A 57046-nucleotide genomic window follows, 5' to 3' on the forward strand; every position below is an offset into this window, starting at 1 on the left:
TTACGTGCTGGCCGTCGGCCCGCTTCCCTATCTCTATTTTCTCCATCAAATGCGCTTGCTGGACATCGCGTTGATGGCGTTTATTGCTATCTCGCTGGCCTTTCCGGTACTTATCTGGATGCGACCGCACTGGCAGGAAATGCTGCGACTGGAAGCTGCTGCACAGCGTTTTGGGGAAGGACATCTGGGCGAACGCCTCCATTTTGACAGCGGTTCCAGCTTTGAGCGATTGGGTATCGCGTTTAACCAGATGGCAGACAATATCAATGCGCTAATCGCCAGTAAGAAACAACTTATCGATGGCATTGCCCATGAGCTTCGTACCCCACTGGTACGCCTACGTTATCGTCTGGAAATGAGTGATAACCTCACCGCGCAGGAATCCCAGGCGCTGAATCGCGATATTGGTCAACTGGAAGGGTTAATCGAAGAATTACTGACCTATGCCCGGCTGGACCGCCCGCAAAATGAACTGAAGCTCAGCGTACCGGACCTGGCCGTTTGGCTGACAACCCATCTGGAGGATGTGCAAAGCGTAAACCCTGAGCGTGCGGTGCGCTTACGCCATCTTAATATTGGCGACTACGGCGCGCTGGATATGCGCCTGATGGAGCGCGTACTGGATAATCTACTGAATAACGCCCTACGCTATTGCCAGTCTACGGTGCAAGCGAGCCTGTTATTGAATGGCAATCAGGCGACGCTGGTTGTGGAAGATGACGGTCCCGGTATTGCTCCAGACGCTCGCGAACAGGTTTTTGAACCGTTTGTACGCCTTGACCCCAGCCGTGACCGGGCGACCGGTGGTTGCGGGCTTGGGCTGGCCATTGTTCACTCGATCGCATTGGCTATGGGCGGTACGGTCGTCTGTGATGAAAGTGAACTCGGCGGTGCCCGCTTTTGTTTCAGTTGGCCCGTCTGGCATAACATTCCTGAAATTTCAGTTGCCTGACCCATTCGGCTCGGTGGTCAAATGGTGGAGGTTGTGCTATAAAAAAGTATGTTGTAACTAAAATGGTAAATCTATGGCCCGTTACGATCTCGTCGACCGCCTGAACGGCACCTTCCGCCAGATGGAGCAAGAGCTGGCGCTTCTGAACGACAATCTGTTGCAGCAGACGCTGCTGATTGCGCGCGTCTTCTCGTTACCGGAAGTGGTCAAAGAGGCAGAGCATGCCCCACTGCAGAACATTGATGTTAAGCAGCATTTAGGTAAAGAGGCTGAAACGCTGGCGCTACGCCACTATCGTCATCTGTTTATCCAGCAACAGTCCGAGAATCGTAGCAGCAAAGCGGCCGTCCGCCTGCCAGGCGTACTGTGTTATCAGGTAGATAACGCAGCTCAGCGCGCTTTGGAAGAGCAAATACAGCGTATTAACCAGCTAAAAACCACCTTCGAACGCATTGTCACGGTGGAATCAGGGCTGGCACCGGCAGCGCGTTTTGAATGGGTGCATCGCCACCTGCCGGGACTGATTACACTGAATGCCTATCGTACGCTCACCCTTGTCAGAGAGCCTGCCACCCTGCGATTTGGCTGGGCCAACAAACACATTATTAAAAATCTGAAACGCGATGAAGTACTACAACAACTGGAAAAAAGCCTGACGTCGCCGCGCAGCGTACATCCCTGGACGCGGGAAGAGTGGCAGGCGAAACTTGAACGGGAATATCAGGATGTCGCCGCCCTGGGCCAGCAGGCGCGCCTGAAGATTAAACGGCCGGTAAAAGTGCAGCCCATCGCCCGCGTCTGGTACAAAGGAGAACAAAAGCAGGTGCAATATGCCTGCCCGACGCCCTTGATCGCGTTGCTCAACAATGAAAACGGCATGACCGTACCAGATATCGGCGAGTTACTGAATTATGATGCCGACAATGTTCAGCATCGTTTTAAACCTCAGGCGCAGCCGTTGAGATTGATTATTCCCCGGCTGCACCTGTACGTTGCGGACTAACTGCCTGGCCGCATACTGCCAACCATCAGTTCCGGGCGTACCCAGCTGTCAAACTCCGCTTCGGTTAGATACCCCAGCGCCAGGGCGGAGGCTTTTAACGTCAGCCCCTCTTTGTGCGCCTTTTTGGCAATTTCAGCGGCTTTATCATAACCGATATGGGTATTGAGCGCGGTCACCAGCATTAGCGACTCGTTGAGCAGTTGATCGATTCGTTCACGATTGGGCTCGATCCCTGTCGCGCAGTGCTCGTTAAAGCTTTCCATACCGTCAGCCAGCAGACGCACCGACTGCAGGAAATTGTGGATGACCATCGGACGGTAAACGTTGAGCTCAAAATTACCTGACGCTCCGCCCATGTTGATGGCGACATCGTTGCCCATTACCTGACAGCAAAGCATGGTGAGCGCTTCACACTGGGTAGGATTGACCTTACCCGGCATAATGGAGCTGCCCGGTTCATTTTCAGGAATCGAAATTTCGCCAATCCCGCAACGCGGACCGGATGCCAGCCAGCGCACATCGTTGGCGATTTTCATCAGCGATGCCGCCAACCCTTTTAGCGCGCCGTGGGCGTGAACCAGCGCATCGCAGGTGGCTAGCGCTTCAAATTTATTCGGTGCGGTAACGAACGGCGCACAGGTAATGTCCCGCAATTCATCCGCGACCCGACGGGCATATTCCGGATGCGTGTTCAGTCCGGTCCCTACCGCGGTTCCTCCCAGCGCCAGTTCCGCCACGTGGGGTAAGCTGTTTTCAATGTGTCTGAGGTTATGTTCAAGCATTGCCACCCAGCCGGAAATCTCCTGGCCAAGCGTAAGCGGGGTTGCATCTTGCAGATGTGTACGACCAATTTTGACGATATCCGCAAAAGCGTGTGATTTATCACTGAGCGTTTTGGTTAAGACATTTAACTGCGGGATCAGTGAGTTACGCAGCGCCAGCAGCGCGGCAACGTGCATTGCGGTCGGGAACACATCATTCGAGCTTTGGCTTTTATTAACATCATCGTTGGGGTGAACTTTCCGTTCCATCCCCCGCACGCCGCCCAGCAACTCGCTGGCCCGGTTTGCCAGCACCTCGTTCATGTTCATATTGCTTTGTGTACCTGACCCGGTTTGCCAGATGGCCAGCGGAAACTCATCACGGTGTTTATCCGCCAACACCTCATCTGCGGCCTGCATAATAGCCCTGGCTTTATCCTCCGCCAGTAGCCCGAGATCCTGGTTAACCTTTGCTGCAGCGCGTTTCGTCAGCGCCAGCGCATGGATCAGCGAGACCGGCATTTTCTCCGTAGAGATACGAAAATGCTCCAGCGAACGTTGGGTTTGCGCGCCCCAAAGCTTATCGGCTGGAACATCAATCGCCCCCATTGAATCATTCTCGCGGCGTACCGTTACCATTACCTGCTCCTTACATTAACAATTGATTAGGTTATGTTTCGACATTGCCCATTTGCATTGGTCTTATGAGTATTAACGAGGATTAATCTGTCGTTTGGTGGTTCGTGCGGTAATAAATATCCTCCGGCATAGCCGGAGGTTTTTCGGATGCGCCTATAAGGCTCTGTTACCAGCCGCGCCCTAACAGGCGCATACGATCTGACATTTGCATCAGACTTCGTTACTTACGGCCCGTAAACGGGCTACCCGGATAAGCGATCGATAACTGCTCACCCATTTTATCTTCTGCAAGCTGGTGCTTTATGTATTCCTGTATCTTCACCGTGTTCTTACCCACCGTATCTACGTAGTATCCCCGGCACCAGAACTCTCTATTCCTGTACTTGAATTTCATATCCCCAAACTGTTCATACAGCATCAGACTGCTTTTCCCTTTCAGATACCCCATAAAGCCGGATACGCTCATTTTGGGTGGGATTTCCACAAGCATATGGATATGATCCGCACAGCATTCCGCTTCCAGGATCCGCACGTTTTTCCACTCACACAGCTTTCTTAAAATGCTGCCTATCGCCCTGCGTTTCTCCCCGTAGAATGCTTGTCTTCGGTATTTGGGCGCAAAAACTATGTGATATTTACAGTTCCATCGGGTGTGCGCTAAGCTCTTTTCGTCCCCCATTGGGACCCCCTTTTGATTTCTTGTTAAACATTTGCAGTTGCCAGACCGCAATGTGTTTTAACAAATCAAAAGGGGTTTTAATAACTGGCCCAAAGCTGAAAGCTTTCCGGAACCCCCAGCCTAGCTGGGGGTTTTCTGTGCACAAAAAAAACCGCCCCGAAGGGCGGCTGACGTTACTTAACGCAGCGTGCGCACTGCGACGTCTGAATCTGCTTGAAGAAATCGTTGCCTTTGTCATCCACCAGGATAAACGCCGGGAAATCTTCCACTTCAATTTTCCAGATGGCTTCCATCCCCAGTTCAGGGTATTCCACACACTCCAGACTCTTGATACTGCCCTGGGCCAGCACCGCTGCCGGGCCGCCAATACTGCCTAAGTAGAAGCCGCCATGCTTATGACAGGCATCGGTCACCTGCTGGCTGCGGTTGCCTTTCGCCAACATGATCATGCTGCCACCTGCGGACTGAAGCTGGTCAACATACGAATCCATACGCCCTGCCGTGGTTGGTCCAAGCGAACCAGAGGCATAACCTTCCGGCGTTTTTGCCGGGCCAGCGTAATAGATCGGATGATCTTTAACATACTGCGGCAAACTTTCGCCGTTATCCAGCCGTTCTTTCAGTTTCGCATGCGCAATATCACGGCCAACAATGATGGTACCGTTAAGCGACAGACGTGTAGAAACCGGGTACTGCGACAGCTGAGACAGGATCTCTTTCATCGGACGATTGAGGTCAACGCGTACCGCTTCGCCTTCTCCCGCCTGGCGCAACTCTTCTGGTATATATTTGCCTGGATTATGCTCCAGTTTTTCGATCCAGATACCTTCACGGTTGATCTTAGCTTTGATATTTCGATCGGCTGAGCAAGAAACGCCCATACCAACCGGACACGACGCACCGTGACGCGGCAGGCGGATCACGCGGATATCATGAGCGAAGTACTTCCCGCCGAACTGAGCGCCCAGCCCCAGATTCTGTGCCTCAATCAGCAGCTCTTTTTCCAGCTCCACATCGCGGAATGCCTGACCATGTTCGTTACCTTCGGTCGGCAGCTCATCGTAATATTTAGCCGACGCCAGTTTCACCGTTTTCAGCGTGGCTTCCGCTGACGTTCCACCGATCACGAACGCAATGTGATACGGCGGACAGGCCGCAGTTCCCAGCGTTCGCATCTTCTCAACCAGGTAATTTTTTAATTTGCCCGGCGTGAGCAGCGCTTTGGTCTCCTGGTACAGATAGGTTTTGTTCGCCGAACCACCGCCTTTAGCAATACACAGGAATTTGTATTCATCGCCATCGACGGTATACAAATCTATCTGTGCCGGCAGGTTGGTACCGGTGTTCACCTCTTTATACATATCCAGCGCGGCGTTTTGTGAATAGCGCAGGTTGTCTTCGATGTAGGTGTTATACACACCGCGCGCCAGCGCAGCTTCATCCCCGCCGCCAGTCCAGACGTGCTGACCTTTTTTACCCACGATAATCGCGGTGCCGGTGTCCTGACAGGTCGGCAAAATACCTTTTGCCGCAATATCAGAATTCCGCAGGAATTGCAGGGCCACATATTTGTCGTTTTCGCTGGCCTCCGGGTCACGCAGAATGTCGGCCACCTGCTGCTGATGCGCAGGACGCAGCATAAACGAGGCATCATGGAAGGCCTGACGAGCCAGCAGCGTTAAGGCTTGCGGCGCGACTTTAACAATCTCCTGCCCTTCAAATTCGGCAACGGAGACATGGTCACTGGTCAGCAGATAGTATTCGGTATCATCCTTTTTGAGGGGGAAAGGATGCTGATAATGAAAGGGTTTGTTTGACATTGTGCTCTCACTTACTGCTCGGTCTGGTTATTCTCTGGGCAGATGTTCCATTGCCCTGCTTCCCTGCCGCAGGTCGGGTTGTAGAAGGAAAGGCTTTCTGCAACCGGAATTACTCAGGGTATTAAAAGCGAGTCACCATATCCTACACAATTTTTTAACAAAAACTGAGACAAGTACGACTTTTTACATGTGCAGGTTACTTCGCTCAGGGTTTCTTGGTTTAATAGCCGTAGAAAATTCCACATTGAAACAGGGCTTGAGAATGCAAAAACTCATCAACTCAGTGCAGAACTACGCCTGGGGAAGTAAAACTGCGTTAACGGAACTTTATGGGATTGCCAACCCCACTCAGCAACCGATGGCTGAGCTGTGGATGGGCGCGCATCCGAAAAGCAGTTCGCAGGTTCTGGACGCTAACGGCCAGACGGTCGCTCTGCGTGATGTCATAGAACACGATAAATCCGCACTGTTAGGCGATGCCGTTGCGAAACGCTTTGGTGAACTGCCTTTCCTGTTTAAAGTGCTGTGCGCCGCGCAACCTCTTTCGATTCAGGTTCATCCTAACAAGCACAACTCTGAAATCGGATTTGCCAAAGAAAACGCGGCGGGGATCCCGATGGATGCCGCCGAGCGCAATTACAAAGATCCTAACCACAAACCGGAACTGGTTTTTGCTTTGACACCGTTCCTGGCGATGAACGCATTCCGCGAGTTCTCTGACATTGTCGCATTGTTACAACCGGTGTCCGCCGCGCATCCGGCTATTGCGCATTTCCTGCAGGAACCGAGCGCGGAACGTCTGAGCTATCTTTTCGCCAGCTTGCTGAATATGCAGGATGAGGAGAAATCCCATGCGCTGGCGATCCTGAAATCGGCGCTGAACAGCCAGCAGGGTGAACCGTGGCAAACCATTCGCCTGATCGCCGATTTCTATCCGAATGACAGCGGGCTCTTCTCCCCGCTGCTGCTCAATGTGGTGAAGCTCAATCCTGGCGAAGCGATGTTCTTATTTGCCGAAACCCCACACGCCTACCTGCAAGGTGTGGCGCTGGAGGTAATGGCTAACTCGGACAACGTGCTGCGCGCCGGACTGACGCCAAAATACATTGATATCCCGGAGCTGGTCGCCAACGTTAAGTTTGTCGCCAAGCCAGCCAATCAACTGCTGACCACGCCAGTTAAGACTGACAGCGAACTGGACTTCCCCATTCCGGTCGACGATTTCGCGTTCTCCTTGCATGAACTGACCGCCAATGGCGCAGATATCAGCCAGCAAAGTGCGGCCATTTTATTCTGCATCGAAGGTGAAGCTGTGCTGAGCAAGGGCGAGCAGCGTCTGGTGCTGCAGCCGGGTGAGTCGGCCTTTATTAGCGCGAATGAATCGCCGGTAAACGTCAGCGGCACGGGCCGTTTAGCTCGGGTTTATAACAAGCTGTAGCAAGATACTGATATTTTTAACAACTCTTGCTAAGCTGTAGTGAGTTAAAGACATGTCACTCCTCCAGGCGTCTTCAAACGCCTGGTTTTATTTTATGGATATCAAAATGAAAAAATCGCTGGTAGCTGCGGGTGTGGTGGTTGCACTGGGTATCGTCTGGACGGGCGGCGCCTGGTACACAGGAAAGAAACTCGAAACGCATCTCGCCGAGATGGTGACGCAGGCAAACGATCAGTTAAAACGCTACTCCCCAGAGGCGGGCATTGAACTGAGTTATCAAAACTACCAGCGCGGCGTGTTCAATAGCCAACTGCAGTTGGTGGTGAAACCTGTTGCCGGTCAGGCAGATTCCTGGCTGAAACCGGGGCAAAGCATCGTCCTGAATGAAACCGTGGATCACGGTCCTTTCCCGCTGGCTCAGCTGAAATCACTGAATCTTGTTCCGGCAATGGCCTCCGTGAAAACGACGCTGGTCAATAACGACGTGACAAAGCCGCTGTTTGATATTGCCAAAGGTGAGACGCCATTCATCATTAATTCCCGTATTGGCTACAGTGGGGATACCCGTTCCGATCTCTCCCTCAAACCGCTGAACTACGAGAAAGGCGACGAAAAAGTGGCCTTTAGCGGCGGGGAATTCCAGTTTACGGCAGATAAGGATGGTAATGCGGTGTCGCTGACTGGCGAGGCGCAAAGTGGCCTGGTTAATGCCGTCAATGAGTATGATCAGAAAGTACAAGTTACTTTCAATAACCTGAAAACTGAAGGTTCCAGCAGTATTGCAAGCTTTGGTGAGCGCATCGGCGATCAGAAATTGTCCCTCGAAAAACTGTCGATTTCAGTCGAGGGCAAAGAGCTGGCGGTGCTGGAAGGCATGGGTATCGATGGCAAATCCGATCTGATTAACGATGGCAAAACCGTCAACAGCCAGTTGGATTACACCCTGAACAGCCTTAAATTGCAGGGCCAGGATATGGGGAGCGGTAAGCTGACGTTGAAAGTTGGCCAGATTGACGGTGAAGCACTGCACCAGTTCAGCCAGCAGTACAGCGCCCAAACCAAAGCGCTGATGGCGCAGATTGATGTGGTACAAAATCCTGAGCTTTATCAGCAGAAAGTCACCGAAGCCTTCTTTAATGCGCTACCGATTCTGATGAAAGGCGAACCGGTTGTCACCATTGCTCCACTGAGCTGGAAGAATGCAAAAGGTGAAACCACATTTAATCTGTCACTGCTGCTAAAAGATCCGACCGCAAACACGGTGGAGCCGCAAACGCTGGCCCAGGAAGTGGATCGTTCCGTCAAATCGCTGGATGCGAAACTGACCATCCCTGTCGATATGGCGACTGAGTTCATGACGCAAATTGCCAAACTGGAAGGATATCAGCAGGAAGAAGCGGCTGGTCTGGCGAAGCAACAGGTTAATGGCCTGGCGGCGATGGGGCAGATGTTCCGCATTACGACTTTGCAGGACAACGTTATCGGCACCAGCCTGCAATACGCAAACGGCCAGGTGACGCTGAACGGACAAAAAATGCCGCTGGATGAGTTTGTTGGTATGTTCGGTATGCCTTCTCTTACACAGCCGGATGCCCCTGCCATCCCGCAACAATAATCACTCGTCAGTGACAGGCCCGATAACAGTGTTTATCGGGCTTTTTTATTTCGCCGCCACCAGACGAGCGGAAAGCGTCAGATTGCGTGAATGACCTTCATCGTGGGCAATGCGTTGTAGCATACGTTCAGCAAGGGTGTATCCCATTTCACGCGCGGGCGAACAGGCCCAGGTAATCGGGATATCGTCCAACGCGTTTTCCGCCACATCAGCGAATCCGGCCAACGATATTTGCTGTTCGAAATAGCGATCGACACCAATTTCACCACTCTGACGTCCTGCTCTCATCAGGCCAAACCAGGCGCCTATGGCGATTATTTCGTTGTAGCACACCACCGCGCTGATAGTGGGATTGCGGCGTAACAGCGCCGTTACCTCTTCTGCGGCCTGCTTCTGGCTGGATGAGCACTCCAGCACCCAGTCGCTATGAAACGGTAAACCATATTTTAGTAACGTTGCACAATAACCGCCGACGCGCTCTGCGCGAGTCAATGAAGAACTCTGCCCGCCCAGCCAGGCAATACGCTGGTGTCCGTGGCGGATAAGATGTTCAACCAGTAACTGTGCAGCCTGCATGTTATCGGGCCTGACGGTGTCTGCGTCATCCATGTAGCTGGCGCGTGATGCAAATACCACCGGGATCCCTTTGTCAGCGGCCAACTGTTGCAGTGCATCACTGCTACCGGCGGCCCCGGCAATGACCACGCCATCCACCCCCTGGTTGAGTAACATCGCGAAACGCTGCGCCAACTGCTCCCCATCTTTACCGCCGTGCAGTAAGAAGACCATGCGCCCCTGCGCTTCTAACGCTTCCGTCAGACCCGCCGTCAGCTCGGCGTAAAACGGCGTTGAAAGATCGCGTACAATCAAACCAACTACTCCGCTCTGCCCGCCGCGCAGCGCTGATGCCTGGCGGTTACGCACAAACCCCAGTTGCTCAATAGCAGCATTCACCCGCTCCCCGGTCGCTGATGAAATTCGCCCTTTTCCACTGAGCACCAATGAGACGGTGCTGACCGAAACCCCCGCAGCCAGCGCAACATCATGGATGGTTATTTTTTTGGCTATAGCCATAAAAACAGAAAACTCCCTGATAACGTGACAGATAAAACGTTTTATCAATCACTTATATTTATACCCCCTATTATCGTTCGATAATGTGATTTATACCGCACTAAAATTAGGTAAAACGTTTTATCTTCTCGCCATCATTAGTCAGCTAGCCTTTACAAGGAGTCGTTTGATGACGGCGAGAACCACACCAAAAATAACGTTATGGGAATTTTTCCAGCAGTTGGGCAAAACCTTTATGCTGCCTGTAGCGCTGCTCTCATTTTGCGGGATCATGTTGGGGATCGGCAGCTCGTTGAGCAGCCATGATGTCTTAACGCTGATCCCGGCGTTGGGGAATCCGCTGCTGCAGGCCATCTTTACCTGGATGAGTAAAGTTGGCTCTTTTGCGTTTAGCTTCCTGCCAGTCATGTTCTGTATTGCCATTCCTCTGGGCCTGGCGCGCGAGAACAAAGGCGTTGCGGCGTTCGCCGGTTTTGTCGGTTATGCGGTCATGAACCTCGCCGTCAATTTCTGGTTAACCGCCAAAGGTATCTTACCCACCACAGATGCGGCGATCCTGAAAGCCAACAACGTGCAAAACATTCTGGGGATCCAGTCGATCGACACCGGGATCCTCGGTGCCGTTATTGCCGGGATCATTGTCTGGATGCTGCATGAACGCTTCCACAACATTCGTCTGCCGGATGCGCTGGCGTTTTTCGGTGGTACGCGCTTTGTGCCTATCATCTCCTCGGTGGTGATGGGATTGGTCGGGCTGGTCATTCCCCTGATTTGGCCAGTTTTCGCCATGGGCATTACCGGACTCGGTCACATCATCAATAGCGCGGGGGAATTTGGTCCTATGCTGTTTGGTACCGGTGAACGTCTGTTGCTGCCTTTTGGCCTGCACCATATTCTGGTGGCACTCATTCGCTTCACCGAAGCTGGCGGCACACAGGAAGTCTGCGGCCATAGCGTGAGCGGCGCACTGACTATTTTCCAGGCTCAACTGAGCTGCCCGACAACGCAAGGTTTCTCTGAAAGCGCAACACGCTTCCTGTCCCAGGGTAAAATGCCGGCGTTCCTCGGCGGTTTACCGGGTGCGGCATTAGCCATGTACCACTGCGCACGCCCTGAAAATCGTCATAAAATTAAAGGGTTATTAATTTCTGGCCTGATTGCCTGTGTCATCGGCGGTACAACTGAACCACTCGAGTTCTTATTCCTGTTCGTCGCTCCGGTTCTGTATGTAATCCACGCCCTGCTAACCGGTCTTGGCTTCACCGTGATGGCGGTGCTTGGCGTCACTATCGGTAACACTGACGGTAACCTGATTGACTTCGTGGTGTTCGGCATCCTGCACGGATTGTCCACCAAGTGGTACCTGGTCCCTGTTGTCGCGGCTATCTGGTTTGCGGTGTACTACGTGATCTTCCGCTTCGCCATCACGCGTTTCAATTTGAAGACGCCGGGCCGTGAAGTCGAAATTGCCAGCAATATCGAAAAAGTAATGGCCGGAGCGCCGGGTAAATCAGGTTACAACGTCCCTGCTATTCTGGCGGCGCTGGGCGGCGCGGAAAACATTGTCAGCCTGGATAATTGCATCACCCGTCTGCGCTTGTCGGTGAAAGATATGTCGCTTGTTAACGTACAGGCTCTGAAGGACAATCGTGCCATTGGCGTAGTACAACTCAATCAGCATAACCTTCAGGTCGTTATCGGTCCGCAGGTCCAGTCAGTGAAAGACGAGATCGCGGTTCTGATGAACACCGTACAGGCTTAAGGACAACAATATGTTTGATTTTTCAAAGGTTGTGGACAGGCACGGTACCTGGTGTACTCAGTGGGATTACGTTGCCGACCGTTTTGGTTCAGCCGACCTGCTGCCATTCACCATCTCCGATATGGATTTTGCCACCGCACCTTGCATTCTGGAGGCGCTGACTCAGCGCCTGTCACATGGCGTGTTGGGTTACAGCCGCTGGAAAAACGATGAGTTTCTGGCGGCGATAAGCCACTGGTTTCTTTCGCGGCATAACACTCAAATAGATCCTCAGTCGCTGGTATATGGCCCCTCGGTCATCTATATGGTGTCGGAGTTGATCCGCCAGTGGTCATCCGTGGGCGATGCGGTGGTTATCCATACTCCGGCTTACGATGCGTTTTACAAAGCGATTGAAGGTAATCAGCGCCAGGTACACGCAGTCGGACTGGAAAAACGCGCCGACGGCTGGTTTTGCGACATGGTTGCGCTGGAGAAAGCCCTGTCTCGACCTGAAAGCAAAATTCTTCTGCTTTGCAGCCCACAAAACCCAACGGGCAAAGTGTGGACGCGCGACGAGCTGGAAACCATGGCAGAACTGTGTCAGCGCCATGGTGTAAAAGTCATCTCCGATGAGATTCATATGGATATGGTATGGTCAGACCGGCCGCACATCCCGTGGAGTAACGTCGCGCGTGGCAGTTGGGCACTGCTCACTTCCGGCTCAAAGAGTTTTAATATTCCGGCACTAACCGGGGCTTACGGACTCATTGAAGATGCTCAAAGCCGCAACGATTACCTCAGCGCGTTAAAAGGCCGCGATGGTCTTTCCTCGCCTGCGGTGCTGGCGCTTAGCGCACATATTGCCGCTTATCAACAGGGTGCAAGCTGGCTTGATGCGCTGCGCGATTATCTTGCCAGCAATCTGCATTACGTTGCGCGTGAGCTTAATGCCGCATTCCCCGAACTCAACTGGCAGATCCCGCAATCCACCTATCTGGCATGGATTGACCTGCGTCCGCTCAATATTGATGACCATGCCTTGCAGGATGCTCTCATCCACCAGCAGAAAGTCGCTATCATGCCGGGATATACCTACGGAGAAGAAGGTCGCGGTTTTGTACGCCTCAATGCCGGATGCCCAAGATCCAAGCTTGAAAAAGGCGTTCAGGGGCTGATTAACGCCATCCGTTCTGTACGCTAATTAAGTTTGCGCAATGAAATTATTCATTGCGCAACATAGCTTTTTATCCCGATTTTTTCATATAATACGACGCACTTTACCTAAATACACGAGTGCGACCATGATTGATACTTCCCTCCCCCTGACCGACGTCCATCGCCACCTTGATGGTAACATCCGTGCCCAAACGATCCTGGATCTGGGTCGTCAGTTCAATTTAACGCTTCCGGCACAAACGCTGGAAATGCTGATCCCTCATGTGCAAGTCACATCAACTGAGCCGGATTTAGTGAGCTTTTTATCCAAGCTCGACTGGGGCGTGAAGGTACTGGCCTCGCTGGATGCGTGTCGCCGCGTGGCATTTGAGAATATTGAGGATGCAGCACGTAACGGTCTGCACTATGTAGAATTACGTTTTTCACCCGGCTATATGGCGATGGCGCATCAGCTCCCGGTTGCGGGCGTGGTTGAAGCCGTCATTGCCGGCGTACGCGAGGGCTGCAAGACCTTTGGCGTCGAAGCTCGCTTAATTGGCATTATGAGCCGTACCTTCGGCGAGGCCGCCTGCCTGCAGGAACTGGATGCGCTGTTAGCCCACCGTGACCATATTACGGCGCTGGATCTGGCGGGTGACGAACTGGGTTTCCCGGGCAGTCTGTTCCTGTCGCATTTCAATCAGGCGCGCGACGCCGGCTGGCGTATTACCGTACATGCGGGCGAAGCCGCGGGACCAGAAAGTATCTGGCAGGCCATTAAAGAGCTGGGCGCAGAACGTATTGGTCACGGCGTTAAAGCCGTTGAAGACCGTGCGTTGATGGATTACCTCGCCGAACACCGTATCGGCATCGAATCCTGCCTGACATCGAACATTCAGACCAGCACCGTCGCCTCTCTGGCAACCCACCCGCTGAAAACATTCCTTGAGCATGGCGTTGTAGCCAGCTTGAATACGGACGATCCGGCGGTACAGGGTGTGGATATTATTCACGAGTACACCATTGCCGCGCCAGCAGCAGGACTCACGCGCGAACAGATCCGTCAGGCGCAAATCAACGGCCTGGAAATGGCATTTCTGAGTAACGAAGAAAAACGTGCCCTGCGCGAGAAAGTCGCCGCAGCGTGACGGTTAAAGTGCCGGATGAGATGCTGAGCATCACCATCCGGCATTTGCCTAATCAGGCAAGGCACAGCGTCGAGCGATGTTTCGCCGATTCAAGACCCAGCTCAATCAGCTCCATGATTTGAATAGCTTGTCTCGCCGGTACCGGGTTTTCACCATGACCATTTAGCGCATCACGAATGCCAGCATAGTACGCCGGGTAATTACCCGGTACAGTCAGCCAGGTCTCTTCAACCTGCTCTTCGCCTTCTATTCGCGTCAACACGCCATCGCGCATGTCGTAACCCCAGTCTTCCTGAGGCAGTCGCTCGCCATTTTTCAGGCGCTCTTCCTGCGGGTCAAGACCATACTTCACATAGCTGCCACGCGATCCATGCACGATATAACGGGCCGACTCAGCGGCAGCGAGCATGGTGCCGTGCAGAATCACACGACGCTGCGGGTAAGTCAGGATGGCATGGAAGTAATCCGTCGCTTGCGCACCTGGGCGAAGCTGAGCCAGGTCTACCGTCATGCTGACGGGCAAACCAAACAGGTTAATCGCCTGATCCAGAAGATGCGGTGCTAAATCATACCAGATGCCGCTTCCTGGACCACCCTGTTCACGCCAGCGATCACGAACCTGCGGGCGGAATCGATCGAAATGGGATTCGAAATACGCCACCTCCCCCAAAACGCCATCCGCCAGCAGGGCTTTCAACGTCAGAAAATCACTGTCCCAGCGGCGGTTATGGAAAACGGACAGCACGCGGCCAAGGCTACGCGCCAACGCATCCAGTTCGCGCGCTTGTGACAGTGTCACGGTGAAAGGCTTATCAACAACCACATGTTTGCCCGCTTCCAGCGCAGCCTTCGCTAACGGGAAGTGAGTGTCATTAGGCGTGGGGATCACAATCAGGTCGATATTCGGATCGTTAAAAAGGTGTTTAGGCTCAGCAACAACCGCCACCGTTGGCCAGTCTGCCTTCACTTTTGCTTCATCACTACTGGAAACCGCAGCCAGTTCGAGGCCCGGTGTGCCCACAATCAGGGGGGCATGGAAGGTTTTACTGGCGTAACCATAGCCAATTAGCCCAACGCGGATGTTGTCACTCATGTTATAGCCTCTCAATTCAGGACTGACCTATTTCACACCATACCCTGCAACGTCTCAATAGTTTAATAACCATTTCGCTACAAAGGTTGTTTATTAACTTAAGTCAAACATATGCCACTTATGCTTAACTTGCAGCGAAAAAGAGGGAGAAATCGTTCCCAATTATCTTGCTGTATTATTGAGAGATTAGTAACATTTGCAGCCTGTGTTTATGGATAAATCAAAGCAAATGTCATCAGTAATGAATCGTCTTATTGAATTAGCAGGTTGGATTGTTCTCACCGTCTCTGTGATCCTGCTGGGTGTTGCCAATCATATTGACAATTACCAGCCACCGGAGCCCGTTGCTGCTGTGCAGAAGAAATAAGCATCTGCAGTCCCTTATAACCCGGCAATTAACATCGAGTAACGGCAGGGTTTGGCTGCAAAAGATCGAATTTTGTCAAAAAAAGAGAATAATGCCGCATCCCACTCCGGTGCATATTGCCTGCTGTAGCGAAGCGCGTTACCCTTACCGCAGGTGCGCATAGCGCCTGCTTTTCCACAGGTATGAACACTCTTCTCACATTTGCGCGTCAATCCGCTTTTACCTGTGCAGGTTGTTTATTATTTATATTTACTACTCCGTTGGTATTATTTTATTAATATGGATTTCCATTTATGACTGTTCAGGATTACTTATTAAAATTCCGCAAAATCAGTTCACTCGAAAGTCTGGAAAAACTGTTCGACCATCTTAACTACACGCTCACCGACGATAGCGACATTATCAATATGTATCGCGCTGCAGACCATCGCCGTGCGGAGCTTATCTCAGGAGGTCGTCTGTTTGATGTTGGTCAGGTACCCAAATCAGTCTGGCATTACGTGCAATAAAGAAGAAAGTAGCGCTCAACGTTAAAAGCTTTATAATAATTGCCCCAAAATGAATGGCATGTTTGATTGCGCGCGTAAACCTGGAGAAGAGATGACTACCACACCGGCACAACGTATCGGGGGCTGGCTACTTGGGCCACTGGCCTGGCTGTTAGTCGCATTGTTGAGCGCTTCGCTGGCGTTATTACTTTATGTCACTGCGCTGGCTACACCGCAAACCTTCCAAACGCTGGGTGCGCAAAGTACGGCAAATTTGCTGTTATGGGGCGTCTCTTTTATTACCGCGATTGCCATGTGGTATTACACGCTGTGGCTGACGATTGCGTTTTTCAAACGCAGAGCCTGTGTGCCTAAGCATTATATTCTATGGCTGCTGATCTCCGTGTTACTGGCGATTAAAGCGTTTGCGTTTTCACCGGTTCCGGACGCCTTTGCCGTGCGCCAACTGCTGTTCCCATTGCTGGCTGCAGCACTGTTGGTGCCCTATTTCAAACGCTCGCAACGCGTTAAATCGACGTTTGTGAATCCGTAATAACCCTACAGTTAACCTGTTGTCGCCTGTTGTAGATTGTCAGATAATAGGCGGCTTTTTTATTTCAGGCCGAAAAATGACTGATTACCTGCTGCTGTTTGTCGGAACTGTACTGGTCAATAACTTTGTACTGGTCAAGTTTCTGGGGCTCTGCCCGTTTATGGGCGTTTCCAAAAAACTGGAAACCGCAATGGGTATGGGCCTTGCCACGACGTTTGTCATGACACTGGCATCCATCTGCGCATGGCTGATTGACACCTGGATCCTCATTCCACTCAATCTCATCTATCTGCGCACGTTGGCTTTTATTCTGGTCATCGCCGTCGTCGTGCAATTTACCGAGATGGTTGTACGCAAAACCAGCCCTGCACTTTACCGCCTGCTGGGGATCTTCCTACCACTGATCACCACTAACTGCGCGGTATTAGGCGTGGCGTTACTGAACATCAACCTCGGTCATAACTTTTTACAGTCGGCGCTATACGGTTTTTCCGCCGCCGTCGGCTTCTCACTGGTGATGGTACTGTTCGCCGCGATCCGCGAACGCCTCGCCGTGGCGGACGTGCCTGCTCCGTTTCGCGGTAATGCGATTGCGCTGATTACCGCTGGTTTAATGTCATTGGCCTTTATGGGCTTTAGTGGTTTGGTGAAGTTGTAATGAATGCTATCTGGATTGCCGTTGCCGCAGTGAGTCTACTGGGTCTGGCGTTCGGCGCTATTTTGGGTTACGCCTCACGACGTTTTGCCGTCGAAGATGATCCTGTCGTGGAGAAAATTGATGAAATTCTCCCGCAAAGCCAGTGTGGACAATGCGGCTATCCGGGCTGTCATCCTTACGCTGAAGCGATCGGTTCTCAGGGCGAAAAAATCAACCGTTGCGCACCCGGAGGCGAAGCGGTGATGTTAAAAATTGCCGCCCTGCTGAACGTCGACCCGCAACCGATTGATGGTGATGAACACGATATTACCCCCGTGCGTATGCTGGCGGTCATTGATGAAAATAACTGTATCGGTTGTACAAAGTGCATTCAGGCCTGCCCGGTTGATGCGATCGTGGGCGCGACCCGCGCTATGCACACAGTGATGAGCGATCTCTGCACCGGGTGCAACCTGTGCGTTGATCCGTGCCCGACGCAATGTATCGAATTACGCCCGGTGGCCGAGACACCTGATAGCTGGAAATGGGATTTAAACACCATCCCTGTGCGCATCATTCCCGTGGAACAACATGTTTAACTTATTCTCTGCATTCAGAAAAAACAAAATCTGGGACTTTGATGGCGGCATTCATCCACCAGAAATGAAGACCCAGTCGAACGGTACGCCGCTGCGACAGGTTCCGCTGGCGCCACGCTTTGTTATTCCGCTGAAACAACATATTGGCGCGGAGGGTGAGCTGTGCGTAAACGTAGGCGACACCGTGCTGCGTGGTCAGGCGTTAACCCTTGGGCGTGGTAAAATGCTTCCGGTACATGCGCCAACGTCAGGCACCGTTGTTGCTATTGCGCCGCATTCTACTGCACATCCATCGGCATTAGCTGAGCTGAGCGTTATTATTGACGCCGATGGCGAAGATCGCTGGATTGAGCGAGACGGCTGGGCCGATTACCGTTCCCGCAGCCGGGAAGAGCTGATCGCACGTATTCACCAGTTCGGCGTCGCCGGACTGGGTGGCGCGGGTTTTCCCACCGGCGTTAAGCTGCAGGGCGGCGGAGATAAAATTGAAACGCTGATAATTAACGCTGCTGAATGCGAGCCGTACATTACGGCTGATGACCGCCTGATGCAGGACTGCGCGGCGCAGGTCGTCGAAGGTATCCGCATCCTGGCGCATATTCTTCAGCCACGCGAAATTCTACTGGGCATTGAAGATAACAAGCCACAGGCAATTTCCATGCTGCGCGCGGTGCTGGCTGATTCACACGATATCAGCTTACGCGTGATCCCCACCAAGTACCCGTCAGGCGGGGCCAAACAGTTAACGCAAATCCTGACCGGCAAGCAGGTTCCCCACGGGGGACGCTCCTCAGATATCGGCGTGCTGATGCAAAACGTTGGAACCGCCTACGCGATTAAACGTGCGGTGATTGACGGAGAACCGATTACCGAACGTGTCGTGACGCTGACCGGCGAAGCCGTCAGCCGTCCGGGCAACGTCTGGGCGCGTTTAGGCACGCCGGTTCGTCATCTGCTCAACGACGCGGGCTTCTGCCCTTCCGCCGACCAGATGGTGATTATGGGCGGGCCGCTGATGGGCTTTACGCTGCCGTGGCTGGATGTACCGGTGGTGAAGATAACCAACTGTCTTCTGGCGCCCTCTGCCAGTGAAATGGGAGAAACGCAGGAAGAGAAAGGCTGCATTCGCTGTAGCGCATGCGCCGATGCCTGTCCGGCCGATCTCCTGCCGCAACAGCTTTATTGGTTCAGTAAAGGGCAGCAGCACGACAAAGCAACGGCGCACAATATCGCGGACTGCATTGAATGCGGTGCCTGCGCCTGGGTATGCCCAAGCAATATTCCACTGGTGCAGTATTTCCGTCAGGAAAAAGCCGAGATTTATGCCATTAGTCAGGAAGAAAAACGTGCCGCTGAAGCGAAAGCGCGATTTGAAGCCCGACAGGCGCGACTCGAACGTGAAAAAGCAGCACGTCTTGAACGTCACAAAAGCGCTGCCGTTCAGCCTGCGGCTAAAGATCATGATGCCATTGCCGCCGCGCTGGCTCGCGTAAAAGAAAAGCAGGCTCAGGCAATGCAGCCGGTAGTCATTCAGGCTGGCGAAAAACCTGACAATAGTGCCGTGATTGCCGCACGCGAGGCGCGTAAGGCGCAAGCTCGCGCAACCCGGATGGAAAACCCTCCCCAAACAGGAGGCAGCAGTACAGAGGTCGATCCGCGTAAAGCTGCAGTTGAAGCGGCAATCGCTCGTGCCAAAGCCCGCAAGCTTGAGCAGGAAACCGTAACGGAAACAGCCGAACCGGTCGATCCGCGTAAAGCCGCCGTGGAAGCGGCTATCGCCCGCGCCAAAGCTCGCAAGCTCGAGCAGCAGACGGTTACGGAAACGGTCGAACCGGTGGATCCGCGTAAAGCCGCCGTGGAAGCGGCTATCGCCCGCGCCAAAGCCCGCAAGCTCGAACAGCAGGCGGTTACGGAAACGGTCGAACCGGTGGATCCGCGTAAAGCCGCCGTGGAAGCGGCTATCGCCCGCGCCAAAGCTCGCAAGCTCGAGCAGCAGACGGTTACGGAAACAGTCGAACCGGTGGATCCGCGTAAAGCCGCCGTCGCGGCCGCTATTGCACGCGCTCAGGCAAAGAAAGCCGCCCAGCAGCAGGTTGTAAACGAGGAATAAATGGTATTCAGAATAGCAAGCTCCCCTTATACCCATAACCAGCGCCAGACATCGCATATCATGATGCTGGTGTTACTGGCTGCATTGCCGGGGATCGCCGCTCAGCTGTGGTTCTTTGGCTGGGGTACGTTGTTCCAGATAGTTCTGGCCGCCATCAGCGCTATCGCCGCCGAAGCGGGCGTGCTTAAACTGCGCAAACAACCCATTGTCGCGATTTTAAAAGACAACTCCGCATTGCTCACCGGGTTACTGCTGGCCGTGAGTATTCCCCCGCTCGCCCCCTGGTGGATGGTAGTTTTAGGCACGGTATTCGCCGTTATCATTGCTAAACAGCTGTATGGCGGCCTCGGTCAGAACCCGTTTAACCCCGCCATGATTGGTTACGTGGTGCTGCTGATTTCATTCCCGGTACAGATGACAAGCTGGCTGCCGCCGCATGAAATTGCGGCGACTGTGCCTGGTTTTTTTGACGCCCTGAACGTTATCTTTAGCGGACATACCGCCAGCGGCGGGGATATGAACACGCTGCGTATGGGTATTGATGGTATCAGTCAGGCAACACCTCTCGATACCTTTAAGACTTCGCTGCATGCGGGACGTACTGTTGAGCAGGTGATGCAATACCCAATCTACAGCGGCATGCTTGCAGGCGCTGGCTGGCAGTGGGTTAACCTTGCCTGGCTGGTGGGCGGCGTCGTGTTGCTATGGCAGAAAGCGATTCGCTGGCATATCCCGGTTAGCTTCCTGCTGTCGCTCGCCGTTTGTGCCACTTTAGGCTGGATTTTCTCGCCAGATTCGCTGGCCTCGCCTCAGTTGCACCTACTTTCCGGCGCGACCATGCTGGGTGCATTCTTTATTCTTACCGATCCCGTTACAGCATCAACAACCAACCGTGGCCGCCTGATTTTTGGCGCACTTGCGGGCCTGTTAGTGTGGTTGATTCGCAGTTTTGGCGGTTATCCTGATGGCGTGGCTTTTGCCGTATTGCTGGCAAATATCACGGTTCCCCTGATTGATTATTACACCCGCCCTCGCGTGTACGGACATCGCTAAGGACTCCCTATGCTGAAAACGATTCGTAAACACGGTATTACTCTGGCGCTGTTTGCAGCGGGCTCGACGGGGTTAACCGCGGCAATCAATCAATTAACCAAGTCCACCATTGATGAACAAGCCGCGCTGCAGCAAAAAACGCTGTTCGATCAGGTTCTGCCAGGCGATCGCTACAATAATAACTTGTCCGAAAGTTGTTATCTGGTCGATGCGCAGGCGTTGGGCAAAGGTACTCACCGAGTGTATATTGCCCGCCAGGACGATCGTCCCGTTGCAGCAATTCTTGAAGCTACGGCGCCAGATGGTTATTCCGGGGCTATTCAACTGCTGGTTGGTGTCGATTTTTCGGGTACCGTGTTGGGTACGCGGGTGACCGAACATCATGAAACGCCAGGGCTGGGCGATAAAATCGAACTGCGACTGTCCGACTGGATCACCCACTTTAGCGGCAAAACGATCGCTGCGGGTAACGACGCTCACTGGGCGGTGAAAAAAGACGGCGGCGACTTTGACCAGTTTACTGGCGCAACCATTACGCCGCGTGCGGTAGTTAATGCAGTAAAACGCGCCGGTTTGTATGCGCAGACGCTGCCCGCGCAACTTCCTCAACTTAGCGCCTGTGGAGAATAAACCATGAGCGAAATTAAAGACGTTATTGTCCAAGGGTTATGGAAAAATAACTCCGCGCTTGTGCAGTTACTCGGGATGTGTCCGCTGTTGGCCGTCACCTCGACTGCCACTAACGCGCTGGGCCTGGGACTCGCGACTACGCTCGTCCTGACGCTGACGAATCTGACGATTTCTGCCCTTCGTCGCTGGACACCGCCTGAAATTCGTATTCCGATTTATGTCATGATCATCGCCTCCGTGGTGAGCGCGGTGCAAATGTTGATCAATGCCTACGCTTTTGGCCTGTATCAGTCTCTGGGCATCTTTATCCCGCTGATTGTGACCAACTGTATTGTTGTTGGCCGCGCTGAAGCCTTCGCAGCCAAAAAAGGCCCTGCGCTATCCGCACTCGATGGTTTTTCCATCGGCATGGGCGCAACTGGCGCCATGTTTGTTCTGGGCTCGCTACGTGAAATAATTGGTAACGGTACACTCTTTGATGGCGCAGACGGTTTGTTGGGTAGCTGGGCCAAAGTATTGCGCGTTGAGATCTTTCATACCGATACGCCGTTTCTGCTGGCCATGCTGCCACCAGGCGCGTTTATTGGCCTGGGTCTGATGCTGGCTGTTAAGTATCTGATTGATGAGAAAATGAAGAAACGTCGTGCCGAGGCGGCTGTCATGAACAGTCCGGCTGGTGAAACAGGGAATGTGTAATGAACAAAGCAAAACGGCTGGAAATACTGACGCGCCTGCGTGAGAACAATCCGCATCCGACAACCGAGCTAAATTTTACATCGCCGTTCGAACTGCTGATTTCAGTCTTGCTCTCCGCGCAGGCCACCGATGTCAGCGTCAATAAAGCGACGGCTAAGCTCTACCCCATCGCCAATACGCCAGCCGCGATGCTGGAGCTTGGCGTTGAAGGGGTTAAGTCCTACATCAAGACAATCGGTTTGTTTAACAGCAAAGCGGAGAACGTGATTAAAACCTGCCGCATTCTGCTGGAGCAACATAATGGCGAAGTGCCTGAAGACCGGGCCGCATTAGAAGCCCTGCCCGGGGTTGGGCGAAAGACGGCTAATGTGGTGTTAAATACCGCCTTTGGCTGGCCCACTATTGCCGTAGACACCCATATTTTTCGCGTTTGTAATCGTACCCAGTTCGCCCCGGGTAAAAACGTAGAGCAGGTTGAAGAGAAGCTGCTGAAAGTCGTACCCAGTGAATTTAAAGTCGATTGCCATCACTGGTTAATTCTTCATGGCCGCTACACCTGTATAGCCAGAAAGCCGCGCTGCGGTTCCTGCATTATCGAAGATCTTTGCGAATTCAAAGAGAAAGTCGATATCTGATGCTGCCGGGGCATACTGCTTGCCCCTCGCTAACATAACGATTAGTTATGCACTCCCCTGAGTTTATTTTCCCGACAATGATGCCGTTCAACCGCGCATATCTAATGCAATATTCTTGTTAATTAACACCTGAGCAGGTTAATCGTTTTTTTAGTAAAAGAAATTTCTATCTATACGTGATCCAGATCATCCAGATAACACAATGTTAAAAAATATTTATTTTTTAGTTAAAGTGACAATCACATGACCTAACTGAACAGTTTCTAAACAAAACATTACACTGGCTATTTTTCAGATAATGGCCTATATCACTGGATTCAAGCGCAAATAGCAGAACATATCGCCACATTACGGTTTTTACCCTGATTAAACAGTGTAAAAATCTGCCATTTTTCAAATGAAGAAATTTAACGCTAGATAACATTTCACAGTCCCGACGATTTCACCAGTCATGATATATGTAACAGATTATTACAAACCACTTGTCTGAATGGTCAAGATAGTGAACATTACTTGCCGTTTCCCCTCCCACTATAACAATCGGACGGATGAACTTGACTCATCACGTGCCTGAACACCCCCGTTGATATGGGATGTAAAAAAAGAGGTAAAAGTGTCTACTGCAAACAATAAACCAACAGAAAGCGTGAGTTTAAACGCCTTCAAACAACCAAAAGCGTTCTATCTCATTTTCTCTATTGAGCTGTGGGAGCGTTTTGGTTATTACGGCCTGCAAGGAATTATGGCCGTCTACCTGGTTAAACAACTGGGTATGTCAGAAGCGGATTCCATCACCCTTTTCTCGTCCTTTAGCGCCCTGGTGTACGGTCTGGTTGCCATTGGAGGCTGGTTAGGTGATAAAGTTCTGGGTACAAAACGTGTCATTATGCTGGGTGCCGTTGTCCTGGCCATCGGTTATGCGTTGGTAGCATGGTCTGGTCACGATGCGGGTATCGTTTATATGGGCATGGCGGCCATCGCGGTCGGTAACGGCCTGTTTAAAGCAAACCCATCATCCCTGCTCTCTACCTGCTATGCCAAAGATGACCCGCGTCTTGATGGTGCATTTACCATGTACTACATGTCCGTCAACATCGGTTCATTCTTCTCTATGCTGGCAACACCGTGGTTGGCTGCGCATTACGGCTGGAGCACCGCGTTCGCTCTGAGCGTCGTGGGTATGCTGATTACCGTTGTTAACTTCGCATTCTGTCAGCGCTGGGTTAAACAGTACGGTTCTAAACCTGACTTTGAGCCGATCAACTTCCGTAACCTGTTGCTGACTATTGTTGGCGTCGTGGTACTGATCGCGATTGCAACCTGGTTGCTGCACAACCAGCAGATCGCTCGTATGGTTCTGGGCGTCATTGCTCTGGGTATCGTGTTTATCTTCGGTAAAGAAGCATTCACCATGCACGGTGCTGCGCGTCGTAAAATGATCGTCGCCTTCATTCTGATGCTGGAAGCGATTATCTTCTTCGTGCTTTACAGCCAGATGCCGACCTCACTGAACTTCTTCGCGATTCGTAACGTTGAGCACTCTATTCTTGGCATTGCTTTCGAACCTGAGCAGTACCAGGCACTGAACCCGTTCTGGATCATCATTGGTAGCCCAATCCTTGCCGCTATCTATAACAAGATGGGCGATACCCTGCCGATGCCAACCAAGTTTGCAATTGGTATGGTGCTGTGTTCCGGTGCGTTCCTGATCCTGCCGCTGGGTGCTAAATTCGCTACCGATGCGGGCATCGTTTCCGTTAACTGGCTGATCATCTGCTACGGTCTGCAAAGTATCGGTGAACTGATGATCTCCGGTCTGGGTCTGGCAATGGTGGCTCAGTTGGTTCCGCAACGCCTGATGGGCTTCATCATGGGTAGCTGGTTCCTGACTACTGCCGGTGCAAACATCATCGGTGGTTACGTAGCCAACATGATGGCTGTACCAGAGAACGTCACTGACCCGCTGATGTCCCTTGAAGTCTACGGTCGTGTGTTCCTGCAGATTGGTGTTGCTACGGCTGTTATCGCTGTTCTGATGCTGCTGACGGCACCGAAACTGAATCGTATGACTCAGGACGATGACGTCAATGAGAAAGCCTCTAAGGCCGCGACAGCGTAATTCTCAGGGAAACTCTTTTTCAGGCCGCTAACTGGTGTTAGCGGCTTTTTTTTTGCCTGAGCTAGCACTACCATACGATATACCTCAGCCAAAAGGAGTTACCGATGAAACTGTTCTACAAACCGGGCGCTTGTTCTCTTGCTTCCCACATCACACTTCGTGAGAGCGGTAAAGATTTCACGCTGGATGGTGTTGATCTGATGAAGAAGCGTCTGGAAAACGGCGATGATTTTTTCGCGGTAAACCCAAAAGGGCAAGTTCCCGCGCTGCTGCTGGATGACGGTACGCTACTGACCGAAGGCGTCGCCATCATGCAATACCTGGCGGACACCGTTCCAGACCGTCAACTCCTTGCCCCGACCAGCAGCCTCTCCCGTTACAAAACCATTGAATGGCTTAACTACATTGCGACAGAACTGCATAAAGGCTTTACCCCACTGTTCCGTCCCGATACGCCGGAAGACTTCAAGCCAACCGTTCGCGCGCTGCTGGAGAAAAAAATGCAGTATGTGAACGACGCGCTGCAAGATAACCAATGGATCTGCGGTTCGCGCTTCAGCATTGCGGACGCCTATTTGTTCACCGTGCTGCGTTGGGCCTATGCGGTTAAGCTGAATATGGCAGGATTAAGCAATATCGATGCGTATATGGCGCGTATGGCTGAACGTCCGGCGGTTGCCGCGGCGTTGAAAGCAGAAGGGTTAAATTAATTGTTGTTGCCGGGTAGCGCTTGCGCTTACCCGGCCTACAGCCAAACGCAGGCCCGATAAGCGTGAGCGCCATCGGGCATTGGTTATAGCTGCGTCGCGCTGAAGTAGTGTTCAGGCTTCGCGATACAATCCTGCGCAGCCACGACCTGCAGCTCATACTCGTGCATTTTTTTGGTGGCAATCATCACTTCGTACACCGCCGCCGTCACGTGCTCCAGCGCCTGCTGTAAAGACGCGCCCTGCAGCAGTTTAACCAACAATAAGCCGCTGGTGACATCACCCACGCCAACCGGTTGACGAGCGCCAAAATCGACTAACGGTCGGCTGATATGCCACGCTTGTTCAGCAGTAACTAACAGCATCTCGAAACGATCTGCGCTGATACCCGCGCGAGCCAGATGCTTCACCAGCACAATTTCTGGTCCCTGAGCGATGAGCTCACGCGCTGCCGCCACGGCCTCATTGACATTATTCACCGCATGCTCGCACAGAATTTCGAGCTCAACCAAATTCGGGGCGATAATATCGCTGGCAGGAAGCGCATGGCGTACATGAAACTCAGCTACGCCCGGCGCGACGATACACCCTTTTTCCGGATGGCCCATCACCGGGTCACAAAAATATTTCGCCTGCGGATTGGCCGCTTTTACTTTGCGTACAATACCCAGAATATGCTCGCCCTGTTCAGCCGAGCCAAGATAGCCGCTCAGTACTGCGTCACAAGTCTGGAGTTTATCGATATCGGCAATACCCTGGACAATGTCAGTCAGATGACTCGGCGGCATAACGCAACCGGTCCATTTGCCGTACTGTGTGTGGTTAGAAAACTGAACGGTATTCAGCGGCCAGACATTTGCGCCAAGACGACGCATTGGAAATTCTGCTGCACTGTTGCCCGCATGACCAAAAACAACGTGGGACTGGATGGCGAGGATATTCTTCATTTTACTTACCACAACCCTGAAAAAATAAAGGGGCGTAGTTTCCCACGCCCCTGCTAACTAAATCTTACTTCCAGCAAATCAGACAATAGTTCTTCTTGCCACGGCGCAGTAAGGTGTAGCGCCCGAACAGGATATCACTCTCCTGGAAGAAATATTCCGGATCGGATTGCTTCTCACCGTTGATGGTCACCGCATTAGACGCGATAGTCTTACGTGCCTGGCCGCGAGAAGGTTGCAGCTCGGAGTCCACCAGCGCCTGCATCAGATCGGCACCTTTGTCCATCTCGATCATCGGCACGCCATCCTGCGCCAGCTGTTCGAAATCCGCTTCGCTCAAATCGCTCAGATTACCGTTGAACAAGCTTTCGGTAATACGTTTTGCCGCTACCAGACCTTCTTCGCCGTGAACCAGACGCGTTACTTGCTCAGCCAGAACATACTGGGCGCGCGGCGCTTTACCGCTATTTTTATCTTCTTCTTCCAGCGCATTGATCTCTTCAATGTCCATGAAGGTGAAGAATTTCAGGAAGCGATAAACATCCGCATCGGCGGTATTGATCCAGAACTGGTAGAATTTGTACGGACTGGTTTTCTTCGGATCCAGCCACACAGCGCCGCCTTCCGTCTTACCGAATTTCGTGCCGTCAGCTTTAGTGATCAACGGAACGGTCAGACCAAACACCTGGTTCTGGTGCAGGCGACGGGTCAAATCGATACCCGAAGTAATGTTGCCCCACTGGTCAGAACCACCAATCTGCAGCGCAACACCGTGCAGTTTGTTCAGGCAGGCAAAGTCATAACCCTGCAGCAGGTTGTAAGAAAACTCGGTAAAAGAGATCCCCTGATCGTCACGGTTCAGACGCTGCTTCACCGCTTCTTTGTTGATCATCTGGTTAACGGAGAAGTGTTTGCCGATATCACGCAGGAAAGTCAGTACATTCATACTGCCAAACCAGTCATAGTTGTTCGCAGCAATCGCCGAGTTGTCGCCACAGTCGAAATCGAGGAACGGCGCAACCTGTTTGCGGATTTTATCCACCCACTCCTGCACGGTGTCTTCGGTATTCAGTTTACGCTCGGCGGCTTTAAAGCTCGGGTCACCAATCAGACCGGTTGCGCCGCCCACCAGTGCGACAGGTTTATGGCCTGCCTGCTGGAAGCGTTTCAGGCATAACAATGGAACCAGATGCCCCAAATGCAAGCTGTCAGCGGTAGGATCGAAGCCGCAATAGAGCGCGATCGGGCCTTGCGCCAGTCGCTCTGCTAACGCTTCCTCGTCCGTCACCTGGGCCACCAGCCCCCGCTCTTGCAATTGTTTAATCAAGTTACTGCTTGCCATCAAAATCTCCATGTATAAAACGACTGCACCTTAGCCGGTACACGACTTTTCGCCTGATGCGAAAGAAACATAGAATAAAGCGCCGGATTGTTCAGCACCAGCGCTTAAAACAAGAATTTTGCATCTTTAGGGGGCCAGGCGATCAATTTTCCACGCGTTATCTTCGCGTTGGTATAAAAAACGATCGTGCAGACGGTTTTCGCCACCCTGCCAGAACTCCATCTGCTCAATACTCACGCGAAAGCCTCCCCAGAAACTGGGCAGTGGAACGTCCCCTTGCTGAAACTTCTGCTTCAGTTCGAGGAATTTGCTTTCCAGAATACCGCGCGCGGAGATCCGACTGGATTGCTTAGAGACCCAGGCGCCAATCTGGCTATCACGTGGGCGACTGTGGAAGTATTTCACCACTTCCAGCGTGGACAGGCGCTCAGCCTTGCCGATCACCATCACCTGCCGTTCCAGCGTATGCCAGGGAAACAGGAGGCTGATGCGTGGGTTTTTCTCAATCTGATGTGCCTTACGGCTACCGAGGTTGGTATAGAAAACCAGCCCTTTATCATCATAATGTTTGAGCAACACGATACGCTGATAAGGCTGACCGTTTTCATCGACGGTAGCAACGACCATCGCAGTGGGATCGGCCAGTTTGGCGTCACAGGCTTGCCCCAGCCAGCGCTCGAACAGCGCAAGGGGCTCGGCGGGAAGATCGCGGCGGCGGAGACCGCCTTTCGTGTATTCACGGCGCAAATGCGCGATTTGCTGCAATTCGTCGTTATCAGACATGATGTTGGCTACGGATTGTCAGTGGGTGACGCTATTGTGCGCCGCCCAGGTGAAAATCTCAACGCTTCGGGTTCTGTAACTGACAGTTATTTAGCACAATTCTGTCTCGTTTATAGACCGTTGCCTCATCGCCTTTAGACCAGAAGACGTAAATACCATCGGTATAGCGAGCACCTGATGCCGACACGCCCTGTTTGAGGTTCAATAGCTGATTATCATAAACAAAACTCGCCATCTGACGGGTATTGTTCAGCTTCACGGTAAGCGGTTTTTCTTCACAGCGGTATTCGAGGGTATCCGTTTGCATACGCTCGACAAATTGGTTGTACACGCTGCACCCGCTAAGCAGTACCGGCAGACACACTAACAACAGTTTTTTCATAGCCATATCCTGAAGACTTTCCTGGTCCTGGAGGGTAATGGCACCCTCCCTAATATCCCTAGTTTATCGACATATGGCGCTGAATAATTTCAGTTAACTCTGAGTTCGTGGGTTAGCAGGGTAAATTGCCCCTAAAACGCTCGGTTCTGATGCGCCGGTCACAGAAGGCAGATTTCCCGGTAATCCCGCCAGCGTTCGCCACGCCAGCCAGGCAAAAGCCAGGGCCTCCATATCATCGCCGCTGATCCCAGCCTCATCGGTTGAAGTGACCTCTGTCCCTGGCAATAACGCCGCCAGACGCATCATCAGCAGCGGATTACGGCTGCCGCCGCCGCATACCATTAGCCGTTCACAGCCTCCGCTTAGCAAGACCTGCTCGGAAATGGTCACGGCCGTCAGTTCGGCAAGCGTCGCCTGCACATCCCGCGGGCTTATTCCCGGGAACTGCGCCATATGACGTTCTATCCAGCCATAATTGAAATACTCGCGGCCGGTGCTTTTCGGCGCAGGCGCAGAAAAATAAGGATCGTTAAGCATATTTTGCAGTAAAGGCAGGATCACCGTTCCCGATGTGGCCCACTGCGCATCTTTGTCGTAGGGTTGGCCGCATTGCCGCCAGATCCAGGCATCCATCAGCATATTGCCCGGCCCGGTGTCGTAACCGCGAACGGGTTGCTGTGGGATAAGCAGAGACAGATTGGCAATTCCGCCGATGTTTAGCACCATCCGCCGCTCCGTTGGATGAGCCAACAGCGCCTGATGAAAAGCGGGAACCAACGGCGCGCCCTGCCCGCCGAGAGCGATATCGCGGCGACGAAAATCGCCGATCACCGTTATCCCGGTACGCGCGACGATTTGATTGTTGTCGCCAATTTGCAGCGTGTGCGGCGCGATTCCCGTCGGTTCATGCCACACGGTTTGCCCATGACAGCCAATCGCAACGATCTCCTGCGGTTTCAATTTTTCCTGTGCCAACAGTGCATTCACCGCCTCGGCAAACAGATAACCGAGCTGTGCGTCGAGTTGGCCAAACTGCGATAGCGTAAGCTGCTGCCCCTGGCAGATATCCAGGATCGCCTGCTTTATATGGAGAGGAATAGGCCAGGTCAGACTCGCCTGTTGCGCAACCATCGTTTCATCTATCGTCGCCAGCACAACATCGACACCATCAAGGCTGGTTCCAGACATTACACCGATAAAACGGCCCGATTTCATATGTCATCCTTTTAAGCAAATTAGCCTTGACACTCAACCATAAAGTGCCGACTAATGCCATGCTTCCTTAATGATTTTTGAGGGCTAATCATTACAATGGACGCTTTATTACATCAATTATATGAATGATTCGTTTATACTCGGTATATCCGATTTCGGTTAAGATTTTCATATTGTTCCAGTAGAACATGTGACCTTAGGCTCACAAGTGCCATATAATTTAGCCATGAAGGGTGCTTTATTAGCGTTTCGTGGTGTTAAAGGAGATTTGTAAATGATTAAACGTGTGCTGATTGTTGCATTAATGGGTGTGTCTTTGGCGGGCTGCGTTAACAATGATAGCCTTTCAGGCGACGTATACACCGCATCCGAAGCGAAACAAGTTCAGAACGTTACCTACGGTACAATTGTTCATGTTCGTCCGGTGCAAATCCAGGGTGGCGATGACGCAAACGTGATTGGCGCCATTGGTGGTGCGGTACTCGGCGGGTTCCTGGGTAACACCGTCGGCGGCGGTACGGGTCGTTCATTAGCCACGGCGGCTGGCGCAGTTGCCGGTGGCGTAGCGGGTCAAGGCGTACAAGGTGCGATGAATAAAACCCAGGGTGTAGAACTGGAAATCCGTAAGGACGACGGTAATACTATCATGGTGGTTCAGAAACAGGGTGCGACCAAGTTCTCAGCTGGCCAGCGCGTTGTTATGGCTAACAACGGCAGCCAGGTTACCGTGTCTCCACGCTAATCGAATTCACGTGTGGTCAGGCTCTGGCCACACGTCATCTTATCGTTTCAGCCCTGTGACTGCAGTTCAATAATATTGTGTTCCAGTCTGGCGACCAGTTTAATCAGCAGATCAATTTCCTCAGCTGAAATCCCTTCCAAAATTTCTCCACGCGTCTTGTTGATAACCGCTTCCATATCTGCAATCAGCGGCTCTGCTTTTTCTGTCAGTTTAATTCTCTTTGCCCGACGATCGCTGGCGCAAGTCTGTCGTGAAATGAGTCCCTTTTCTTCCAGCTGGTCAAGCGTGCGTACCAACGAAGGCTGCTCGATGCCAATCGCTTTAGCCAACTGAATCTGCGATTGATCAGGCGGCAATTGATGAATGTTGTGCAGCGTAACCCAATGCGTCTGCGTCAACTCCAGAGGTTTCAGGCGATGGTCAATCAGAGCACGCCAAATGCGCACCAACCGTGCCAGATCAGAACCTAATGGCGATTCCAATTTCATCTCCTTATAATTAGCTTGCTAAGTTATTATGCTGATTTTAGAATAGTGTGCAGCATTTGTATTCCCAAAACAAATGTATTGCCAAATTTGCTTACCGGCTGACATTTTTTCAGACATTATGCGTTACAGAGACTCATTGTCTCTTTTTTGCTAAACCTATAGCAATGCTCTCTTCCGCCAAGGATTTTGCCCGTGAAGTTTATGTTTAATGCAACAGGATTGCCCCTACAAGATTTAATGATCGGAGCATCTGTCTACTTCCCTCCTGTTTTCAAGGCGTTTGTAGCAGGATTTATTCTCTGGCTGGTTGTTCATCGCCTGCTACGCGACTGGATTTACTCCGGCGAAATCTGGCATCCCCTGTTAATGGATCTGTCACTCTTTACGCTTTGCGTATGTCTGGCCTTTGTAATGCTGATTGTGTGGTGATTATGTCGCTTAAAACCATTAAATACTTCTCCACCATTATAGTCGCTGCCATCGCAGTTTTCGCCGGATGGTGGATGTGGAATTACTATATGCAATCGCCCTGGACACGTGATGGCAAAGTGCGTGCTGAGCAGGTCAGCATCACGCCGCAGGTCTCAGGCAGCATTAGCGAACTCAATATAAAAGATAACCAGTTTGTGAACAAAGGCGATGTCCTTTTTATCATCGATAAGACGCCGTTTCACATTGCTGAACTAAATGCGCAAGCGCAGCTGGCGAAGGCACAGTCCGATCTGGCGAAAGCCAATAACGAAGCCAACCGCCGCCGTCATTTATCGCAAAATTATATCTCAGCCGAAGATCTGGATACTGCTAACCTCAACGTGAAAGCCATGCAGGCCAGCGTTGAAGCAGCCGAGGCCAGTCTGCGCCAGGCACAGTGGCAACTGACGCAGACGGTGGTCAAAGCGCCCGTAGCGGGCTGGGTCACCAACCTTTCAACTCGTACTGGAGACTACGCCTCAACCGGTAAGCCCCTGTTTGCCCTTGTCGACAGCCACTCTTTCTATGTGATGGGGTATTTTGAAGAAACCAAGTTGCGCCACATTCGTGAAGGTGCGCCTGCGGTTATCACGCTCTACAGCGGCAACATAAAGTTACAGGGTCACGTATCCAGTATTGGTCGCGCCATCTACGACCAAAGTGTGGAAAGCGATTCCGGTCTGATTCCCGACATCAAACCCAATGTGCCGTGGGTGCGTCTGGCCCAACGCGTTCCGGTCCGCATCGAATTCGACGCTCTGCCGCAGGATGTCACCCTGGTTTCTGGTACGACCTGCAGCGTATCTATCGGCCAGCGTAAATGAAACTGTCCCACCTGATGCCAGGCCATTGGCCGTGGTTTAAAGCCACGGTAGCGCAGTGGCGTTATGCGTTGCGAAATACCATTGCGATGTGTCTGGCGTTAACGTTCGCCTATTACCTGAATCTGGATGAGCCCTACTGGGCGATGACCTCGGCGGCAGTGGTCAGCTTTCCCACCGTCGGCGGGGTTATCAGCAAAAGTCTGGGTCGTGTTGCGGGTAGCTTGCTGGGTGCCACCGCCGCGTTGATTATTGCCGGTCATACCCTCAATGAGCCATGGTTGTTTTTGCTGAGCATGTCAGTGTGGATCGGTTTTTGTACCTGGGCATGCGCGCATTTCACCAATAACGTCGCCTATGCCTTTCAACTGGCCGGTTATACGGCGGCGATCATTGCTTTTCCCATGGTCAATACCATAGAGATTACGCAGTTGTGGGATATCGCTCAGGCCCGCGTATGCGAGGTCATCGTCGGTATCCTGTGCGGCGGCATGATGATGATGATCCTCCCCAGCACCTCCGATGGCACCACATTGCTTACCGCGCTGAAAAACATGCATTCGCGTTTACTGGAGCATGCCAGCTTACTCTGGCAACCGGAGACAACAGATGCGATTCGCACAGCCCATGAAGGTGTTATCGGTCAGATTCTGACCATGAACCTGCTACGTATTCAGGCGTTCTGGAGTCACTACCGTTTTCGCCGTCAAAATGCGTTGCTCAATTCGCTGTTGCATCAGCAGTTACGTATGACCAGCGTGATCTCCAGTCTGCGCAGGATGCTCCTGAACTGGCCTAATCCCCCGGCTAATACCCGGGAAATCATCGAACAACTGCTCAGCGAGCTGGTCAAATCCAATACCGACACCTACACCGTCGCGCGTATTATCGCCCCCCTGCGTCCTCTCGATGCGCGCGACTATCGGCACGTCGCCTTCTGGCAACGACTGCGTTATTTTTGTCGGCTGTACTTACGCAGCAGTCATTATCTGCATTTACTGGAAAATGGCGTTACCGCCGAGCGTATTACTATCGCCCGCACGCCAGGACTTGCCCGTCATACCGATAATGCGGAAGCTCTCTGGAGCGGATTGCGTACGTTCTGTACCCTGATGCTTATCGGCGCATGGAGCATTGGCGCGCAATGGGAATCAGGCTCTGGCGCACTAACGCTCGCGGCCATCAGCAGCGTGCTCTATTCCGCCGTAGCCACGCCGTTCAAGTCGCTTTCTTTGCTGATGCGCACGCTGGTTCTGCTGTCGCTGTTTAGCTTTGTGGTTAAGTTTGGCCTGATGGTGCAAATCTCTGACCTCTGGCAATTCATTCTGTTTCTCTTCCCGTTGCTCGCTACCATGCAACTCCTGAAGCTACAAATGCCAGCGCTGGCGGGTCTTTGGGGACAGCTAATCGTGTTTATGGGATCGTTTATCGCGGTGACTAATCCGCCGGTTTATGATTTTGCTGATTTCCTGAATGACAATATGGCGAAAATCACCGGCGTGGCGCTATCGTGGCTGGCATTCGCCATTCTGCGGCCTGGATCGGATGCGCGGAAAGGTCGCCGCCATATTCGCGCCCTGCGCCGGGATTTTGTCGATCAGCTCAGCCGACATCCCTCGCTCAGTGAAAACGAATTTGAGTCGCTGACCTATCATCACGTCAGCCAGCTCAGCAACAGTCAGGATGCCCTGGCGCGACGCTGGCTATTGCGTTGGGGGGTCGTCTTGCTGAACTGCTCGCACGTGGTGTGGCAACTGCGCACCTGGGAGGTGCGTTCAGATCCTCTGGCTCGCGTCAGAGACGTGTGTATTTCGCTGCTTCGCGACGTAATGAGTGAGCGCGGCGTCCAGCAACGACCGCTGAATGCCACGCTGAGTGAGCTACAGCGTATTTGCGACACGCTCGCCCACCATCATCAACCTGCGGCGCAGGAACTGTCGGCGCTTATCTGGCGACTACACTGCTCGCTTTCGCAGCTCGAACAGGCGCCTCCGCCGGGTACGCTAGGCAATTGATTATTTGATAACGCCACAGGCGTAGCGCGCTCCGCCACCGCCAAGCGGTTTTGGTTGATCGGACATATTATCGCCACCGACATGGATCATCAGCGCTTTGCCTTTAACCTCATCGAGCGTTTTCAGCCGCGGCGCAATGACCGGTGTTGTGGCGTTACCGTCGTTATTCACCACCAGCAGCGGCAGGTCGCCCATGTGGCCTGCGCCTTCCGGGCCTTCGTGCTTGCCGGTTTGGTGCGGATCATAATGGCCTCCTGCCGATTCCGCGGCTGAGGCTTTTCCTTCTTTAATCGCCGGTTGGCAACTGCCATTCGCATGGACATGGAAGCCATGTTCACCCGGCGGCAGCGCTTTCAGATCGGGCGTAAACTCCAGCCCTTTCCCGGTTTCAGCAATAGTGACCGTACCAATCGCCTGGCCGACGCCTTGCGACGTTACCAGATTCATCGTCACTTTTTCTTCACTTGCAGCCTGCGCACCTGCACAGGCGAGTAGAGTAATAATGGCCAAACTCAAACGCTTCATAAGACCTCCGTCCGAAAGGTGTCTGATTGATAAGTGTAAACCAGTGACACAAATTTGAACGGAGAAGCGTCAAAAACGCGATTACGGTACGTCGTAACCCAGCGCGGCTTTGCGAATACGGAACCACTGCTGGCGAGACATGTTCAATGACTCAGACTCAACGGCAGCGCGTACGCGCTCTATCTTCCCTGAGCCAATAATCGGCAACGGCTGAGACGGCAGACGTAAAATCCAGGCGTACACCACCTGCTCAATGGACTGCGCGTTTAACTCTTCTGCGATTGTGGCAAGTTCATTACGTAATGGCTGGAACGCATCGTCATTAAACAGACGACCACCGCCGAGGCAGGACCAGGCCATCGGACGAATGCGCAGTTGTTGCAGTTGATCTAAAGTACCATCCAGCAGGAGCGGCTGATGTACCGGTGAGATCTCAACCTGGTTAGTCGCCAGCGTGAACGGCAGACGCGATTGCAGCAGTGAGAACTGTGCCGGGGTGAAGTTAGATACGCCAAAGTGACGCACTTTTCCGCTATGGTGCAATTTTTTGAACGCGTCAGCGACGTCGTCCGCATCCATGAGCGGATCGGGACGGTGGATGAGCAGCAAATCAATATGATCGGTCGCCAGTAACTTCAACGATGCTTCCGCACTGGCAATGATATGCGCGCTGTCGGTGATGTAATGACCCAGCGCATTTTCCGTGCGCGCCGTCGTGGCGATCCCGCACTTGGTAACAATCTGCATTTTTTCACGCAGATGCGGGGCCAGCTTCAGTGCCTCACCAAACGCCGCTTCACACTGGTATCCGCCGTAAATATCGGCGTGATCGACGGTGGTAACGCCCAGATCCAGATGTTCTTCAATAAAGCTGACTAGCTGGCGCGCGGACATATTCCAGTCCATCAGGCGCCAATACCCCATTACAAAGCGAGAAAATTCCGGACCTTGCGGCGCAATAGTAATACGCTGAACCATAGCAGCTTCCTTATAAGTGAATGTGCATCGAGTATACGCAATTACGCTTTTAAAAGAGTGAAGGTTGTTGCGGTTCTTCCGAAGGGTTGGCTTTGTTTGCTCGTAATTTACGCATCAGGCGCTGACGACAAAGCCGTAGCACTTCCTGCTTTTCGGCATCGCTCATCTTTTGCCAGTTAAAACGCTCATCCCGACTGCGAAAACAGCCGCGGCAAAAACCGCGCTCGTCAGACTGACATATTCCACGGCATGGGCTCTGGACGGGGAAAAACTCCAGCTGTTCGGCCACATCCCCTCCTTTCGTAAGATTGATATACCTATTGAAGACGTTAACTGAATTTCTCGCAAGCGCTATTGCATTAGACCGACTGGTCTATTACACTCCTTCCCATGAACAAAATCACTGAACACGATACACGCGAACATCTGCTGGCGACTGGCGAACTGCTGTGTATGCAGCGCGGCTTCACCGGTATGGGCTTAAGCGAACTACTGAAAACCGCAGAAGTCCCCAAAGGTTCGTTTTATCACTATTTTCGCTCTAAAGAAGCGTTCGGTGTTGCGATGCTGGAACGCCACTATGCGGCCTATCATCAGCGACTGGCTACGCACTTTGATACGGGGGCAGGAAACTATCGCGACCGTATTCTGGCCTACTATCAGGAAACCCTGAACCAGTTTAGCCAGCACGGCATTATCAGCGGTTGTTTAACCGTAAAACTGTCTGCCGAAGTGTGCGATCTGTCAGAAGATATGCGCACGGCGATGGATAAAGGCGCGCGGCACATTATTGCGCTGTTAGCGCAGGCGCTGGAGAAAGGTCAGGCAAATCATTGTCTGTCCTTTGTTGGCGAGCCGTTACAGCAGGCGCAGGTATTGTATGCGCTGTGGCTGGGCGCCAACCTGCAGGCCAAGATTTCTCGTAGCGCCACCCCGCTGGAAAATGCGCTGGCGCACGTTAAAACCATCATTACTACGCCTGCCGTTTAACAGGCGTTTTTATTTCTTTTATTACTAGACGACCGGTCTATTCAGGAGTGCCATATGTCATCTGAAAAACTTTTTTCCCCACTGAAAGTGGGTGCTATTACGGCAGCAAACCGCGTATTCATGGCGCCACTGACGCGTCTGCGCAGCATTGAGCCTGGCGACATCCCTACTCCGCTGATGGCCGAGTATTACCGTCAACGCGCCAGCGCGGGTCTTATCATCAGTGAAGCTACACAGATTTCCGCACAGGCGAAAGGCTATGCGGGGGCACCCGGCTTACACAGCGAAGCGCAAATTGCCGCATGGAAAAAAATCACCGCTGCCGTACATGCGGAGCAAGGTCATATTGCGGTCCAGTTGTGGCATACCGGGCGCATCTCTCACGCCAGTCTGCAGCCCAACGGTCAGGCACCGGTCGCACCTTCCGCAATTAGCGCCGGTACCCGGACCTCGCTGCGTGATGAAAATGGTCTGGCAACGCGTGCGGATACCTCAATGCCGCGTGCGCTGGAAACTGAAGAAATTCCCGGCATCGTTAATGACTTCCGTCAGGCGATTGCCAACGCGCGCGAAGCGGGTTTCGACATGGTTGAACTGCACTCCGCTCACGGCTATCTGCTGCACCAGTTCCTGTCGCCAACGTCTAACCAGCGTACCGATCAATACGGCGGCAGCGTCGAAAATCGTGCGCGTCTGGTGCTGGAAGTTGTCGATGCCGGTATTAAAGAATGGGGTGCCGATCGCATTGGTATTCGCGTATCTCCGATTGGCTCATTCCAGAACGTTGACAACGGCCCGAACGAAGAAGCTGATGCGCTGTATCTGATTGAACAACTGGGCAAGCGCGGAATCGCTTACCTGCATATGTCTGAGCCGGACTGGGCTGGCGGCGAGCCGTATTCCGATGCGTTTCGCGAAAAAGTTCGTGCACGTTTCCACGGTCCGATCATTGGTGCGGGTGCCTACACACCTGAAAAAGCAGAAGCACTGATCGAGAAGGGCCTGATCGACGCCGTTGCTTTTGGTCGCGCCTATATCGCAAACCCAGATCTGGTTGCGCGCCTGCAGCGTAAAGCGGAGCTGAATCCGCAACGTGCCGAAAGCTTCTACGGCGGCGGCGCGGAAGGTTACACCGATTATCCTACCCTCTAACGTCACAAACTCCGTTCTGCCATTGATAGCGGCGTAACAACGCCGCTATACTAAAACAACATTTTGAATGTATTAGCCATTTTCGAAGGGGAAAAAGATGCGTTTACTTCATACCATGCTGCGCGTGGGTGACCTGCAGCGTTCCATCGAGTTTTATACCAACGTGCTGGGCATGAAGCTGCTGCGTACCAGCGAAAACCCTGAATACAAATACTCCCTGGCCTTTGTCGGCTACGGCCCTGAAACCAGCGAAGCCGTGATCGAACTGACCTATAACTGGGGTGTCGACAAGTATGAGCTGGGCACTGCCTACGGCCATATCGCCCTGAGCGTAGACAACGCAGCCGAAGCCTGTGAACGTATTCGTCAGAATGGCGGTAACGTCACGCGTGAAGCCGGTCCGGTAAAAGGCGGCACCACCGTAATTGCGTTCGTTGAAGATCCAGACGGTTATAAAATTGAACTGATCGAAGAGAAAGACGCCGGGCGCGGCCTGGGCGACTAACCTCCCCACGGGCGCAGATCGTCTGTGCCCGTAGTTTTATACTCATCATTTTGCCATAATACGCGCTGCAATTTTCCCGTATTAAGAGACCCAGATGTCCGATAACGCTCAACTTTCCGGTCTGTGTGACCGTTTTCGTGGTTTTTATCCTGTCGTCATTGATGTCGAAACCGCAGGGTTCAATGCCAAAACCGATGCGCTGCTTGAGATCGCAGCCATCACACTGAAAATGGATGAACAAGGCTGGCTGATGCCGGACACGACGTTACATTTCCACGTAGAGCCATTTGAAGGCGCGAATTTGCAGCCGGAAGCCCTCGCCTTTAACGGAATTGACCCTAACAATCCGCTACGCGGCGCGGTCAGCGAATATGACGCTCTGCATGCCATCTTTAAAATGGTGCGTAAAGGGATTAAAGACAGCGGCTGCAATCGGGCGATCATGGTGGCGCATAACGCTACGTTCGACCACAGTTTTATGATGGCCGCTGCAGAACGCGCCTCGCTCAAACGTAATCCATTTCATCCGTTCGTCACCTTTGATACTGCAGCCTTAAGCGGCCTGTCTCTGGGGCAAACTGTGTTGTCGAAAGCGTGCCTGGCGGCGGGAATGGAATTTGACGGGACTCAGGCGCACTCGGCGCTGTATGACACCGAACGGACGGCCGTGCTGTTTTGCGAAATTGTTAACCGCTGGAAACGTCTCGGCGGCTGGCCTCTTCCCATGCCTGAAGAGGCATAACGGACCGATAAAAAAAGCGACCATCACGAGGTCGCTTTTTTATTTACGCTGATATTATTCAGCGTCCGGCTCTTCGGTTTTGTATTTCGCCGCTGTTTCTTTAATCAGCTGCTGCAACTCACCGCGCTGGTACATTTCGATCAAAATGTCACAGCCGCCAACCAGCTCGCCATCAACCCACAGCTGCGGGAAGGTTGGCCAATTTGCGTATTTCGGCAGCTCGGCGCGAATATCCGGGTTCTGCAGAATATCAACATAAGCAAAGCGTTCACCACAGGCGGACAGCGCCTGCACAGCCTGAGCGGAGAAACCGCAGCTTGGCAGTTTAGGGGAACCTTTCATGTACAGGAGAATCGGGTTTTCAGCGATCTGGCGCTGGATTTTTTCGATAGTGGTGCTCATTATCTTGCTTCCTTAAACTTCTTTTACGGCAGTAGTCTGACATTGTAGCGGGTCAGACAGGCAACGGAAAATAACATTTTCATTACGCGTTATTATTTTATCCCCTGACGCCAAAAGTTGCATTCACAATCTCATTTATCCCCTTAAAGCCTGTGGATTTGATTATTCGTTCACCAACGCCAACTTTAATTGCTGATTTTTTTTGCGGTCGGTTACGAAACGTAGTTTTAAACAAAAAAGCTATTAACTTTCCCTCTTTCTATAGATTAGAATCATCAAGTTTTGAAAATCACACGCAGGCATGATAGACCTGCCTTACCAGAGGATTGCTCAGTGGCGCGGATAAACCGAATCTCGATCACGCTCTGTGCTTTACTTTTTACTACACTGCCCTTTACGCCCATGGCTCATGCTTCCAAGCAGGCCAGGACGACACCTACCCATTCCCACACCATCAAAACGGTAGATAAAAAGAAAAGCGCAACAACCAGCCAAAAAACAACAAAGACCAGCAAAAAAACGGCGACAAAAACCACCAGCAAAACCAGCACCAAAACCGCTTCCTCTTCTAAACATCGTACTGCCGCTCCGGCAAAGTCGACTAAAACAGTAAACCGTCGTGGTAAAAACACCGCAGCACAAACCGCTGCCGTTACCTGGACTGAAAAATGCACGCCGCGCAAAGGCCATAAGCCGCGCTGTGTAAAAGTGAAAACCACCGCACCAACGACGCTGGCTGACGCGCATAAAGTGAAAGTGCAGAAAGCCACTAAAACCGCCATGTCCACGCTGATGAACCAAATCGGCAAGCCTTATCGCTGGGGCGGCACCTCACCAAGAACCGGGTTTGACTGCAGCGGTCTGGTCTATTACGCCTATAAAGATTTGGTGAAATTCCGCATTCCACGTACAGCGAACGAAATGTATCATCTGCGCGATGCTGCGCCGATTGAACGTGGCGAACTGAAAAATGGCGACCTGGTATTTTTCCGTACCCAGGGGCGTGGAACTGCCGATCACGTTGGCGTTTATGTTGGCAACGGTAAGTTTATTCAGTCACCGCGCAGCGGCCAGGAAATTCAAATCACCTCTCTGAGTGAAGATTACTGGCAGCGCCACTATGTGGGCGCTCGTCGGGTAATGACGCCAAAAACAATTCGTTAAAAACTTACCCTACAGTACATGCTGTAGGGTAAGTTCTTCTTTTGCATAACCTTTCAATTTGCTACCCTATCCTTACTCACAATGAGGCTATTGTGTGTACTCAATATAAATAATAAGGAGAGAAGCAATGTCGTTTGAATTACCTGCATTACCGTATGCCAAAGATGCTCTGGCACCGCACATTTCTGCCGAAACGCTGGAATATCACTATGGCAAACACCATCAAACTTACGTGACTAATCTGAACAACCTGATTAAAGGCACGGCGTTTGAAGGCAAATCACTGGAAGAGATCGTACGTAGCTCTGAAGGCGGTGTATTCAATAACGCAGCACAGGTATGGAACCACACGTTCTACTGGAACTGCCTGGCACCGAACGCAGGTGGCGAACCTACCGGTAAACTGGCCGAAGCAATTGCCGCCTCCTTTGGCAGCTTTGCGGATTTCAAAGCGCAGTTCACCGATGCCGCTATTAAAAACTTCGGTTCTGGCTGGACCTGGCTGGTAAAAGGAACGGATGGCAAACTGGCTATCGTTTCCACCTCCAATGCAGGTACACCGCTGACCACCGACGCGACGCCGCTGATGACCGTTGACGTATGGGAACACGCCTACTACATCGATTATCGCAATGCCCGTCCTGGCTACCTGGAAAACTTCTGGGCGCTGGTGAACTGGGAATTTGTTGCGAAGAACTTCGCAGCATAAAAAAGATGACGCAGAAGGAGAACCCTTCTGCGTTTTAGCATTAATTCGCGGTAGTGAAAGCCTCTTCAGGCTGTTTGCGCGCCGAGATAAAGACCAGCAGCAGCGCAAGCCCCGCCACAATTGCCCCCATCACCGGAACAAAGCTGTAGCCCAACCCACCGGAAATCACCGCCCCACCGGCTGCGGCACCCAGAGCATTCCCCAGATTAAACGCGCCAATGTTGACTGACGATGATAATCCAGGCGCTTCGCTGGCAACACGCATCACGCGCATCTGCAACGGCGGAACGACCGCAAACGTCGCTGCCCCCCAGACCACCATACTAACTGCCGCACCCAGCTCATTACGCGCCAGGAAAGGAATGGCCAGCATAATAACCATCAGCAGCAGTAAAAAGCCTTTCAGCGTACCGTTGACGGAACGGTCAGCCAGTTTGCCACCAAGATAGTTACCGATTGAGAAGCCAACGCCAATCAGCACCAGCATACCGGTCACAAACGCCGGTGTGGCATGGGTGATCGTATGTAACACTGGTGAGATATAGGTATAAAGCGTGAACATCGCCCCGGCTCCCAGAACGGTCGTCAGCAGCGCCGACAGCACCTGCGGACGCATAAGTACCGCCAGTTCGCTACGGACATCCGGGCGCTCTCCCGCCCCACCTTTGGGTAATGAGAAGAACAGGCTGACCATGGCGATGACGCCCAGACCCGCCGTTGCCATAAACGACATACGCCAACCGATGGTTTCACCAAGCCAGGTCGCCGCAGGAACACCGCCGATATTGGCAATGGTCAACCCCATAAACATGGTTGCCACGGCGCTGGCCTGCTTATGTTTGGGTACTACGCTTGCAGCGACAACGGAGCCAAGACCAAAAAATGCCCCATGGTTCAGACTGGTCAAAATACGCGATAACATCAGGGTGGTGTAATCCGGCGAAATAGCCGAAAGCACGTTGCCCAGCGTGAAAATCGCCATCAGGAATATCAACGCATTACGTCGCGCACGATGGGACAGCAGTAATGTCATCAGCGGAGCACCCACCATCACCCCAACCGCATACGCGCTGATTAACATTCCGGCCGCGGGAATCGAGACATCCACACCTTTGGCAATGACGGGCAATAATCCCATTGGCGAAAATTCAGTGGTGCCAATGCCAAACGCGCCGATCGCCAGCGCCAGTAAAGGATAATTGAGTTTCATATTTCGACTCCGTAACGTCGAGCCGGGGCGCGACATAAAATAAGAGTCAAAAGCATGACATTGATCGCAAAATTAATAAAGTTAACAAAATTGCAAAAGACTTTTGCTTATTCGCAAACAATCGACGGGAAAGGCAAGCGGAAAGGATGAGGGAGAGCGAACTCCCTCGGGGGAAATCAATGCAGCGCTGCGGTCAGGCCACCCGCGACGATCAAACCCAGAACAATAATGGTAGTCACTAACGAAAATTTCAGATCGGTGCTCATCAAGTTTTCTCCTTTTTATTCCCACACAAAAAGTGATATTGCGCATTTTTACACACTTGAAAGCAAAAATCTCTCACGATTTATATTGATAACTGCTTTTAACTCTTCCCCTTTTCGTTAAGATCAGACAAAATTCCACGCTTACTTGATTAGCGTACCGGCCATTGACCCCTTCCTGACGTTCCGTGTCGTTTTCCCGGCGTGCCGCAACCCTTACGTTGCGCTAAGGGTGTGTTAAGGCAAACGTTTACCTGGAGTATTCTCAGGAGCTTAGGATATGGTCTGGAGTGAGATGTAATGGCAACAATTAAAGATGTAGCGAAGCGAGCAAACGTTTCCACTACAACCGTATCACACGTAATTAACAAGACGCGCTTTGTCGCGGAAGAAACGCGTAATGCTGTCTGGGCGGCGATCAAAGAGCTGCACTATTCTCCGAGCGCCGTGGCGCGCAGCCTGAAGGTGAATCACACCAAGTCTATTGGCTTGCTGGCCACCAGCAGCGAAGCGGCCTATTTCGCTGAAATTATCGAAGCCGTTGAGAAAAACTGTTTCCAGAAAGGCTATACCCTGATTCTGGGTAACGCATGGAACAGTCTCGAAAAACAGCAGGCTTATCTGTCAATGATGGCGCAAAAGCGCGTTGATGGTCTGCTGGTGATGTGTTCTGAGTATCCGGAGTCGCTGCTTTCGATGCTCGAAGAGTACCGCCATATTCCGATGGTCGTCATGGACTGGGGCGAAGCTAAAGCCGACTTTACCGATACGGTCATTGATAACGCCTTCGAAGGCGGTTACATGGCGGGTCGGTATCTGGTAGAACGCGGTCATCGTGAGATTGGCGTGATCCCAGGCCCAATGGAGCGTAATACCGGAGCCGGGCGTCTGGCAGGCTTTATGAAAGCGATGGAAGAAGCGCTGATTAAAGTTCCTGAAAACTGGATTGTGCAGGGCGATTTTGAGCCTGAATCGGGCTATCGCGCCATGCAGCAAATTCTGTCACAGTCGCATCGTCCGACCGCCGTCTTCTGCGGTGGCGATATCATGGCGATGGGTGCGCTGTGCGCCGCTGACGAGATGGGACTGCGCGTACCGCAGGATGTCTCGCTCATCGGTTACGACAACGTGCGCAACGCCCGCTTCTTCACGCCGGCTCTGACGACCATTCACCAGCCTAAAGATTCACTGGGGGAAACGGCCTTCAACATGCTGTTAGACCGTATCGTGAATAAACGTGAAGAGTCGCAGTCTATCGAGGTTCATCCGCGCCTGGTAGAACGCCGTTCCGTTGCCGACGGCCCGTTCCGCGATTACCGTCGTTAAGACTGTGGTGCGGGAGCCTCATCGGGCTCCCGCAACCATTCCTTATTCAGCGTTTCACTATCCCCTAAATAGTCCAGCAGCCAGCTCAATGCCGGCGATGTATCGTTCTGTTGCCATGTCAGGCAACATGCGGCATCAGGAAATGGATTCTCCAGCTGTAGCGCGACCCATTTGCCGCTATCAATCCACGGTTTGGCAAAATGCGTCGGTACCATGCCCACGCACAGACCTGCAGATAAACAGGTAGCAGAAGATTCCCAGTCAGGCACCACAACGCGCTTTTGGTTATCCAGCAGCCAGGTAATACGCTTAGGAAGCGTACGCGACGTGTCTTCACGCACCAGCGACGGCCAGTTGCGCAACGTATCGTCGCTTAGCGGTCCGGGCATTGACGCCAACGGATGATGGCTTGCCACCACGCAGCTCCAGCTCAGCATTCCCATGTCGCGGAAGGTATAGCGTCCCCCCACCGGAATCGCCTGCGTGGCGCCGATTGCCAGCTCAACGCGCCCATCGGACAGCGCATCCCAGACACCGTTAAACACCTCCTGGAAAACCAGCAGTTCGACATCATCAAAATGACGATAGAAATCCACGATCATCTGTCGGGTACGATCCGGGCGGACAATGTTATCTACCGCGATCGCCAACTGCCCGCGCCAGCCGTTGGCAATTTGCTGACATTGCTGGCGGGTGATCTGCATTTTTTTGATAACAGAGCGGCCTTCTTTGAGAAACCATGCACCGGCAGGCGTCAATTCCACATCCCGATGGCGTCGCTCAAAAAGCGGCACCGCCAGCCACTCTTCCAGTTGACGCACGGTGTAGCTTACCGCCGAGGGTACGCGGTGCAACTCCTGCGCGGCCGAACTAAAGCTACCGTTACGCGCAACCGCATCCACAACTTCAAGTGAATATTCCGACCACATATTCTGCCCACAAAAAATTTGAAATCAGTAAGCAAATATTAGCGTTTCACAGCAAGAATTACACTCACTACACTCAGCGGCATTGTTCTACTGCTAAAAAAAGAGAAATGATGATGCAACCTGGGAAAGGATTTTTAGTCTGGCTGGCGGGTCTTAGCGTACTCGGCTTTCTGGCAACGGATATGTATCTGCCCGCCTTCGCCGCAATTCAGTCCGATCTGCAGACACCTGCATCTGCCGTCAGCGCCAGCCTTAGCTTATTCTTAGCGGGTTTTGCCGTCGCGCAACTTCTGTGGGGGCCGCTCTCTGACCATTATGGCCGCAAGCCAGTTTTGCTTCTGGGTTTATCCATCTTCGCGCTGGGCAGTTTGGGCATGCTGTGGGTTGAAAATGCCACCGGTCTGCTGGTACTGCGCTTTGTTCAGGCCGTTGGCGTTTGTGCGGCATCGGTTATCTGGCAGGCGCTGGTCACCGATTATTATCCTTCACAAAAAGTAAACCGCATCTTTGCCACCATTATGCCATTGGTCGGGTTATCCCCGGCATTAGCGCCGTTATTAGGCAGTTGGATCCTGGTACATTTTTCCTGGCAGGCCATTTTCGCCACCCTGTTTGCCATTACTCTAATCCTGATGCTTCCGGCTCTGCGCTTAAAACCAACAGCTAAAGCACGCGACGACAGCCAGGATAAACTGACTTTCGCTACCCTGTTGCGCTCAAAAGTTTACCGCGGAAACGTGCTGATTTATGCCGCCTGCTCCGCGAGCTTCTTCGCGTGGCTGACGGGTTCCCCGTTCATCCTCAGCGAAATGGGCTACAGTCCGGCGGTGATTGGCCTGAGCTATGTTCCACAAACCATCGCTTTCTTAATTGGTGGTTACGGCTGCCGCGCTGCGCTGCAAAAATGGCAGGGCCGTCAGTTGCTGCCCTGGTTACTCATTCTGTATGCCTTTAGCGTAGTGGCCACCTGGGCAACCGGCTTTATTCACCATGTTGCGCTGGCTGAAATCCTCATCCCATTCTGCGTTATGGCGATTGCCAATGGAGCAATCTACCCTATTGTTGTGGCTCAGGCGTTACGTCCTTTCCCACAGGCTACGGGACGCGCAGCGGCATTGCAGAACACACTGCAACTGGGTTTATGCTTCCTGGCAAGCCTTGTGGTTTCCTGGTTGATCGCCACCCCGCTGCTCACCACCACCAGCGTGATGCTGACAACGGTGCTGCTGGCGGCCGCGGGTTACAAAATGCAATCGCAGAAGGCTAACGCCCCGCACACAGATGATCGGGCGCAAATTGCCCACGGTGAGTCTCACTAGTAATCACCCTTGATAATTGATTAGCCTGCTAATATTTATTGGTTGAATCGTCAAAAATTCAGGCCTATACTGATTTCCAGTTGTTAAAAAAACGATAATTGTTATGTGTTAACGGGGACAAGAACGTTCCCGTTTTCCCATGGATGGTCTTTTCGGCAAGGGTTCCTCCCTTCCTCTGTTCTACGTCGGATTATAGATTCGCGGATTAATTCCGTGAGAGTTCTCACAAAGCCCAAAAAAGCGTCTACGCTATTTTAAGGTTCTGATCACCGACCAGTGATGGAGAAGCTATGAGTTCATCGTGTATAGAAGACGTCAGCGTACCGGATGATGACTGGTACCGCATCACCAATGAATTATTAAGCCGTGCAGGTATTACCATTAATGGTCCGGCACCGGCAGATATTCGCGTAACGAACCCCGATTTTTTCAAACGCGTACTGCAGGAAGGATCGTTAGGGTTGGGCGAAAGTTATATGGATGGCTGGTGGGAATGCGACCGGCTGGACATGTTTTTTTGTAAAGTCCTGCGCGCCGGTCTTGAAAACCAACTCCCCCGCCACTTTAAAGATACGCTCCGTATCGCCACGGCTCGCCTGTTCAATTTACAGACCAAAAAACGTGCGTGGGTCGTCGGCAAAGAACACTACGATTTGGGCAACGATCTCTTTACCCGCATGCTGGACCCTTATATGCAGTATTCCTGCGCCTACTGGAAAGATGCCGATACCCTGGAATCTGCCCAACAGGCGAAGCTAAAAATGATTGCCGAAAAACTGCAGTTGAAGCCAGGCATGCGGGTGCTCGATATTGGCTGCGGCTGGGGCGGCTTATCCCAGTTTATGGCGTCACAATATGGCGTTAGCGTGGTGGGCGTGACCGTTTCGGCAGAACAGCAGAAAATGGCGCAGGCGCGTTGTGCGGGGCTGGATGTCACAATTTTGCTGCAGGATTATCGCGACCTGAACGACAAATTTGATCGCATTGTCTCCGTTGGCATGTTTGAGCATGTGGGGCCGAAGAACTACGCGACTTATTTTGAAGTGGTTGATCGTAATTTAAAACCCGACGGTCTCTTTTTGCTGCATAGCATCGGCTCCAAAAAGACCGACAATAACGTTGATCCGTGGATCAATAAATATATCTTCCCGAACGGCTGTTTACCGTCAGTTCGCCAGATTGCCAACGCCAGCGAGCCGCATTTTGTGATGGAAGACTGGCATAATTTTGGCGCGGATTACGATACAACGTTGATGGCCTGGCACGAGCGTTTCATGAGATCCTGGCCTGAAATCGCCGATAACTATACCGAACGCTTTAAACGGATGTTCAGCTATTACCTGAACGCCTGCGCCGGTGCGTTTCGTGCTCGCGACATCCAGCTGTGGCAGGTGGTTTTTTCCCGCGGCGTTGAACACGGCCTGCGCGTTCCCCGCTAATCGTTATCACCCCCGTGCCAACGGGGGTTTTACACTCTGGCTTAGGCTCCCGCCTCACCCGTTACGTTACTGATGGCGCTTTCACGCGCCGCCAGTACGCGCTCAACGGTATCAACCACCGCCTGGGTTTGAGGATCGATTTCGATATTGACCCGCGCGCCTAACTTTTTCTTACCCAGCGTCGTACGTTCCAGCGTTTCCGGGATCAAATGCACACAGAAACGCGTCGGTGTCACCTCACCGACCGTCAGACTGATGCCATCAATTCCGATAAATCCTTTGTACAAGATGTATTTCATCAGCGACGGATCCTGAACTTTAAACCACACCTGGCGGTTGTTCTCCGAGGTCAGAATTTTCGACACTTCGGCGGTCGTCATAATATGGCCCGACATTAAATGTCCGCCAATTTCATCACTGAATTTTGCCGCTCTCTCAACGTTGACCAAATCCCCAACCTTCAGGTCACCCAGATTGGTGATACGCAGCGTTTCTTTCATCAGATCAAAGCTTATCTGGTTACCGTTGATTTCGGTTACCGTCAGGCAGCACCCATTGTGGGCAACCGATGCGCCGGTCTCCAGCGCATCCAACATATATTCAGGTAACTCCACAACATGCGTACGAAAATTTGGTTTTTCATCAATGGACACAAGTTTCGCGGTGCCCTGCACAATACCCGTAAACATACTTCTAACTCCTGAACTGAATTAAGACATCTCTGCACAGCACAATAGCAGGTGGAAATTCAGGTTGCCAGCAATGCGCCGCTACTGCCTGTTTTTTCACTGGAGAATTACGTATTCCTCGCTACAATAGACTGAAATTTCCCCTGCTTTTTCTCCTTGCTGCCATATAAGGCGGCTTTTTTAGTCTCTCAAATAACAACAATATAGTGGTGTACACGTGCAAAAGTATGTAAGTGAAGCGCGTCAGTTATTAGCTCTGGCAATTCCAGTGATTCTTGCGCAAATCGCTCAAACCGCAATGGGATTCGTTGATACCGTCATGGCGGGCGGATACAGCGCCACGGACATGGCGGCCGTCGCCATTGGCACATCTATTTGGTTGCCGGCCATTTTGTTTGGTCACGGACTGCTGCTGGCCTTGACGCCAGTGATTGCGCAACTCAATGGTTCAGGGCGCCGCGATCGTATCGCCCATCAAATACGCCAGGGTTTCTGGCTGGCGGGCAGCGTCTCCATTCTGATTATGATCGTGCTCTGGAACGCGGGATACATTATTCGCTCCATGCATAATATCGACCCGGCGCTGGCAGATAAAGCCGTCGGCTACCTGCGCGCGTTGCTGTGGGGCGCGCCGGGGTATTTGTTCTTCCAGGTAGCCCGTAACCAGTGTGAAGGTCTGGCCAAAACCAAACCGGCGATGGTGATGGGGTTTCTCGGCCTGCTGGTGAACATTCCTGTTAACTATGTTTTCATTTATGGGCATTTTGGCATGCCGGAACTTGGCGGCGTGGGCTGCGGCGTGGCAACGGCGGCGGTTTACTGGGTGATGTTTATCGCCATGCTGTCATACGTTAAACGCGCACGCTCGATGCGTGATATCCGTAATGAGCGTGGTTTCCAGAAACCGGACACCGCCGTAATGAAGCGTCTGGTACAGCTGGGTTTACCTATCGCGCTGGCGTTATTTTTCGAAGTGACGCTGTTTGCTGTGGTGGCGCTGCTGGTTTCCCCGCTGGGGATTGTCGACGTGGCCGGACACCAGATCGCGCTCAACTTCAGCTCGTTAATGTTCGTCCTGCCGATGTCTCTGGCTGCAGCCGTCACCATTCGAGTCGGTTATCGTCTGGGCCAGGGTTCCACGCTGGATGCGCAAACCGCAGCCAGAACAGGTCTGGGCGTCGGCGTCTGCATGGCGGTTGTGACGGCGATTTTCACCGTAACATTCCGTGAGCACATTGCCCTGCTCTACAACAATAACCCGGAAGTTGTCGCTCTGGCAGCGCAGCTCATGTTACTGGCCGCGGTGTATCAAATATCGGACTCTATCCAGGTTATTGGCAGCGGTATCCTACGTGGTTATAAAGATACGCGTTCCATTTTCTTTATTACCTTTACGGCATACTGGGTACTGGGTCTGCCGAGCGGTTATATTCTGGCGCTGACCGATCTGGTGGTTGACCGGATGGGACCGGCAGGATTCTGGATGGGCTTTATTATCGGCCTGACCTCTGCGGCAGTGTTGATGATGTTGCGGATGCGTTTTCTTCAGCGCCAGCCGTCAGCGGTTATTTTACAACGCGCCGCACGATAATCCCCAAATAGCCGCCATCTGGCGGCTTTTTTATATTCTCAAAACGGGCTGGCGTTTTGGGTCGTCATCCATTCCTGACTGACCGGATGCCTGAAATGCAGTTCACTGGCATGCAGCATCAGTCTCGACGTCCGTTCGGTGCCTGGCAGCAGACGCCCACCATATAAATCGCACCCCAAAATGGGATGCCCCAACTGCTGACAGTGGATCCGCAACTGGTGGGTACGCCCGGTTTCAGGTGTCAGCCGTACCCGCGTCAAAGCGAGTAACGCCCCATCTTGCTGGCGATGATGAAAACGCTCAATAACCTGATAGCGCGAGCGCGCGGGTTTACCGTTAATGGCGCAAATCGACATCAGTGGAAACAGCGCCGGGTCTTTGGCAATCGCTGCATCTATAACGCCTTCATCGTTTTTCAGATGCCCGCACAACAACGCACTATACACCTTGCTTACCGCGCGCTGACTGAACTGCTGGCAAAGCGCGGCGTTGATAGCCTTGTTACGGGCAATCACCATCAGCCCTGACGTCCCAAAATCAAGCCGATGTACCAGCGTACAGCCGGGGTAAATCTGTACCAGCCGGTGATGTACCGAATCGAGATTCTGCGGGTTTTTCCCCGACAAACTAAGCAGTCCGGTGGGTTTATTGATAAGCACCAGATGCTCGTCCTGATAGAGGATCGCTATCTCCTCATGACAAGGCGGGGCAATAAAGGTATCGAGGATCGTAGACATGAGCGGCCAGGATGAAGTGTGGAAACGGATGATAGCGAATTTTTACCACACTAGCGAATCAGGGCGCTTAACCAATGACAATCATTGCATGATAGAGTGTGGGATATCCTGAGTGCGATGAGAGGGTTACACCGTGCAACAAATCGATTTCTACATGGTAGATGCCTTTACCACTACGACGTTTGGCGGTAATGCCGCAGCAGTATGCCCGCTCGATGACTGGTTGCCCGATGAAATATTATTAAAAATGTCGCAGCAGCATAACCAGTCGGAAACCGCTTTTTTTGTCGCCAATGAGAATGGCTTCGAGCTGCGTTGGTTTACCACGCAAGGCGAAATTAATCTGTGTGGGCATGCCACGCTTGCCGCCGCACATGTCATCTTTGAACATCTGGATTACCCGGAAGCGACCATCCATTTTGCCACCCGTTTTGTGGGTCCACTGACGGTCACGCGCAGCGGTGATTGGCTGACGCTTGATTTTCCTGCCTGGCAAAGCGAACCTGCCGAACCGCCCGCCTTACTGCTGGAAACATTGGGCATCACCGAATATAAAGAAGTGCGCGTCGCGCGCGATTACATGGTCGTGATGGAGAATCAACAGCAGGTTGAGGCTGTGCGCCCGAATATCCACGCCATGATTCCCCTCGGGAAAATGGTATGTATCACCGCGCCGGGTGACGGGGAATACGATTTCGTCAGCCGTTTCTTCTGCCCGGGTGAAGCAGTCGCAGAAGACCCGGTCACCGGTTCGACGCATAGCATGCTGATTCCTTACTGGGCTGCAAAACTGAATAAACCGCAGATGCTGGCGCGCCAGGTCTCTGAACGCGGCGGCGATTTACGCTGCCAACTGACAGGAACGCGTGTTTATATTGGTGGACAAGCAGTAACTTATCTGACGGGTAAGGTGCTGTTACGCTAGCAGCCTTACCCGAATTAACCAATCCATGGAGGATTTATGGCGAACAAACTCGTGCAGATACACTTTGATTTTCCTGGTCCGTTTGGCGCTGAGATGTCACATCAGCTTGTTGAACTGGCCGAATCCATCAACCAGGAGCCGGGTTTCATCTGGAAAATCTGGACCGAGAACGCAGCAAACCACGAAGCGGGTGGCATCTACCTGTTTCAGGATGAAAACAGCGCTCTGGCCTATATCAAAAAACACACGGCTCGCCTGAAGCACCTGGGTGTGGAAGACGTGACGTGCAAAATCTTCGATATCAATGAACCGTTAAGTAAGATTAACCACGGCCATATCGGCTAATTTTTGGCTTTAACGCCCCGCCCCGGGGCGCTTCTTCACTCCCCTGCTTTACCCTCATCAAAAGCGTTCCCCCTCTTTCACCGCGCCAGGATAGCTATATAACGTGGGTCACGTTTGCCATAGTTCACAAAATCATCATCTGTGAAAACTATCACTAGCCGAACGCGGTATGAAAGCGTATAAAATAATACAAACAGTATTATTTTATACAAAATGAATTACCACTAACTACAGGAGATTCTCTTATGTCCGTGGACATTACATTGAACTCATCTGCAGGAGGTTTTCCGCCTGCAGGTCATTACTCACACAGTACAACGGCTGGCGGATTCGTCTTCATTTCTGGTCAGTTGCCGGTCACAAGTGATGGCGAAAAAAAAACCGAGGCCTCTTTTGAAGAACAGACGCGGCTGGTACTGCAGAATATTGATGCCTGCCTGGCTGGCGCAGGGGTTTCTCGACAGCACCTGGTGTCAGTACGCGTCTATGTAACAGATATCAACCAATGGCCAACGTTTAACAAAATCTATGGGGAGTGGATCGGTGATTTCCGGCCCTCCCGCGCGGTAGCGGGCGTTGCAGAACTTCATTATGGTTTCGCGCTGGAAGTTGAAGCTATAGCCCTGGCCCCACAAGCATGACGTTTAACGACATACAGGTGAACAACAATGACTGAGATGACACTGCCTGATTATAACGATGTTGCCGCCGCGGCAGAGCGCATCGCCGACTATGCCAACAAAACGCCGGTGATGACCTCCCGAACGGTTAATGACGAATTTGGTGCTGAAGTTTTCTTCAAGTGCGAAAACTTCCAGAGAATGGGCGCGTTTAAATTTCGCGGAGCCATGAATGCGTTACGCCAGTTCACGCCAGAACAACGCGCTGCGGGCGTCGTCACCTTTTCGTCCGGCAACCATGCGCAGGCCATTGCCCTGTCGGCAAAATTGTTGGGGATCCCGGCGACGATTATCATGCCGCATGATGCCCCGGCGGCTAAAGTTGCAGCCACAAAAGGTTATGGTGGAAATGTGGTGATTTACGATCGCTATACCGAAGATCGTGAAAAAATCGGACGGGAGCTGGCAGAGAAACAAGGATTGACGCTGATCCCGCCATACGACCATCCGCACGTGATTGCGGGCCAGGGTACCGCCACAAAAGAGCTGATTGAAGAAGTGGGTCAGCTAGACGTTCTTTTCGTGTGTCTGGGCGGTGGCGGCCTGCTTTCGGGCTCCTCACTGGCAGCCAGACATCTGTCACCTGACTGCATCATCTATGGTGTCGAGCCGGAGGCAGGAAACGATGGTCAACAATCGTTTCGCAGCGGAAAGATTGTTCATATCGATACGCCGAAAACCATTGCTGACGGTGCTCAGACCCAACATCTCGGGAATATTACGTTTCCGATTATCCAGCAAAATGTGCACGATATTCTGACTGTCTCAGACGATGAATTAGTCGCCTCGATGAAATTTATCGCTGAGCGAATGAAAATTGTCGTGGAGCCGACTGGCTGTCTGGGTTTTGCCGCCGCCAGAGCGCGCAAAGCTGAACTTCGCGGCAAAAAAATCGGCATTATCATCAGCGGCGGGAACGTGGATATCAGCCGCTACAGTGAATTCCTTGCCGGGTAATCAAGAAGGTATCTGCCATGCGGATACCTTATTACCGTCTGAACACTCGCGTCTGGAAAAGCGAACCCTGCTCACTGTAAACTGCCCGCAATTATGGCAACAGGCATCACCGCAGGAGACTGGCATGCCAAAAACCGATAACAACTCACTTCTCAGCCAAATTGACACTATCGCCAGGGGCTTGAGCGAGACCTTCTCTCCGTTTTGCGAAGTGGTGGTTCATGATCTCAAAAATCCTGAACATGCCATTTTATCCATCCATAATAACCTGTCCGGGCGAGAACCCGGCCAACCGGCAACAGAACTGGGTCTGGCGCGAATCGCATCGCCTGAATTTCCCAGCATTATTGCCAACTACAGCAACCAGTTTGCCGATGGCCGCCCGGTGAAAAGTACCTCCATCGGCATCAAGGATGACGAAGGCAAATACGTAGCAGCACTCTGTCTGAACGTGGATATGACGCTGTTTCGTGGCATGCAGAGTGCCCTTGCGCGTTTTACTGAAACCGCGGACTCCCCCATTAAGGAACATATCGATCCCGGCAGTAACGAAGTCATCCGCCAGCGTATCGATGACTTTGCCGCTAAATGCGCAACGACGGCCCGCGCCCTGAAACCTGAAGACCGTAAACGACTGATTCAACAATTACGCAAAGACGGTTTGCTGAACGTACGAAAATCTATGGACACAGTGGCGCAGCATCTGGGCGTCTCCAGAGCAACCGCGTATCTGTATGCCCGCCAGTCGGCTCAGGCTGGCGAATAAACCCGGTTATGCGGCGCTCAGCAAGGTATATCCGCCTGGCTCAGGCAGCAAGCCAGCGCGGCATATTCCCCCAATCGCGGTGCATCCAGCCATTGATAAGTTCATTAAGTTGCTGACGATCCCGTAGGTGATTTTGCATATTTTGAATTCCTGATAATTGACTATTTTTGAACGTCTGCTACGCCTGTGTAATCTAATCCCGGGAATAGGCAAAAGTTTGATTTATTCAACAAGGTTACCCGCCGATAAAACAACGATTCCCTGTCGCTGCACAAAAAAATAAACCTTTATGATCGTGTGATTTTTTAACAACCACAGAGTGAGTGTTTTTTGTACAGACACAACAAAAATCACCGTCCGTTAATAACAGACTTCGCCTGATTTAATAAATATTCATAACCATTAAGCATGACAACCCATTGATTTAAATGAATTAAAATACAAATGGCTTCACATCACCAATAATAGACAGGCGGAATATATAAATAGCGTGATATCTAAATTATAATTCTTTTACATCCGGCTGATTGGTGAGGTTAGAATGCGGTTAATAGTCATGTTGGTAAGCGTTGTGCTCTCCACCCAGCTTTGGGCGGGTGAACTTTCCAGGCCCACCGGTAAAGTTCTTTTAACGTTATCCGGTAATATTGAAAATACAAATGAAGACGGGAAAGCGGTTTTTGATACCGCCAGCCTTGAGAAGCTGGGCATGGTAAGTTTTCAGACCACCTCCCCCTGGTATAATGGACGTACGACCTTTACGGGTATTCCACTACAAAAACTCATGGATTATGTTGGAGCGAGCGGCTCCGTTGTAAAGGTTACTGCGCTTAATGACTACACCACCGTTATCCCTCTCAGTGATTTCAAAAAATACAATGCCATCCTTGCTTTAAAAATCAACGGAAAATATATGCGCATCCGTGATAAGGGCCCATTATTCATTGTGTACCCCTATGACAGCATGCCGGAACTAAATAATCAGATTTATTATTCAAGGTCTGCATGGCAGGTCAGTAGTATGGATATTGAGTAAGCGTTCAGAGGAACATCATGAACAGAATACTGGCTGGCATCATCTTTTTTCTTTTTATATCGACCGGATATATCTCTTTCCTCGTACATGAAAGGCAACAAGAGCTACAGAAACTGACTCACTACACCGATTCCTGGTCTGCCGCTCAGTTGGTATCACAATATTACCGATTTGAATCGTTGCTTGGTCTTTACACTATCGATGATACGATGAATCTTGATGATGTACGCATGCGTCTCGACATTATGCTCAGCCAGAGTGATTTGATAAAAGAAGGTGATTTGGGGCGCTACATAGAAAGCAATATTGCCCACCGTGAGCTAGCGGAAACACTTGAAAATATCCTTAGTTATCTGGATGATAATCTCGAAAAAATGAACCGTCCAGCACTCCAGGCGTATCTGAAAAAAATGCATACCCTGGATGCACAACTTGGCCGTCTTTCATCCGGCGCATTAAACAAAGATGTAAACTCGATTAATAACGCCAACCAAAAAATTCAAACGCTGTACTATATTTACTCAACGACATCTGTACTGCTAATAATACTGAGTGCGATTCTGGGTGTGCTCATTTTTTATCAAAACAGAAATATTCTGCGAGCGCACCTTCAGGTCAAGAGTCTTGCCGAAGAACTGCAAAAATCGAAGGAAAAGCTACAAATTCAGAATGCCAAACTGGAATATGACGTCTACCATGACTCGCTCACCGAGATGAATAACCGCCAGCTATTCTGGAGCGATTTAAAT

At 52.0% G+C, this 57046-nt stretch carries 59 protein-coding genes and 1 pseudogene (2 of these 60 only partly in view); 40 read left to right on the forward strand and 20 right to left on the reverse strand.

Annotated features, from left to right (window positions below; translation table 11 throughout):
- Nucleotides 1–952: the 3' portion of a two-component system sensor histidine kinase RstB gene (gene rstB, locus GFC06_RS16400; RefSeq protein ID WP_149381838.1), read on the forward strand. Its footprint begins 350 nt before the window's first position; the window shows 952 of its 1302 coding nt (coding positions 351–1302); its start codon lies beyond the left edge, outside the window; the stop codon is at nt 950–952.
- A 73-nt stretch (nt 953–1025) separates the two neighbouring features.
- Nucleotides 1026–1955: a DNA replication terminus site-binding protein gene (gene tus / locus GFC06_RS16405; protein WP_131405896.1), complete on the forward strand. Its 930-nt coding sequence runs from the start codon at nt 1026–1028 to the stop codon at nt 1953–1955.
- On the opposite strand, the gene fumC is transcribed toward tus, so the two are convergent.
- The 3 genes from fumC to fumB all read right to left on the reverse strand — a co-directional run bounded on the left by fumC (nt 1952) and on the right by fumB (nt 5854).
- The gene (gene fumC / locus GFC06_RS16410) at nt 1952–3355 is read right to left on the reverse strand and encodes a class II fumarate hydratase (protein ID WP_016153018.1); all 1404 of its coding nucleotides are present in this window, start codon (nt 3353–3355) and stop codon (nt 1952–1954) included. The two genes, tus and fumC, sit on opposite strands and share 4 nt — an antisense overlap.
- A 220-nt stretch (nt 3356–3575) precedes the next feature.
- Nucleotides 3576–4034 (reverse strand): IS200/IS605 family transposase, encoded by a 459-nt coding sequence (gene tnpA, locus GFC06_RS16415; RefSeq protein ID WP_131381019.1) that lies wholly within the window; start codon nt 4032–4034, stop codon nt 3576–3578.
- A 173-nt stretch (nt 4035–4207) separates the two neighbouring features.
- Nucleotides 4208–5854: a class I fumarate hydratase gene (gene fumB / locus GFC06_RS16420; protein ID WP_153690386.1), complete on the reverse strand. Its 1647-nt coding sequence runs from the start codon at nt 5852–5854 to the stop codon at nt 4208–4210.
- A gap of 262 nt (nt 5855–6116) precedes the next feature.
- On the opposite strand from fumB, the gene manA reads away from it, so the two are divergent.
- The gene (gene manA, locus GFC06_RS16425) at nt 6117–7292 is read left to right on the forward strand and encodes a mannose-6-phosphate isomerase (protein ID WP_049041450.1); all 1176 of its coding nucleotides are present in this window, start codon (nt 6117–6119) and stop codon (nt 7290–7292) included.
- A gap of 106 nt (nt 7293–7398) precedes the next feature.
- Nucleotides 7399–8907 (forward strand): YdgA family protein, encoded by a 1509-nt coding sequence (locus GFC06_RS16430; RefSeq protein ID WP_029139531.1) that lies wholly within the window; start codon nt 7399–7401, stop codon nt 8905–8907.
- A 45-nt stretch (nt 8908–8952) separates the two neighbouring features.
- Here GFC06_RS16430 and GFC06_RS16435 read toward each other — a convergent pair whose 3' ends face one another.
- Complete coding sequence (locus GFC06_RS16435; RefSeq protein ID WP_016153014.1) at nt 8953–9981, reverse strand: Mal regulon transcriptional regulator MalI; 1029 nt, start codon at nt 9979–9981, stop codon at nt 8953–8955.
- A 169-nt stretch (nt 9982–10150) separates the two neighbouring features.
- On the opposite strand from GFC06_RS16435, the gene malX reads away from it, so the two are divergent.
- The 3 genes from malX (at nt 10151) to add (ending at nt 14028) form a co-directional block, all read left to right on the forward strand.
- Nucleotides 10151–11743, forward strand: a complete 1593-nt coding sequence (malX, locus tag GFC06_RS16440) for a maltose/glucose-specific PTS transporter subunit IIBC (RefSeq protein ID WP_075848264.1) — start codon at nt 10151–10153, stop codon at nt 11741–11743.
- Nucleotides 11744–11753: 10 nt separating this feature from the next.
- Nucleotides 11754–12926: a MalY/PatB family protein gene (locus GFC06_RS16445; RefSeq protein ID WP_153690387.1), complete on the forward strand. Its 1173-nt coding sequence runs from the start codon at nt 11754–11756 to the stop codon at nt 12924–12926.
- Nucleotides 12927–13026: 100 nt separating this feature from the next.
- The gene (gene add / locus GFC06_RS16450; protein ID WP_153690388.1) at nt 13027–14028 is read left to right on the forward strand and encodes an adenosine deaminase; all 1002 of its coding nucleotides are present in this window, start codon (nt 13027–13029) and stop codon (nt 14026–14028) included.
- 52 nt (nt 14029–14080) lie between these two features.
- Here add and GFC06_RS16455 read toward each other — a convergent pair whose 3' ends face one another.
- A complete protein-coding gene (locus GFC06_RS16455; RefSeq protein WP_016153010.1) occupies nt 14081–15121 on the reverse strand; it encodes an oxidoreductase in 1041 nt (346 codons plus the stop codon).
- 241 nt (nt 15122–15362) lie between these two features.
- Between GFC06_RS16455 and blr the strand changes: the two genes are divergently transcribed.
- The 12 genes from blr (at nt 15363) to gstA (ending at nt 25718) form a co-directional block, all read left to right on the forward strand.
- Nucleotides 15363–15488, forward strand: coding sequence for a division septum protein Blr (gene blr / locus GFC06_RS16460; RefSeq protein WP_019076739.1), 126 nt, complete (start codon nt 15363–15365; stop codon nt 15486–15488).
- A gap of 293 nt (nt 15489–15781) precedes the next feature.
- Entirely contained in the window at nt 15782–15997 is a 216-nt protein-coding gene (gene ydgT, locus GFC06_RS16465; protein ID WP_003832804.1) for a transcription modulator YdgT, read from the forward strand.
- Nucleotides 15998–16088: 91 nt separating this feature from the next.
- Nucleotides 16089–16529: a DUF2569 domain-containing protein gene (locus GFC06_RS16470; protein ID WP_016153009.1), complete on the forward strand. Its 441-nt coding sequence runs from the start codon at nt 16089–16091 to the stop codon at nt 16527–16529.
- A 76-nt stretch (nt 16530–16605) separates the two neighbouring features.
- The gene (gene rsxA, locus GFC06_RS16475) at nt 16606–17187 is read left to right on the forward strand and encodes an electron transport complex subunit RsxA (RefSeq protein ID WP_003029144.1); all 582 of its coding nucleotides are present in this window, start codon (nt 16606–16608) and stop codon (nt 17185–17187) included.
- Nucleotides 17187–17765 (forward strand): electron transport complex subunit RsxB, encoded by a 579-nt coding sequence (gene rsxB / locus GFC06_RS16480; protein WP_049281812.1) that lies wholly within the window; start codon nt 17187–17189, stop codon nt 17763–17765. The genes rsxA and rsxB overlap by 1 nt, the downstream gene beginning before the upstream one ends.
- The gene (gene rsxC, locus GFC06_RS16485; RefSeq protein ID WP_153690389.1) at nt 17758–19875 is read left to right on the forward strand and encodes an electron transport complex subunit RsxC; all 2118 of its coding nucleotides are present in this window, start codon (nt 17758–17760) and stop codon (nt 19873–19875) included. Before rsxB ends, rsxC begins: the two co-directional genes overlap by 8 nt.
- Nucleotides 19876–20928, forward strand: coding sequence for an electron transport complex subunit RsxD (gene rsxD, locus GFC06_RS16490; protein WP_153690390.1), 1053 nt, complete (start codon nt 19876–19878; stop codon nt 20926–20928).
- 9 nt (nt 20929–20937) lie between these two features.
- Nucleotides 20938–21558, forward strand: a complete 621-nt coding sequence (gene rsxG / locus GFC06_RS16495; RefSeq protein ID WP_016153006.1) for an electron transport complex subunit RsxG — start codon at nt 20938–20940, stop codon at nt 21556–21558.
- Between the two features lie 3 nt (nt 21559–21561).
- The gene (locus GFC06_RS16500; RefSeq protein ID WP_046276341.1) at nt 21562–22254 is read left to right on the forward strand and encodes an electron transport complex subunit E; all 693 of its coding nucleotides are present in this window, start codon (nt 21562–21564) and stop codon (nt 22252–22254) included.
- A complete protein-coding gene (nth, locus tag GFC06_RS16505) occupies nt 22254–22889 on the forward strand; it encodes an endonuclease III (RefSeq protein WP_016153004.1) in 636 nt (211 codons plus the stop codon). The genes GFC06_RS16500 and nth overlap by 1 nt, the downstream gene beginning before the upstream one ends.
- A 613-nt stretch (nt 22890–23502) precedes the next feature.
- Nucleotides 23503–25008: a dipeptide/tripeptide permease DtpA gene (gene dtpA, locus GFC06_RS16510; protein WP_016153003.1), complete on the forward strand. Its 1506-nt coding sequence runs from the start codon at nt 23503–23505 to the stop codon at nt 25006–25008.
- A 104-nt stretch (nt 25009–25112) separates the two neighbouring features.
- Nucleotides 25113–25718, forward strand: coding sequence for a glutathione transferase GstA (gene gstA / locus GFC06_RS16515; RefSeq protein WP_016153002.1), 606 nt, complete (start codon nt 25113–25115; stop codon nt 25716–25718).
- An 83-nt stretch (nt 25719–25801) separates the two neighbouring features.
- Here the strand turns inward: gstA and pdxY are convergent, their stop codons facing one another.
- The 5 genes from pdxY to anmK form a co-directional block, all read right to left on the reverse strand.
- The gene (gene pdxY, locus GFC06_RS16520) at nt 25802–26662 is read right to left on the reverse strand and encodes a pyridoxal kinase PdxY (protein WP_019076734.1); all 861 of its coding nucleotides are present in this window, start codon (nt 26660–26662) and stop codon (nt 25802–25804) included.
- A gap of 64 nt (nt 26663–26726) precedes the next feature.
- Nucleotides 26727–28001, reverse strand: a complete 1275-nt coding sequence (gene tyrS / locus GFC06_RS16525) for a tyrosine--tRNA ligase (RefSeq protein WP_003836431.1) — start codon at nt 27999–28001, stop codon at nt 26727–26729.
- A gap of 126 nt (nt 28002–28127) precedes the next feature.
- On the reverse strand, nt 28128–28784 hold the full coding sequence (gene pdxH, locus GFC06_RS16530; RefSeq protein ID WP_047500532.1) for a pyridoxamine 5'-phosphate oxidase: 657 nt from the start codon (nt 28782–28784) through the stop codon (nt 28128–28130).
- Nucleotides 28785–28842: 58 nt separating this feature from the next.
- Nucleotides 28843–29172, reverse strand: coding sequence for a C-type lysozyme inhibitor (gene mliC / locus GFC06_RS16535; protein ID WP_141875155.1), 330 nt, complete (start codon nt 29170–29172; stop codon nt 28843–28845).
- Nucleotides 29173–29259: 87 nt separating this feature from the next.
- Nucleotides 29260–30381, reverse strand: a complete 1122-nt coding sequence (anmK, locus tag GFC06_RS16540) for an anhydro-N-acetylmuramic acid kinase (protein ID WP_016152999.1) — start codon at nt 30379–30381, stop codon at nt 29260–29262.
- A gap of 274 nt (nt 30382–30655) precedes the next feature.
- On the opposite strand from anmK, the gene slyB reads away from it, so the two are divergent.
- The gene (slyB, locus tag GFC06_RS16545) at nt 30656–31123 is read left to right on the forward strand and encodes an outer membrane lipoprotein SlyB (RefSeq protein WP_046276343.1); all 468 of its coding nucleotides are present in this window, start codon (nt 30656–30658) and stop codon (nt 31121–31123) included.
- Between the two features lie 47 nt (nt 31124–31170).
- Here slyB and slyA read toward each other — a convergent pair whose 3' ends face one another.
- Nucleotides 31171–31611: a transcriptional regulator SlyA gene (gene slyA / locus GFC06_RS16550; RefSeq protein WP_019076732.1), complete on the reverse strand. Its 441-nt coding sequence runs from the start codon at nt 31609–31611 to the stop codon at nt 31171–31173.
- Between the two features lie 192 nt (nt 31612–31803).
- Between slyA and GFC06_RS16555 the strand changes: the two genes are divergently transcribed.
- The 3 genes and pseudogenes from GFC06_RS16555 to GFC06_RS16565 all read left to right on the forward strand — a co-directional run bounded on the left by GFC06_RS16555 (nt 31804) and on the right by GFC06_RS16565 (nt 34943).
- Nucleotides 31804–32040: a DUF1656 domain-containing protein gene (locus GFC06_RS16555; protein WP_016156432.1), complete on the forward strand. Its 237-nt coding sequence runs from the start codon at nt 31804–31806 to the stop codon at nt 32038–32040.
- 2 nt (nt 32041–32042) lie between these two features.
- The gene (locus GFC06_RS16560) at nt 32043–32906 is read left to right on the forward strand and encodes an efflux RND transporter periplasmic adaptor subunit (RefSeq protein WP_016152996.1); all 864 of its coding nucleotides are present in this window, start codon (nt 32043–32045) and stop codon (nt 32904–32906) included.
- Nucleotides 32903–34943, forward strand: a pseudogene (locus GFC06_RS16565) (FUSC family protein). Before GFC06_RS16560 ends, GFC06_RS16565 begins: the two are co-directional and overlap by 4 nt.
- Here the strand turns inward: GFC06_RS16565 and sodC are convergent.
- The 3 genes from sodC to GFC06_RS16580 form a co-directional block, all read right to left on the reverse strand.
- Nucleotides 34919–35443, reverse strand: coding sequence for a superoxide dismutase [Cu-Zn] SodC (gene sodC, locus GFC06_RS16570; protein WP_016156429.1), 525 nt, complete (start codon nt 35441–35443; stop codon nt 34919–34921). The pseudogene GFC06_RS16565 and the gene sodC overlap by 25 nt on opposite strands.
- An 81-nt stretch (nt 35444–35524) precedes the next feature.
- Nucleotides 35525–36421, reverse strand: coding sequence for an aldo/keto reductase (locus tag GFC06_RS16575; protein ID WP_016152993.1), 897 nt, complete (start codon nt 36419–36421; stop codon nt 35525–35527).
- Between the two features lie 49 nt (nt 36422–36470).
- Nucleotides 36471–36710: a DUF1289 domain-containing protein gene (locus tag GFC06_RS16580; protein WP_016156428.1), complete on the reverse strand. Its 240-nt coding sequence runs from the start codon at nt 36708–36710 to the stop codon at nt 36471–36473.
- A gap of 101 nt (nt 36711–36811) precedes the next feature.
- Here GFC06_RS16580 and GFC06_RS16585 point away from each other — a divergent pair, with 101 nt between their 5' ends.
- The 4 genes from GFC06_RS16585 (at nt 36812) to rnt (ending at nt 39810) form a co-directional block, all read left to right on the forward strand.
- Nucleotides 36812–37411 carry a TetR/AcrR family transcriptional regulator gene (locus tag GFC06_RS16585; protein ID WP_016152991.1) on the forward strand — a complete coding sequence of 200 codons (600 nt, stop codon included), beginning with the start codon at nt 36812–36814 and terminating at the stop codon, nt 37409–37411.
- 54 nt (nt 37412–37465) lie between these two features.
- Nucleotides 37466–38563 (forward strand): alkene reductase, encoded by a 1098-nt coding sequence (gene nemA, locus GFC06_RS16590; RefSeq protein ID WP_003029197.1) that lies wholly within the window; start codon nt 37466–37468, stop codon nt 38561–38563.
- A 97-nt stretch (nt 38564–38660) separates the two neighbouring features.
- On the forward strand, nt 38661–39068 hold the full coding sequence (gene gloA, locus GFC06_RS16595; protein ID WP_003029198.1) for a lactoylglutathione lyase: 408 nt from the start codon (nt 38661–38663) through the stop codon (nt 39066–39068).
- A gap of 94 nt (nt 39069–39162) precedes the next feature.
- Complete coding sequence (gene rnt, locus GFC06_RS16600; RefSeq protein WP_131405887.1) at nt 39163–39810, forward strand: ribonuclease T; 648 nt, start codon at nt 39163–39165, stop codon at nt 39808–39810.
- 54 nt (nt 39811–39864) lie between these two features.
- On the opposite strand, the gene grxD is transcribed toward rnt, so the two are convergent.
- The gene (grxD, locus tag GFC06_RS16605; RefSeq protein WP_003832760.1) at nt 39865–40212 is read right to left on the reverse strand and encodes a monothiol glutaredoxin 4; all 348 of its coding nucleotides are present in this window, start codon (nt 40210–40212) and stop codon (nt 39865–39867) included.
- Nucleotides 40213–40545: 333 nt separating this feature from the next.
- Between grxD and GFC06_RS16610 the strand changes: the two genes are divergently transcribed.
- Nucleotides 40546–41376, forward strand: a complete 831-nt coding sequence (locus GFC06_RS16610; RefSeq protein ID WP_047417633.1) for a C40 family peptidase — start codon at nt 40546–40548, stop codon at nt 41374–41376.
- A gap of 127 nt (nt 41377–41503) precedes the next feature.
- On the forward strand, nt 41504–42085 hold the full coding sequence (sodB, locus tag GFC06_RS16615; protein WP_016152988.1) for a superoxide dismutase [Fe]: 582 nt from the start codon (nt 41504–41506) through the stop codon (nt 42083–42085).
- A gap of 40 nt (nt 42086–42125) precedes the next feature.
- Here the strand turns inward: sodB and GFC06_RS16620 are convergent, their stop codons facing one another.
- Nucleotides 42126–43295, reverse strand: coding sequence for an MFS transporter (locus GFC06_RS16620; RefSeq protein ID WP_046276347.1), 1170 nt, complete (start codon nt 43293–43295; stop codon nt 42126–42128).
- A 176-nt stretch (nt 43296–43471) separates the two neighbouring features.
- A complete protein-coding gene (gene cydH, locus GFC06_RS16625) occupies nt 43472–43561 on the reverse strand; it encodes a cytochrome bd-I accessory subunit CydH (protein WP_003029209.1) in 90 nt (29 codons plus the stop codon).
- 297 nt (nt 43562–43858) lie between these two features.
- Here cydH and purR point away from each other — a divergent pair, with 297 nt between their 5' ends.
- Nucleotides 43859–44884, forward strand: coding sequence for an HTH-type transcriptional repressor PurR (purR, locus tag GFC06_RS16630; protein WP_003832757.1), 1026 nt, complete (start codon nt 43859–43861; stop codon nt 44882–44884).
- Here the strand turns inward: purR and punR are convergent.
- Nucleotides 44881–45813, reverse strand: coding sequence for a DNA-binding transcriptional activator PunR (gene punR, locus GFC06_RS16635; protein ID WP_049281608.1), 933 nt, complete (start codon nt 45811–45813; stop codon nt 44881–44883). The genes purR and punR overlap by 4 nt on opposite strands.
- Before the next feature lie 113 nt (nt 45814–45926).
- Here punR and punC point away from each other — a divergent pair, with 113 nt between their 5' ends.
- Nucleotides 45927–47132, forward strand: coding sequence for a purine nucleoside transporter PunC (gene punC, locus GFC06_RS16640; RefSeq protein WP_016156423.1), 1206 nt, complete (start codon nt 45927–45929; stop codon nt 47130–47132).
- Nucleotides 47133–47422: 290 nt separating this feature from the next.
- On the forward strand, nt 47423–48571 hold the full coding sequence (gene cfa, locus GFC06_RS16645; protein ID WP_016152983.1) for a cyclopropane fatty acyl phospholipid synthase: 1149 nt from the start codon (nt 47423–47425) through the stop codon (nt 48569–48571).
- 41 nt (nt 48572–48612) lie between these two features.
- On the opposite strand, the gene GFC06_RS16650 is transcribed toward cfa, so the two are convergent.
- Nucleotides 48613–49260: a riboflavin synthase gene (locus tag GFC06_RS16650; RefSeq protein WP_016152982.1), complete on the reverse strand. Its 648-nt coding sequence runs from the start codon at nt 49258–49260 to the stop codon at nt 48613–48615.
- A 217-nt stretch (nt 49261–49477) separates the two neighbouring features.
- Here GFC06_RS16650 and mdtK point away from each other — a divergent pair, with 217 nt between their 5' ends.
- Entirely contained in the window at nt 49478–50851 is a 1374-nt protein-coding gene (gene mdtK / locus GFC06_RS16655) for a multidrug efflux MATE transporter MdtK (protein WP_016152981.1), read from the forward strand.
- 38 nt (nt 50852–50889) lie between these two features.
- Here mdtK and GFC06_RS16660 read toward each other — a convergent pair whose 3' ends face one another.
- Nucleotides 50890–51588: an RluA family pseudouridine synthase gene (locus GFC06_RS16660; RefSeq protein WP_153690391.1), complete on the reverse strand. Its 699-nt coding sequence runs from the start codon at nt 51586–51588 to the stop codon at nt 50890–50892.
- Between the two features lie 133 nt (nt 51589–51721).
- Between GFC06_RS16660 and GFC06_RS16665 the strand changes: the two genes are divergently transcribed.
- The 7 genes from GFC06_RS16665 to GFC06_RS16695 form a co-directional block, all read left to right on the forward strand.
- Nucleotides 51722–52513 carry a PhzF family phenazine biosynthesis protein gene (locus GFC06_RS16665; RefSeq protein WP_153690392.1) on the forward strand — a complete coding sequence of 264 codons (792 nt, stop codon included), beginning with the start codon at nt 51722–51724 and terminating at the stop codon, nt 52511–52513.
- Between the two features lie 36 nt (nt 52514–52549).
- Nucleotides 52550–52858 (forward strand): monooxygenase, encoded by a 309-nt coding sequence (locus GFC06_RS16670; protein WP_153690393.1) that lies wholly within the window; start codon nt 52550–52552, stop codon nt 52856–52858.
- Nucleotides 52859–53103: 245 nt separating this feature from the next.
- A complete protein-coding gene (locus tag GFC06_RS16675) occupies nt 53104–53499 on the forward strand; it encodes a RidA family protein (protein ID WP_019076721.1) in 396 nt (131 codons plus the stop codon).
- 27 nt (nt 53500–53526) lie between these two features.
- Nucleotides 53527–54495 carry a threo-3-hydroxy-L-aspartate ammonia-lyase gene (locus tag GFC06_RS16680; protein ID WP_049281612.1) on the forward strand — a complete coding sequence of 323 codons (969 nt, stop codon included), beginning with the start codon at nt 53527–53529 and terminating at the stop codon, nt 54493–54495.
- A 124-nt stretch (nt 54496–54619) separates the two neighbouring features.
- Nucleotides 54620–55261, forward strand: coding sequence for a helix-turn-helix transcriptional regulator (locus GFC06_RS16685; RefSeq protein WP_016152975.1), 642 nt, complete (start codon nt 54620–54622; stop codon nt 55259–55261).
- Between the two features lie 541 nt (nt 55262–55802).
- Entirely contained in the window at nt 55803–56297 is a 495-nt protein-coding gene (locus GFC06_RS16690; protein WP_016152974.1) for a molybdopterin-dependent oxidoreductase, read from the forward strand.
- Nucleotides 56298–56314: 17 nt separating this feature from the next.
- Nucleotides 56315–57046, forward strand: the beginning of a protein-coding gene (locus GFC06_RS16695) for a putative bifunctional diguanylate cyclase/phosphodiesterase (RefSeq protein WP_153690394.1). Its footprint extends 1197 nt past the window's final position; 732 of the gene's 1929 nt are visible here — the first part of the coding sequence; the start codon lies at nt 56315–56317; the stop codon falls past the right edge of the window.

Origin of the sequence: Citrobacter braakii (assembly GCF_009648935.1) — a bacterium.
GTDB lineage: Bacteria > Pseudomonadota > Gammaproteobacteria > Enterobacterales > Enterobacteriaceae > Citrobacter > Citrobacter braakii.

What these genes read in the sequence shown, in the direction of transcription:
- rsxG (WP_016153006.1), top strand. Translation starts at nt 20,938, where the DNA reads ATGCTGAAAACGATTCGTAAACACGGTATTACTCTGGCGCTGTTTGCA.
- slyB (WP_046276343.1), top strand. Translation starts at nt 30,656, where the DNA reads ATGATTAAACGTGTGCTGATTGTTGCATTAATGGGTGTGTCTTTGGCG.
- blr (WP_019076739.1), top strand. Translation starts at nt 15,363, where the DNA reads ATGAATCGTCTTATTGAATTAGCAGGTTGGATTGTTCTCACCGTCTCT.
- pdxY (WP_019076734.1), bottom strand. Translation starts at nt 26,662, where the DNA reads ATGAAGAATATCCTCGCCATCCAGTCCCACGTTGTTTTTGGTCATGCG.
- nemA (WP_003029197.1), top strand. Translation starts at nt 37,466, where the DNA reads ATGTCATCTGAAAAACTTTTTTCCCCACTGAAAGTGGGTGCTATTACG.
- GFC06_RS16650 (WP_016152982.1), bottom strand. Translation starts at nt 49,260, where the DNA reads ATGTTTACGGGTATTGTGCAGGGCACCGCGAAACTTGTGTCCATTGAT.
- slyA (WP_019076732.1), bottom strand. Translation starts at nt 31,611, where the DNA reads ATGAAATTGGAATCGCCATTAGGTTCTGATCTGGCACGGTTGGTGCGC.
- cydH (WP_003029209.1), bottom strand. Translation starts at nt 43,561, where the DNA reads ATGAGCACCGATCTGAAATTTTCGTTAGTGACTACCATTATTGTTCTG.
- manA (WP_049041450.1), top strand. Translation starts at nt 6,117, where the DNA reads ATGCAAAAACTCATCAACTCAGTGCAGAACTACGCCTGGGGAAGTAAA.
- gloA (WP_003029198.1), top strand. Translation starts at nt 38,661, where the DNA reads ATGCGTTTACTTCATACCATGCTGCGCGTGGGTGACCTGCAGCGTTCC.
- tus (WP_131405896.1), top strand. Translation starts at nt 1,026, where the DNA reads ATGGCCCGTTACGATCTCGTCGACCGCCTGAACGGCACCTTCCGCCAG.
- rsxC (WP_153690389.1), top strand. Translation starts at nt 17,758, where the DNA reads ATGTTTAACTTATTCTCTGCATTCAGAAAAAACAAAATCTGGGACTTT.
- purR (WP_003832757.1), top strand. Translation starts at nt 43,859, where the DNA reads ATGGCAACAATTAAAGATGTAGCGAAGCGAGCAAACGTTTCCACTACA.
- GFC06_RS16680 (WP_049281612.1), top strand. Translation starts at nt 53,527, where the DNA reads ATGACTGAGATGACACTGCCTGATTATAACGATGTTGCCGCCGCGGCA.
- fumB (WP_153690386.1), bottom strand. Translation starts at nt 5,854, where the DNA reads ATGTCAAACAAACCCTTTCATTATCAGCATCCTTTCCCCCTCAAAAAG.
- ydgT (WP_003832804.1), top strand. Translation starts at nt 15,782, where the DNA reads ATGACTGTTCAGGATTACTTATTAAAATTCCGCAAAATCAGTTCACTC.
- punR (WP_049281608.1), bottom strand. Translation starts at nt 45,813, where the DNA reads ATGTGGTCGGAATATTCACTTGAAGTTGTGGATGCGGTTGCGCGTAAC.
- anmK (WP_016152999.1), bottom strand. Translation starts at nt 30,381, where the DNA reads ATGAAATCGGGCCGTTTTATCGGTGTAATGTCTGGAACCAGCCTTGAT.
- GFC06_RS16660 (WP_153690391.1), bottom strand. Translation starts at nt 51,588, where the DNA reads ATGTCTACGATCCTCGATACCTTTATTGCCCCGCCTTGTCATGAGGAG.
- GFC06_RS16685 (WP_016152975.1), top strand. Translation starts at nt 54,620, where the DNA reads ATGCCAAAAACCGATAACAACTCACTTCTCAGCCAAATTGACACTATC.
- tyrS (WP_003836431.1), bottom strand. Translation starts at nt 28,001, where the DNA reads ATGGCAAGCAGTAACTTGATTAAACAATTGCAAGAGCGGGGGCTGGTG.
- GFC06_RS16620 (WP_046276347.1), bottom strand. Translation starts at nt 43,295, where the DNA reads ATGAAACTCAATTATCCTTTACTGGCGCTGGCGATCGGCGCGTTTGGC.
- malX (WP_075848264.1), top strand. Translation starts at nt 10,151, where the DNA reads ATGACGGCGAGAACCACACCAAAAATAACGTTATGGGAATTTTTCCAG.
- GFC06_RS16500 (WP_046276341.1), top strand. Translation starts at nt 21,562, where the DNA reads ATGAGCGAAATTAAAGACGTTATTGTCCAAGGGTTATGGAAAAATAAC.
- sodC (WP_016156429.1), bottom strand. Translation starts at nt 35,443, where the DNA reads ATGAAGCGTTTGAGTTTGGCCATTATTACTCTACTCGCCTGTGCAGGT.
- rsxD (WP_153690390.1), top strand. Translation starts at nt 19,876, where the DNA reads ATGGTATTCAGAATAGCAAGCTCCCCTTATACCCATAACCAGCGCCAG.
- rsxB (WP_049281812.1), top strand. Translation starts at nt 17,187, where the DNA reads ATGAATGCTATCTGGATTGCCGTTGCCGCAGTGAGTCTACTGGGTCTG.
- sodB (WP_016152988.1), top strand. Translation starts at nt 41,504, where the DNA reads ATGTCGTTTGAATTACCTGCATTACCGTATGCCAAAGATGCTCTGGCA.
- GFC06_RS16560 (WP_016152996.1), top strand. Translation starts at nt 32,043, where the DNA reads ATGTCGCTTAAAACCATTAAATACTTCTCCACCATTATAGTCGCTGCC.
- nth (WP_016153004.1), top strand. Translation starts at nt 22,254, where the DNA reads ATGAACAAAGCAAAACGGCTGGAAATACTGACGCGCCTGCGTGAGAAC.
- GFC06_RS16455 (WP_016153010.1), bottom strand. Translation starts at nt 15,121, where the DNA reads ATGAGTGACAACATCCGCGTTGGGCTAATTGGCTATGGTTACGCCAGT.
- gstA (WP_016153002.1), top strand. Translation starts at nt 25,113, where the DNA reads ATGAAACTGTTCTACAAACCGGGCGCTTGTTCTCTTGCTTCCCACATC.
- rnt (WP_131405887.1), top strand. Translation starts at nt 39,163, where the DNA reads ATGTCCGATAACGCTCAACTTTCCGGTCTGTGTGACCGTTTTCGTGGT.
- GFC06_RS16445 (WP_153690387.1), top strand. Translation starts at nt 11,754, where the DNA reads ATGTTTGATTTTTCAAAGGTTGTGGACAGGCACGGTACCTGGTGTACT.
- tnpA (WP_131381019.1), bottom strand. Translation starts at nt 4,034, where the DNA reads ATGGGGGACGAAAAGAGCTTAGCGCACACCCGATGGAACTGTAAATAT.
- fumC (WP_016153018.1), bottom strand. Translation starts at nt 3,355, where the DNA reads ATGGTAACGGTACGCCGCGAGAATGATTCAATGGGGGCGATTGATGTT.
- pdxH (WP_047500532.1), bottom strand. Translation starts at nt 28,784, where the DNA reads ATGTCTGATAACGACGAATTGCAGCAAATCGCGCATTTGCGCCGTGAA.
- GFC06_RS16585 (WP_016152991.1), top strand. Translation starts at nt 36,812, where the DNA reads ATGAACAAAATCACTGAACACGATACACGCGAACATCTGCTGGCGACT.
- grxD (WP_003832760.1), bottom strand. Translation starts at nt 40,212, where the DNA reads ATGAGCACCACTATCGAAAAAATCCAGCGCCAGATCGCTGAAAACCCG.
- mliC (WP_141875155.1), bottom strand. Translation starts at nt 29,172, where the DNA reads ATGGCTATGAAAAAACTGTTGTTAGTGTGTCTGCCGGTACTGCTTAGC.
- GFC06_RS16575 (WP_016152993.1), bottom strand. Translation starts at nt 36,421, where the DNA reads ATGGTTCAGCGTATTACTATTGCGCCGCAAGGTCCGGAATTTTCTCGC.
- cfa (WP_016152983.1), top strand. Translation starts at nt 47,423, where the DNA reads ATGAGTTCATCGTGTATAGAAGACGTCAGCGTACCGGATGATGACTGG.
- GFC06_RS16675 (WP_019076721.1), top strand. Translation starts at nt 53,104, where the DNA reads ATGTCCGTGGACATTACATTGAACTCATCTGCAGGAGGTTTTCCGCCT.
- GFC06_RS16435 (WP_016153014.1), bottom strand. Translation starts at nt 9,981, where the DNA reads ATGGCTATAGCCAAAAAAATAACCATCCATGATGTTGCGCTGGCTGCG.
- add (WP_153690388.1), top strand. Translation starts at nt 13,027, where the DNA reads ATGATTGATACTTCCCTCCCCCTGACCGACGTCCATCGCCACCTTGAT.
- GFC06_RS16470 (WP_016153009.1), top strand. Translation starts at nt 16,089, where the DNA reads ATGACTACCACACCGGCACAACGTATCGGGGGCTGGCTACTTGGGCCA.
- GFC06_RS16690 (WP_016152974.1), top strand. Translation starts at nt 55,803, where the DNA reads ATGCGGTTAATAGTCATGTTGGTAAGCGTTGTGCTCTCCACCCAGCTT.
- punC (WP_016156423.1), top strand. Translation starts at nt 45,927, where the DNA reads ATGCAACCTGGGAAAGGATTTTTAGTCTGGCTGGCGGGTCTTAGCGTA.
- rsxA (WP_003029144.1), top strand. Translation starts at nt 16,606, where the DNA reads ATGACTGATTACCTGCTGCTGTTTGTCGGAACTGTACTGGTCAATAAC.
- GFC06_RS16670 (WP_153690393.1), top strand. Translation starts at nt 52,550, where the DNA reads ATGGCGAACAAACTCGTGCAGATACACTTTGATTTTCCTGGTCCGTTT.
- GFC06_RS16430 (WP_029139531.1), top strand. Translation starts at nt 7,399, where the DNA reads ATGAAAAAATCGCTGGTAGCTGCGGGTGTGGTGGTTGCACTGGGTATC.